This window comes from Mesorhizobium sp. RCC_202, assembly GCF_041355295.1.
Classification (GTDB): Bacteria; Pseudomonadota; Alphaproteobacteria; order Rhizobiales; family Rhizobiaceae; genus Mesorhizobium.
Window position 1 is genome coordinate 448,550 of record NZ_JBFUPO010000004.1, and the last position, 55,523, is coordinate 504,072.

Consider the following 55,523-nt stretch of genomic DNA (forward strand, 5'->3'; position numbering starts at 1 on the left):
AATTTGATCGAGCCGTCGATGATCAGGTCGGAGGCGCCGACATCGATGTAATAGCCCGAACCGCGGCGGAGGTATTTCATGAACAGGCCGGAGCCGTCATCGCCCCAGTCGAGCATGAAGCCGGCCCTCTCCAGGCCTTTGTAGAAACCGGCGTCGCGTTTCTTCATCTCGGCATAGGCCGGGATCTGGAACTCGTGCAGGATCTTGTAGGGCAGCGAGGCAAAGACGAGATCGGCCTTGGCAGTGGTCATGCCGCTCTCAACCGCCTTTTCCGAATAGAGCGCGCCCAGACCGATCTCCATCAGCGTGTCCGACTTGACGATATGCGTGGTCGAGCGCTGCACCATGGTGACGTCGGCGCCGGCTTCCCAAAGGGCGGCCGCAATGTCGTGGGCGGAGTTGTTCGAACCGATGACGACTGCCTTCTTGCCGACATAGGCGTCGGGGCCGGGATGTTTCGAGGAATGATGCTGGTCGCCCTTGAATGTGTCCATGCCCTTGAAGCTTGGCATGTTGGCCTTGCCGGACTGGCCGGTAGCCAGCACCAGCTGCTTCGGCTGCAGCGTGATGTCCTTGCCATTGCGGCGCACCACCACGGTCCATTGCTTTTTCTTGTCGTCATAGACAGCGCTTTTGGCCTCGGTCGAGGACCAGTAATTCAGCTCCATGACCTTGGCGTACATTTCCAGCCAGTCGCCGATCTTGTCCTTGGGCGCGAAGACCGGCCAGTTCCTGGGGAAATCGATATACGGCAGATGGTCGTACCAGACCGGGTCATGCAGGCAGAGCGACTTATAACGCTTGCGCCAGCTGTCGCCGGCACGCTCGTTCTTCTCGACGATGATGGTCGGCACGCCGAGTTGCCGCAGACGCGCGCCGAGCGCGATGCCGCCCTGGCCGCCGCCTATGATGAGCGTGTAGGGCTGCGTCTTGAAGCCGAGCTCGGCGGCTTCCTTCTCGCGCTCTTCCTTCCAAGTCGGGCGATTCCGGCCATGGCCATGCTTGGCGCCGAGCGGGCGGTCGAAGCCGGCCGGTTCCTCATGGCCCTTGAGCTCGACCATCGTGGTGAGCAGCGTCCAGATCTTGCCGTCCTTCAGCCTGATGTGACCGAAGCCGCGCGCGACCTCCGTCTCGAAGCCGATCCAGCCGTCGAGCAGCCCGTCGTTTTCCGTGGCGTCTTCGCCCTTGGCTATCGCCCAGTTCGACGGTTTGGTCCTGGCCAATTGGCTCACCAGCATGTCGCGTACCTGGTCGCGGCCTTCCATCGTCTTGATGTTCCAGGTGAAGCTGACGAGATCGCGCCAGTAGCAATCCTCCTGAAAGCAGGCGACCGCTTTGTCGATATCGCCCGCGACAAGGGCCGCGCCAAATTTGTCGAGCAGGTCGGAAAGCTTCTTGTTGGGGGCCTTGTCGAGCATCGAATTTCCTCCATGATTTTTCCGGCCGCCTGGGATGAGCGAGCCTTCGCCGAAGCTTGAACGTCCGGCTTTGCGCAGTATCGCGGCAAACCGTGTGCCGCGTCACGTCGGCAAATAGTTTGGCGCGAATTCAGTGACTTATCGCGAAATCGCCGATATGGCCGGCGACTGGAGTTCGGCCATGCGTTGGCCAAACACGGTTGCAAACCAGTGACGGACATCGTCCTCGGCGCTGCTGAGATGGGCGCCGGAGGGAGCGGTCAGATAGTGCCCGGCGCCGCCCGACAGGGCAAATTCGGAAAAAGTCACCAGCGATCCGTCACGCAGCGCCGCATCGGCCAGCGGGCGTGAGCCGAGCACCATACCAGCACCGTGCCTGGCCGCCTCGAGCGCGGCGACGAAACTATCGAATTTATGCGTCGGTCCGAGGGTCGGGGCCATGCGGGCGGCAGCGAACCATTCGCCCCACATTTCGCGCGCGCCGACGACGGTGAGTTTCGGCAATTTCGTCCAATCCGGCACCCTGGCCAGGGCGGGCGTCGCCATCGGCGTCAGGGTCTCCCGGGTCAGGCGGTCGGCCTGCCGCCCAGCGAAGGAGCCGGTGCCGAAACGGATATCGAGCATGCCGGAGCGTTCGCCGTAGTCGGCCGGCGTGTGGATGGTCTCGATCTGCAGTTGGACATGCGGCAGGCTGTTTGCCATTTCGGGCAGGACCGGCGCGATCATCAACACGGCAAAGGAAATCGGCGAGCGGATCGTCACGTTCTGGATCGTCCTCGGCTCGAACAGTTCGCGCGTGCTGTTGCCGATCACGGCGAAGGCCGATTGCAAATGCGGCAGATAGGCCGCGGCTTCGGGCGTCAGTTCGACGCCGCGCGCCAGGCGGATGAACAAGGGATGTTTCAGCCGCTCTTCAAGCGAACGGATATGCTGGCTGACGGCCGCCTGGGTCAGGCCGAGTTCAGCAGCGGCCGCGGTGAAATTCGACAGCCGCGCGGCGGCCTCGAAACTGCGCAGCCAGTCAAGCGGGGGCAAGGGCAGTGCTATTTGAGCCATTAGATATTTATGACCATTGGCCAAAAAACGATAATTTGAATTATGTCTACCGTCCCGTCAACGTGCAACCGAAGCTCCGTTACCGGGGCGCAGCGGACAGGAACGGATCTTATGCTTACGCACGCGCTTATCGGCGATAAAGGCAAAACAATCGAACTTGGCTGGAAGGACGGCGCGCGTACCCGCTTTCATGCCATCTGGCTGCGCGACAACGCGCTCGACGACAAGACCCGCAGCGCCAGCAACGGCCAGCGGCTGATCACCATCCTCGACATTCCGGCCGATACGACGATCGATGCCGCCACGATCAAGGGCGATATGCTGGAACTCACCTTCGTTCCGGAAGGAAAGACGGTCAGCTTTCCCTCGGCGTGGCTGAGCGCCAACGCCTATGATCGCGACACCGCCGGTCAGGCTGGGTGGACCGGCAAGGATACCGTTCGATGGACCAAGGCCACGATGCAGCATTCGGTGCCGCGCGCCGGCTATGTCGCGGCCAGCCGCGACTGCGCCGTCTTGGGGCAATGGCTGGCGGCGGTGAAAACCTATGGCTTTGCCGTGATGGACGATCTGCCGGCGGAATCCGGAGCGCTTTGCAAAGTGTCCGACCTGTTCGGCTACATCAGGGAGACCAATTACGGTCGCTGGTTCGAAGTCCGCGCCGAGGTCAATCCGACCAATCTCGCCTACACCAATCTCGGCCTGCAGGCGCATACGGACAATCCCTACCGCGATCCGGTGCCGACGCTGCAGATCCTGTCCTGCATCGAAAATACGGTCGAGGGCGGCGAGTCGAGCGTCGTCGACGGCTTTGCTGTGGCGGCGGCGTTGCAGGCCGAAAACCCCGAAGGCTTCCGTTTGCTTTCCTCTTATGCGGCGCGGTTCGAATATGCCGGATCGTCCGGCGTGCGGCTGCAGTCGAAGCGCCCGATGATCGAGCTGGGGCCGGATGGCGAACTTCTCTGCATCCGCTTCAACAACCGTTCGCTGGCGCCGACGGTCGATGTGCCGTTCGACGCGATGGGCAAATATTACGCCGCCTACCGCCGGTTCGCAGAGCTGATCGAGGATCCTGCCTTCGAGGTGACCTTCAAGCTCGAGGCGGGGCAGGCCTTCATTGTCGACAACACTCGCGTGATGCATGCGCGCAAGGCGTTTTCAGGCACCGGCAAGCGCTGGCTGCAGGGCTGCTATGCCGACAAAGACGGGCTTTTGTCGACGCTTGCCGCGATCGAGCACCAGTTCAAGGAGGCCGCGGAATGAGCGGCCAGGATTTGAACGCCGACAATATCGTTGAATTCATCGCCGACATTTTCGAACGCCGTGGCGCCGAATCCTATCTTGGCGAACCGGTCACTATGTCGGAACACATGCTGCAGGGCGCATGGTTTGCCGAGCAGGACGGCGCGCCCGATGTGCTGGTGGCGGCAGCGCTCCTGCACGACATCGGCCACTATACCAGCGAGTTCGGCACCTATTCGCCCGACGATGTCGAGGACAAGCATCACGACGAAGCGGGCGGCGAGGTACTGGCGCCCTTCTTTCCGCCGGTCATCGTCGAATGCGTCAGGCTGCATGTCGCGGCCAAACGCTATCTCTGCGCCGTCGATCCGACCTATTTCGCCAGGTTGTCGCAGGCCTCGGTGCACACGCTGTCGCTGCAGGGCGGGCCGATGAGCGCCGAGGAAGTGGCCGAGTTCCGCAAGAACCCGTTCCATGAGGAAGCGGTGCGGGTCCGCATCTGGGACGAGGCCGGCAAGATCGCCAACATGAAGACGCGAAGCTTTCGCGACTACGTGCCGCTGCTGCAGCGGGTTGTCAGCGATTTCGCCAATCGAGGCTGAGCGCAATCAGCATCGTGGAGGGGCAAGCGATGTGTTTCCGCTTCGACGGGGAACGTGCCGTAAAGGCCCATGGGCCTGGCGAATGCCGGGAGCGCGTGCTGCCGGCGCGCTCATCCAAAGCCGCATCAAATGCTTCTCCAGGCAAGGTGAGCAAGCGGCGTCGCTCGCCCGGATCTGGACGAGCAGCGTTCGCCACTTTGCCCGTTGACAGCGGCGCGGAACCAATTCTATTGTCCGCCACCATGAAAACGGCACTCATTCTCGTAGGAAAGCGCGTGGGCAAGGCGGTGTAACCGCCGGGCGAAAACCCCCCATGCGCATCACACAGGCTCCCTCGGGGGCCTTTTTTATTGCCTGAAATCCAACTAAACGACCAGCAATCGCCAGACGGCGGACAGTACGGGACCAGACCGATGAGCAATGGACAAAACGAGCGGCGCGAGATGACGGGCGCAGAGATGGTGGTGCAGGCGCTGAAGGACAACGGCGTCAAGCATGTCTTCGGCTATCCGGGCGGCGCGGTGCTTCCGATTTACGACGAGATTTTCCAGCAGGACGACGTCGAGCACATTCTGGTCCGGCACGAGCAGGGCGCCGGCCATGCGGCCGAAGGCTATGCGCGCTCGACCGGCAAGGCCGGCGTCATGCTGGTGACTTCCGGCCCCGGCGCCACCAATGCGGTGACGCCGCTGCAGGATGCGCTGATGGATTCCATTCCGCTGGTCTGCCTCACCGGCCAGGTGCCGACCTCGCTGATCGGCTCCGATGCCTTCCAGGAATGCGATACGGTCGGCATCACGCGCCCCTGCACCAAGCACAATTGGCTGGTGAAGGACGTCAACGACCTGGCCGCCACCATCCACGAGGCCTTCCATGTCGCGACCACCGGGCGTCCCGGCCCGGTCGTGGTCGACATCCCGAAGGACGTGCAGTTCGCCAAAGGCATCTACGTGCCGCCGCAGACGGCGCCGCGCACCAGCTATCAGCCGAAAATCCAGGGCGACCTGGAGAAGGTGAAAGCCGCCGTCGAGCTGATGGCCACCGCCAAGAAGCCGATCATCTACAGTGGCGGCGGCGTCATCAATTCCGGTCCGGAGGCGAGCCATTTGCTGCGCGAGCTGGTCGATCTCACCGGTTTCCCGATCACCTCGACGCTGATGGGGCTCGGCGCCTATCCGGCCTCCGGCAAGAACTGGATGGGCATGCTGGGCATGCACGGCACCTACGAGGCCAACATGGCCATGCATGATTGCGACGTCATGATCTGCATCGGCGCGCGCTTCGACGACCGCATCACCGGCCGGCTCAACGCCTTCTCGCCGAACTCCAAGAAGATCCACATCGATATCGATCCGTCCTCGATCAACAAGAACGTCCACACCGAGGTGCCGATCATCGGCGATGTCGGCCGCGTGCTGGAAGATCTGGTGCGGCTGTGGCGGGCGACCGTCAAGGCCGACAAGAAGGCGCTTTACCCGTGGTGGGAGCAGATCGCGAAATGGCGCGCGCGGGATTCGCTCGCCTACAAGATGAACAGCGATGTGATCATGCCGCAATACGCCATCCAGCGGCTCTACGAATTGACCAAGGACAGGGACACCTACATCACCACCGAGGTCGGCCAGCACCAGATGTGGGCGGCGCAGCACTATCATTTCGACAAGCCGAACCGCTGGATGACGTCGGGCGGCCTCGGCACGATGGGCTACGGCCTGCCGGCGGCGCTCGGTGTGCAGATCGCCCATCCCGATGCGCTGGTCATCGACATCGCCGGCGACGCTTCGGTGCAGATGACGATGCAGGAGATGAGCTCGGCGGTGCAGTACAGGGCGCCGATCAAGATCTTCATCCTCAACAACCAGTATATGGGCATGGTGCGGCAGTGGCAGCAGCTCTTGCACGGCAACCGGCTGTCGCATTCCTACACCGAAGCGATGCCGGACTTCGTCAAGCTCGCCGAGGCCTATGGCGGCCACGGCATCCGTTGCGACAAGCCCGACGAGCTCGATGACGCGATCAACGAAATGATCTCGGTCAAGAAGCCGGTGCTGTTCGACTGCCGCGTGGCGACTTTGGCCAACTGCTTCCCGATGATCCCGTCGGGCAAGGCGCATAACGAGATGCTCCTGCCGGACGAGGCGACCGACGAAGCGGTGGCCAACGCCATCGACGCCAAGGGCAGGGAACTGGTGTAGGCAGCCGCCAAGGCAGGGCTGTCGCGAGAAGCCGTGCGTAAACAGAGAATTAGCTCAAAAGTCTGAAATCGAGATTCACCTCAATGAACGCACAGCACCTTCAACCGACCGGCTCCGCCTATTTCATCGCCAAGGAAACCGAGAAGCCGGAAACGCACACGCTTTCCGTGCTGGTCGACAACGAGCCGGGCGTGCTTGCCCGCGTCATCGGCCTGTTTTCCGGGCGCGGCTACAACATCGAGAGCCTGACCGTCTCCGAGACCGAACACGAGAAGCATCTGTCGCGCATCACCATCGTGACGCGCGGCACGCCGCATGTGATGGAGCAGATCAAGCACCAGCTCGAACGCATCGTGCCGGTGCACCGCGTCGTCGATCTGACCGTGCGTTCGCACGAGATGGGGCAGGAGCGGCCGCTGGAACGGGAACTGGCGCTGGTCAAGGTCGCCGGCACCGGCGACGCCCGCGTCGAAGCGCTCCGCCTGGCGGACGCCTTCCGCGCTTCGGTCATCGACGCCAACACCGAGCATTTCATCTTCGAGATCACCGGCAAGGGCTCCAAGCTCGACCAGTTCATCGCCATCATGAAGCCGCTCGGCCTGGTCGAGATCTGCCGCACCGGCGTGGCGGCGATGAACCGCGGCCCGCAGGCGATGTAAGCGTGCCGGCCGGCGGGCATGTCTTTGGCCCGTCCATTCTTTGCCGCTGGCTTTTGCGGGTTAGCCAAAAGGTCAATAAGGCTGACATATCTTTGAGGATGTCATGTCGCTCGACGCTTTTCTCGCTCTGTTGCTCTATGCCCTGGTGACTTCGATCACGCCAGGGCCGAACAATTTCATGCTTTTGGCGTCGGGCGTCAATTTCGGCATTGCCAGGACGATCCCGCACATGCTGGGCATCAGCATCGGCTTTTTCGTGCTGCTGTTGGCAGTCGGCTTCGGCCTCGGCGCGGTGCTGACGGCGTTTCCGGCGCTGCACACGGCTCTCAAGATCGCGGGTGCCGCCTATCTGCTCTATCTCGCCTGGAAGATCGCCATGTCGCGTTCGCTGAGCGGCAAGGGCGAGACCGAGGCCAAGCCGATGCGTTTCATCGATGCGGCGGCTTTCCAATGGGTCAATCCCAAGGCCTGGGTGATGGCGATCACCGCCATGGCCGTCTACACCAATCCCGATCACCCGTTCATCTCGGTGGCGCTGATCTCCGCAGCCTTCGCGATCGTCAACCTGCCCAGCGTGTCCATCTGGGCCGGATTTGGCACGGCGTTGCGCGGCTTCCTGTCGGATCCGACGCGGCTGAAATGGTTCAACATCGCCATGGGCGTATTGCTCGCAGCGACGCTGTGGCCGATGCTGAAATAGGGGCGGGGCTCATTGATTGGAGCAGATGCCGATCGGTGACTTGAATCTGATTTGCAGCCCTTGGAAATCGTTCCGCTTCAAGACACAATCATAGCGCCTAGCCTCTTTGGGGAGAGTCCGATGGAAAGCCACGAGCCGTTTTTACGCGAGGCGATTGCACTCTCGAAATCCGCGGTGGAACGCGGCGACGAACCGTTTGGCGCGGTGCTGGTGAAGGACGGCGACGTCATCCTGCGCGCCGAAAACAGCGTCTTCACCGGCCACGATATGACGAACCACGCCGAGATGAACCTGGTCAAACTGGCCGCGCAACAATACGACACTGCTTTTCTCGCGGACTGCACGCTCTACACCAGCACGGAGCCGTGCGCGATGTGCTCCGGGGCGATCTACTGGTCGGGCGTCGGGCGTATGGTGTTTGCGTGCTCTGAAGCGCGGCTTGGCGAGATCGCTGGGATCGGGTTGAACGTGCCGAGCCGGGCGGTGCTGCAAACCGGCGCGCGCATCGTCACTGTGGTTGGCCCGAACCTCGAAGACGAAGCCGCCGAGGTGCATCAGGAATTCTGGCCGAAGCATCTGGGCAAGGCTTAGACCTCAGCTTTTGGGGACTATGAAGGGCCTCGGCCGGCGGCCATTGCAGGCTGCTCACCCATTGTGCAGTGCACATTAAATCTTCGTAATGCCGCGTTTTGGCCCTTTTCCGCCAAAGCCTTGTCCTATCTATTCGGCGAAAATCGCGGCAAGGCGCCGTGAACCGAGCTAGAATAAGACCACCGGGTTCGGCGTGTCTGGTAAAGGGCATGGTGTCGATGCGCGGAAAAATCGCTTTTGCAGTCGTTGCTGTCGCCTGTCTGGCGGGCGCCGGGCTCTACTTTTCGCCCACGACGCTAGCCAAGGTCCAGCAACTGATTTCCGGCACGCAGGCTGACGCGGACAGAACGACCAGCGGCGACAAGACGGCCAAGGCCCCGGACAATTCAAAAGGCGAGACTGCAAAAGGGGGTGGCGCGCGTTCGGCATCGATCGTCTCCGCGACCGCCACGACCGCCGATTTCCCGATCCGCCGCTATGCCATCGGCTTCGTCTCCTCGCCGGCGGTGGTCTCGATCAATGCCCGCGTCTCCAGCCAGATCGTGTCAATCGACGTCAAGGATGGCCAGATGGTCAAGGCGGGCGATGTGCTGCTCCGGCTCGATGACCGCGCGCTGAAGGCGCAACTGGCCAAGGACCAGGCGACTTTGGCCAAGGACCAGGCCTTGCTCGCAAGCTCGAATTCCGATCTCCAGCGCGCCAAGGACCTTGTCGCCAAGCAGGCCGGCACCCAGCAGACCTACGACCAGGCGGTGGCGGCGCAGAAGGCGGCGGCCGCGACGGTCGATGCCGACAAGGCGACGATCGACGCCGACAATGTGCAGCTCGGCTTTGCCACCATCGCGGCGCCGATTGCCGGCAGGCTGGGCGCCGTCAACGTCTCGGTCGGCGACCTCGTCACGCTCAGCAACGGCAACTCGAGCACAGCGACGCCGCTGGTGACGATCACCCAGATGGACCCGCTGCAGGTCAACTTCAACCTGCCGGAAAGCAACCTGGCGCTGCTGCACGAGGCGCTGGCCAATCCGCAGCAAGGCGCGGTGACGCTGACCAAGGACGGCGCCCCGACGCCGATCGGCAAGGGCACGCTCGACTTCGTCGATTCCAGTGTCGACACCGCGTCGGGCACGATCGCCACGCGGGCGAGCATTCCCAATGCCGATCTGTCGTTGTGGCCTGGACAATATGTGAACGTCATTCTTGACGCCGGCATCATGCCGCAGATGACGTCCGTTCCGACGGTCGCCGTGCAGCCCAGTCAGAAGGGCCCGTTCGTCTATGTGGTTAAGTCCGACAACACGGTCGAGATGCGGCCGGTGCAGGTGGCGCTGACCGAGGGCGAAAACAGCGCCATCAGCCAGGGTCTGAAGAGCGGTGAGAAGGTCGTCACCGAAGGCCAGACGCGGCTGAAGGACGGTGCCGCCGTTCATGAAGGGAAGGCCACGGCGAGTGCAGCGGCGCCAAAGGTGGCTGAGGCGAGCAGCGCCGGCGGCGGGGCGGCCCAATGATCTCCGAATTCTGCATCCGCAGGCCCGTCGCCACCCTTTTGATGTCGTTCGCCCTCGTTCTGGGTGGGCTGTTCGCCTACAAATTCCTGCCGGTGGCAGCACTGCCGAGCGCCGAGTTTCCGGTCGTCAACGTCTCGGCCTCTCTGCCGGGCGCCTCGCCGGAGACGATGGCGACCTCGGTGGCGACGCCGCTGATCAAGCAGTTCGCGACGATCGCCGGCATCGATTCCATCTCGACCAGCAACTCGCTCGGCCAGACGTCGATCGCCATTCAGTTCGTGCTCAACCGCGACATCGACGCCGCCGCCGCCGACGTGCAGGCAGCGATCGCGCGCACCCAGAAGTCATTGCCGCCGCAGATGACGGCGCCGCCGAGCTACCGAAAAGTCAATCCGGCCGACGCGCCGATCCTTTTGATGTCACTGGTCAGCGACACGGTTCCGTTGACGGACCTCGACGCCTTCGCCGAAAACGTCATCTCGCCGTCGCTGTCGACCATTGACGGCGTGGCGCAGGTCTCGATCTTCGGCCAGCAGAAATACGCCGTGCGCATCCAGATCGATCCGACAGCGCTTGCCGCGCGCGGCATCTCGATCGACCAGTTGCAGGCGGCCGTCGCGTCCGCCAACAGCAACACGCCGCTCGGCGTCTTACAGAACAACAAGCAGCAGCTGACCATCACCGCCAACACCCAGCTGACCGACGCGGCCGGCTTCTCCAACCTCATCATTGCCACCAAGAACGGCCACCCGGTGCGGCTGGGCGAGGTCACGCGCGTCGTCGATTCCGTGCAGACGACGACGACGGCGAGCTGGTATGACGGCACCCGCGCCATCATCATGGCCGTGCAGCGCCAGCCCGACGCCAACACGGTCGACGTCGTCGACAAGGTCAAGGCGATGCTGCCGTCCTTCCAGGACCAGATGCCGGCCGCTGCCCAGATCAAGCTGCTCAACGACCGCTCGACCTCGATCCGCCAGGCCGTCGACGACGTGCAGTTCACGCTGCTGTTGACCATTGCTCTCGTGGTGATGGTGATCTTCGTGTTCCTGCGCCGGGTTACGGCGACGATCATCCCGGCCGTGGCGGTGCCGATCTCGCTGATCGCGACACTCGGGGCGATGTTTCTGTTCGGCTTCTCGATCGACAACATCTCGCTGATGGGCCTGACGCTGGCCGTCGGCCTAGTCGTCGACGACGCCATCGTCATGCTGGAAAACATCTTTCGCCACATGGAAGAAGACGGACTGTCGGCTTTCGACGCGTCGCTCAAAGGCGCGCGCGAAATCGGCTTTACCATCATCTCGATCTCGATCTCGCTGGTGGCGGTGTTCATCCCGGTGCTGCTGATGGGCGGCGTGATCGGGCGTATCTTCAACGAGTTCGCCGTGGTGGTGACGGTCGCCATCCTGGCATCGATGTTCGTGTCGCTGACCTTGACGCCGATGCTGTGCTCGCGGCTCCTGTCGGTCACCAAGGCCGATCGCGACAAGCATGCTCCCGGCCACAAGCAGGACCTCGTCACACGCGGCTACGACCGGGTCTTGAGCTTCTGCCTGCGCCACACCTTCCTGGTGTTCCTGGTGTTCATAGGCACCGCGGCGGCATCGGTGTGGCTGATCGAGATCTCGCCGAAGGGCTTCTTCCCGCAGGAGGATATCGGCCAGATATCGGTGACGACCATCGCGCGGCAGGATATCTCGTTCGACGCCATGTCCAAGCTGCAAGGGCAGGTGGCCAACGTGTTCTCGCACTCACCCTATGTCGACCATGTGGCGTGGTCGGCGGGCAGCGGCAACAATGCGCTCAACCAGGGACAGCTCTTCGTCCAGCTCAAGGGCAAGGACCAGCGGCCGGATATCGAAAAGGTGCTTTCGGATCTGCGCAAGCAATTGTCGGGCGTTGCAGGCATCGAGACCTACATGCAGCCGGTGCAGAATCTGAGGCTCGGCTCACGCTCGTCGGCCAGCGCCTACCAGCTTGTGGTTCAGGGCCTCGATACCGGCCTGACCGATCAGTGGGCGCAGAAGCTGAACGACGCGATGGCGGCCGACCATACGACCTTCACCGATGTCACCAGCGACCTGCAGAACAATGCGCTGCAGGCGTCGCTGGTGGTGGACCGCGACAAGGCCGCCCAGCTCGGCATCGACACCGACACACTGCGCTCCGCGCTCTACGGTGGGTTCGGCACCGACCAGGTTTCGACAATCTTCGGTTCGGCCGACAGCTACGAAGTCATCACCGAACTCGACCCCAAGATCGAATGGTCGCCCGAGCGCATGCTTGCCATCCAGATGCGGACGGCGAGTGGCTCCCTGGTGCCGCTTGGCGCCTTCGCCCGGGTCGACCGCACGGCCGGCGCCTTGACCGTCAACCAGCTCGGCCAGCTTCCGGCCGTGACCATCTCCTACAATCTGCCGCAGGGCGTGGCGCTGGGTGACAGCGTGACCCGTATCAATGCGCTCAAAGAGCAGATCGGCATGCCGACGGCGATCTCGACCACCTTTGCCGGCACCGCCAAGACCTTCCAGGACTCTCTCGCCAACCAGGGTCTGCTGGTCGGCGGCGCGATCCTGACCATCTACATCGTGCTCGGCATTCTGTATGAGAGCTTCATCCATCCGCTGACCATCCTCACCGGCCTGCCGTCGGCGGTGCTGGGCGCCGTCGTCGCCTTGCGCTTCGCCGGCATGGACCTGTCGGTCATCGCGGTGATCGGCATCCTGATGCTGATCGGCATCGTCAAGAAGAACGGCATCATGATGGTCGACGTCGCGCTTGAGCTCCGACGAGAAGGCATGTCCGCCAAGGACTCCATTCACAAGGCCTGCCTGATGCGCTTCAGGCCGATCATGATGACGACGCTGGCAGCACTGATGGGTACGTTCCCGATCGCGCTCGGCACTGGCGCCAGCGCCGAGTTGCGCCAGCCGCTGGGCGTCGCCGTCGTCGGCGGCCTGCTCGCCTCGCAGGCGTTGACCCTGTTCGTGACACCGGTGATCTACGTCTACATGGAGAATTTCTCGGGCTGGCTGGTCGGCTTGTTCTCGAAGAAGAGCCAGCCGAATTTGCAGGCTGTGGAGGGGGAGATTCAGCGCTCCCTGTTCGATAATGACGAAGGCCGGATCGAACCGCAAAAGACAGCGGCCGAATAATCGGCAGCTGGCCCAAATCCCGGTGCTTGCCGCGCGAAGCGGGTGATCCTAATTTCGCGTCATGTCCCATGATCATGACCACGACAACGAGCTCGATCCGTTTGCGGCGCGTGTGCGCGCGCTGGAAACGATACTCACGCAAAAGGGCCTGATCGATCCGGCGGCCATCGACGTCATCGTCGACACCTACGAGACCAAGATCGGCCCGCGCAACGGCGCGCGCGTGGTGGCCAAGGCCTGGGGCGATCCGGCCTATGCCGACTGGCTGAAACGCGATGCGACGGCGGCGATCGAAGCGCTCTCCTATTCCGGCCGCCAGGGCGAGCACATGCAGGCGGTGTTCAACACCGAGGAGACGCACAACCTCGTCGTCTGCACGCTGTGTTCCTGCTATCCGTGGTCGGTGCTCGGACTGCCGCCGGTCTGGTACAAGGCGCCGCCATACCGGTCGCGGGCGGTGATCGATCCGCGCGGCGTGCTGGAAGAATTCGGGCTGACGCTGCCGGCGGAGAAGAAAATCCGGGTCTGGGATTCGACCGCCGAGCTTCGCTACCTTGTGGTGCCGATGCGTCCGGAGGGCACCGAGGGCTGGAGCGAGGAGCAGCTCGCCGAGCTGGTGAGCCGGGATGCGATGATCGGCACGGCATTAGCGAGGGCGCCGGCATGAACGGGCCGCAGGATCTTGGCGGGCAGATGGGTTTCGGACCGGTCGCGCCGGAAAAAGACGAGCCCTATTTCCACACCGACTGGGAGAGGCGGGCGCTCGGCGTCACGCTGACCGCCGGGTCCATGGGGGCCTGGAACATCGACGAAAGCCGGCACGCGCGGGAATCGCTGCATCCTGCCGTCTATTATTTCTCGAGCTACTATCAGATCTGGATCAAGGCGCTGGAAGTGCTGTTGAAGCGGCACGGCTTCGTGACGGAGCAAGACCTTGCCGCCGGCAAGGCTGTCGACCCGGCAGCGACGCCGAAAAGAATGCTGAAGGCAGCGGACGTGCCGGCGGTGCTCGCCAAGGGCGGGCCGTGTGATCGCCCAGTCGCTACGCCGGCACGCTTTCGGGCCGGCGATCACGTGCGGACGAAGAATTTCAATCCCACCGGCCACACGCGCCTGCCGCGCTATGCGCGCGGCAAGAACGGCAGCATAGAAGCCGTTCGCGACGGCTTCGTCTTTCCCGACAGCAATGCGCATGGCAAGGGCGAAAATCCGCAATGGGTCTACACAGTGGTCTTCGACGGTGCCGAGATCTGGGGCGAGGATGCGGACCCGACATTGACCGTCTCGATCGATGCCTGGGAGAGCTATCTTGAGCCGGCATGAGGGCGCTCTGCCATTCGCCGAACCGGTGTTTTCGGAACCATGGCAGGCGGAAGCCTTTGCCATGACGGTGGCGTTGCACGACAAGGGCTTGTTCTCGTGGAGCGAATGGGCGGAGGCTCTGTCCGCCGAGGTCAAGAGGCCGGGCGCAGCAATTGACGGCCATGATTATTACGAGCATTGGCTGGCGGCGCTGGAAAAGCTGCTGGCGGCCAAGGGGATCGCCGGCAAAAGCGAGGTGGACGAGCTGGCGGCAGCATGGGAACGCGCCGCGCACGCCACGCCGCATGGCAAGCCGATCCTGCTGGGGAACGATCCGGGGGTCTGACCGCAGGTTGCCAGTAGTGGGACAAGTTTAGGCTTCCGTTATCTCAATCTGGATTTGGGCCCGATATTCGGTTGCAAATATCGGAACCGCCTGCAACCGTGCGGTCATTATGGAAAAACCTGCCGCACCATGGCCGTTGCTGCAAATCGTGATCGAGCCGAAGTCCAGGGCCGACGAGCAGAAGCTTGGCGCCGCCTTGTCGACGCTGGCGGAGGAGCGGCCTGACTTTGAGGTGAAATGGGACGAGGAAGCTGGCCAGACGATCATCGCCGCGATGACCGAGCTTGACCTCGACGTCATCGTCTATCGACTGCGCAATGAATTCGAAGTCGCGTTGAAGGTCTGGGCTCCGCAAGTGGCGTACCGCGAAACGATTACTCACGCCCGCGAACAGGACTATACGCATAAGCGGATTTTCGCCGGCCAGGGACAGTTCGCTCACGTCAAAATCCTGTTCGAGCCGAACGGGCGCAATGCGGAGTTTGTGTTTCTCTCGAAGATCGCCGGCGGTTCGGTCCCCGAGGACTATGTCGTGGGGATCCAGGCCGGTTTGCGCAGCATCCTGTCCTCCGGTCCCTTCGCGGGCTTTCCGATGATCGGCATCAAGGCAACCCTGGTGGACGCGGCCCATCGCGACACCGACTCCTCGGCGTCCGCTTTCGAAATCGCCGGCCGCGCCTGTTTCCGTGAAGCCGCACCCAAACTTGGCGTACAATTGCTCGAACCGATCATGAAGGTCGAGGTGGTGACGCCGGAAGAGTATGTCATCGGCATCGTCGGCGACCTGCACGGCCGCCGCGGTCTAGTCCAGAGTCCGAGAACCCGCAGCGAGGCCATCGTCATCCAGGCGAAGGTGCCGCTGGCCACCATGTTCAAGTACGTCGATAACCTGCGCTTGATGAGCCGGGACCGCGCGGCCTACACGATGCAGTTCGACCACTACGAGCCCGTTCCGAGGGCTGACCGCGACCCGCCGCCGGCAGCGGCTGCCTACGCCTGACTTTTTCTTCGTCAGAACCAACCAAGGCTCTGTGGCTTTGTTCTCTTTACGTTCCAGTTCGCGGCTGATAGCCTGACTTTGTCGGAGGCGCCAGCGATCGCCACCGACAACCGTCGACGTGGCGGCCAATCTTGTCTTTCGCTTGCGAATCCGGTCTGTCGCACTGATGGAATTTTCTCCCCAACAGGATGAAGCTCTGAAAGCGGTCGCGCGCTGGCTCAAGGAAGGCCGGCCGCAGATCTTCCGGCTGTTCGGCTATGCCGGCACCGGCAAGACGACGCTGGCGCGCTACTTCGCCGAGCATGTCGACGGTCAAGTGCAGTTCGCCGCCTTCACCGGCAAGGCGGCGCAGGTGCTGCGCTCCAAGGGGGCGACCAACGCCCGCACCATCCATTCGCTGATCTATAGGCCCAAGGGCGAGGAGTCGGTGGAGGATGAAGTGACCGGCAAGACCTCGATGACGCCGACTTTCTCGCTCAACCGGCAAAGCCCGATCGCGCGCGCCAAGCTCGTCGTCATCGACGAATGCTCGATGGTCGACGAGCAGCTTGGCCGCGATCTGTTGAGTTTCGGCACGCCGATCCTGGTGCTTGGCGATCCGGCGCAGCTGCCACCGATCTCCGGGGGCGGCTTCTTCACCGAGCACGAGCCGGACGTGCTGTTGACCGAAATCCACCGCCAGGCGCGCGACAATCCGATCATCCGGCTGGCGCTCGACGTGCGCGAGGGCCGTGAATTCATGCATGGCGATTATGGCTCGGCGCAGGTGATCGGCAGGGAAGGCGTCACGCAGGAACTGGTGATGAAGGCCGACCAGGTGCTGGTCGGCACCAACCGCACCCGGCGGCGCTACAACCAGCGTCTGCGCGAGCTCAAAGGGTTCAATGCCGATTATCCACAGGCTGGCGACAAGCTTGTCTGCCTGCGCAACGATCCGGCCAAAGGCCTGCTCAACGGCTCACTGTGGAAGGTGATGACCTCGTCGCGCGAGACGGTAAAGCCCGGCATCAACCTTCTAGTCTCGCCGGAAGAAGACGATCCAGACCGCGGCGTCGCCAAGATCAAGCTGCTCAAGGCCGCGTTCGAGGATCCGGATGCCGAGATCCCTTGGCAGCAGAAGAAGCGTTTCGACGATTTCGACTATGGCTATGCGCTGACCGTGCACAAGGCGCAGGGCTCGCAGTGGAACGATGTCGTGCTGTTCGATGAGAGCTGGGCCTTCAAGGAGACGCGGCAGCGCTGGCTCTACACTGCCATCACCCGCGCCGCCGAGCGGCTGACGGTCGTTCGCTAGGCATCGGCCTTGCGCCAAGCCATTGCCAGGCGGCTTCTTCATCATCGCTGCCGAAGTGCTTGAATTCGAAAGGCAATGGCCTGGGGAAGAGGGCTGCGGCAGACGGGTCCGCTCTTCCAATGACCACGCAGCGAACGATATGTTCCAATGCGTCTGCCACACCTTGCGTGAGCGTGTCCTGCGCAATGTTGGCCCAATCGACGCTCTCCTCGTCCGTCAGCCGCACCAGCACGTCGAGCCTCGGGTGGAGAGCGTAGGCGGCCTCCAGCAGGCCGAACAGGTTTTCCGCATCGGCCGGCGAAACATCGCCGACAACATCAATGGCGAAAAGCGCGTCGCGGTCAGTGTCGATACGGCGTATCGCCGGTACGGCTTCGAGGAAGTTCACTGGCAATTCCTTGCGTTGGCCACCATATCTTCTGGAACACCCGAAACCCTCTATCTGTTCCCTTCAAAGGCGGTATAGATGCCCGCCGACCCACTGGACTTCGTTCATGCCCGCAAAGCTTTCGGTCAATCTCAACGCCGTCGCCATGCTGCGCAACCGCCGCGACCTGCCATGGCCGAGCGTCATCGGACTTGGAAGGATCGCGCTTGCCGCCGGCGCGCATGGGCTGACGGTGCACCCGCGCCCCGATGAGCGGCATACGAGGAATTCCGACCTGCCGGAAATAAGGGCGCTGATCGACGACGAGTTTCCGAAGGCGGAATTCAACATCGAAGGCTACCCGACCGAGGATTTCCTGGCGCTTGTCGAGAAGAATCAGCCTGAGCAGGTGACGTTGGTACCCGACGATCCGGCGCAAGCGACGTCCGACCATGGCTGGAACTTCGTCGCCGAGGCCGCGTTCCTCACACCGATCGTCAAGCGATTGAAGAAAGGCGGCTTTCGCGTGTCACTGTTTTCGGACGCCGATCCGGCCGGTGTGAATGCCGCGCGCGACACCGGCACCGACCGTATCGAGCTCTATACCGGCCCCTATGGCGGGTTTCATTTCGATTCAGCCAAGGCGGCCAAGGAGTTGGAACAATTGGGAAAAACCGCCGACGCCGCGGCAGCTGCCGGGCTTCAGGTCAATGCCGGGCATGACTTGACCGTTGGCAATCTGCCGCCGCTCGCCAAACGTATCCCGGCATTGGCCGAAGTATCGATCGGTCATGGGTTGACAGCCGATGCGCTGGAGTATGGCATGGCGGGCACGGTTGGGCGGTTCTTGAAGGCCTGTGGATGGTAGGGCGAGAAAGCCTTGCGTAACTTTGGCGGTTATCTTGGTTCTCGCAGGTTGCGGCGACCTCTGGCCATCGTGAATCGGGTAGAATGGGGTCCATGGTGCTAGCCAACGCCAGCAGCGATACGGAAGCCCTGCAGCAATCGAGCCATGCCGGAACCGGGCAGCATCAAAGCACCAAGCTTCTGATGCTTGGTGCGCTCGGCGTCGTCTATGGCGACATCGGCACCAGCCCGATCTATGCGTTTCGCGAGGCACTGCATGCTTCCGGCAGCGTGGTTGCGCGCAACGACGTGCTTGGCGTTTTGTCGCTGATCGTTTGGGCGCTGACGATCATCGTCACCGTCAAATATGTCGCCTTCGTGCTGAGAGCCGACAATAAGGGCGAGGGCGGCACGCTATCGCTCATGGCGCTTGCCCGCAGCGCCTATCCGCCAGGATCGAAGCTCATCCTGGTGATCGGCCTTTGCGGTGCCGCGTTGTTCTTCGGCGATTCGATCATCACGCCCGCTATCTCCGTGCTTTCGGCGGTGGAAGGCCTGGAGGTCGTCACGCCGGCGCTCGACGCCTATGTCGTTCCGATTACGCTTGTTATCCTGGCAGTGCTTTTCGCGGTGCAGCGCTTTGGCACCGCCAAGGTGGCAACCGTGTTCGGGCCGGTCACCGCGACATGGTTTTTGGCAATCGGCGCTGCCGGCCTCTACCATATCGTGGACGATTGGTCGGTGCTGCTGGCGATCAACCCTTACTATGCGGTCCACTATCTGGCGACCACCCCGACAGGCGCCTTCGTCACCGTCGGCGCTGTCTTCCTGGCGGTGACCGGCGCCGAGGCGCTTTATGTCGACCTCGGCCATTTCGGCCGCAAGCCGATCGTGATGGCCTGGTTCGCAATCGTCTTCCCTTGCCTGCTGCTCAATTATTTCGGCCAGGGCGCGTTCGTGCTTTCGCATGGCGGCAAGCCGACCAACCCGTTCTTCCAGATGCTGCCGGAATGGGCGCTGATGCCGATGGTGGTCTTGGCGACGGCGGCGACGGTCATCGCCAGCCAGGCGGTGATTTCCGGCGCCTTCTCGCTGACCAGGCAGGCCGTGCAGCTCAACCTCCTGCCGCGTATCGAGGTGCAGCATACGTCAGAGATGCAGAGCGGGCAGATCTACATGCCACGGGTCAATCTGCTGGTCGCGCTCGGCGTGATGCTTTTGGTCGTCGGCTTCGGCAGCTCGAGTGCGCTGGCCTCCGCCTATGGCATTTCGGTCACCGGCGAGATGCTGATGACGACGATCCTCCTGTTCGTCGTCATGCGCTGGCGCTGGAAGTGGCAGGTGGGGCTCGCACTGGCGCTGGTGATACCGTTCGGCGTCATCGATCTTGGCTTCTTCTCGGCCAACGTTGTCAAGATCGTCGAAGGCGGCTGGGTGTCGATCACTGTCGCATCGCTCATGGGGTTGATCATGTGGACCTGGATCCGCGGCACCCGCTACCTGTTCGACAAGACCCGCCGCAACGAGATCCCGCTCGATTTCCTGGCGGCGAACCTGTTGAAGAAGAAGCCGCAATTGGTCTCCGGCACCGCCGTGTTCCTGACCAGCGATCCACTGAGCGCGCCGACGGCGCTGATGCACAGCCTGAAGCACTACAAGGTGCTGCACGAAAAGAACGTCATCCTGTCGGTGGTGACGGCGCAGCAGCCGGTGGTGCCCGACAGCGAGCGGGTCAAGATGGAAACCGTCAACGAGCTGTTCATGCGTGTCACACTGACCTTCGGCTACATGGAACAGCCCAACATCCCGCGCGCGCTGGCCATCTGCCGCAAGCAGGGCTGGAAGTTCGACATCATGACGACCTCCTTCTTCCTGTCACGGCGCTCGCTCAAGGCCTCGCCGAATTCCGGCATGCCGGTCTGGCAGGACCGGCTGTTCATCGGGCTGGCGCGCACGGCGGCGGATGCGACCGAGTATTTCCAGATCCCGACAGGGCGCGTGGTCGAGATCGGTACGCAGGTCGCGATCTGACGGCTTCGATCCGCCCTGGGATGAAGCCCTTCGTCCGTTCCGTATATGAACAAGCCCTGCGTCGGCGACATGGGAGCCCTAACGCCGGGGCACTTGATATTGCACTGCAGCAAGCGTAGAGCACCGCGCGTTTATCGGAGTGTCCTACATGGCTCTTGCCAGTGGTGGTGCGGAGGCGGAACCCGTCGACCAATCCAGCCATCCAGAGATCGAACAGCATAGCACCAAGGTGCTGATGCTGGGCGCGCTTGGCGTGGTCTATGGCGATATCGGCACCAGCCCGATCTATGCGTTCCGCGAGGCGCTGCATGCGTCCTCCGGGGGCGATGTCGCCAACCGCGCCGACATTCTCGGCGTGCTGTCGCTGATCATTTGGTCGCTGACTATCACCGTCACGATCAAATACATCATGTTCGTGCTGCGCGCCGACAACCGCGGCGAAGGCGGCGTGCTGTCGCTGATGGCGCTGGCGCGCGGCACTTTCGCGGCGCGCTCGGCAATCGTACTTGGCATCGGCATTGTCGGGGCATCGCTATTCTTCGGCGACGCCGTGATCACGCCGGCTATTTCAGTGCTGTCGGCGGTCGAAGGCATGAATGTCGTCACGCCTGCCTTCCAGCCCTATGTCGTGCCGCTGACGCTGCTCATTCTGGCCGTCGTGTTCGCCGTGCAGCGCTTTGGCACCGGCGGCGTCGGCCTGGTGTTCGGTCCGGTCACCGCCATCTGGTTTCTCGCCATCGGCCTTTCCGGACTGAAGCACATCGTCTCGGATCCGGAAATCCTGTGGGCGATCAGCCCGCATTACATCGTGGCCTTCTTCATCAATTCGCCCGACGTGTCTTTCGTTACCGTCGGCGCCGTCTTCCTGGCCGTTACCGGCGCCGAGGCTTTGTACGCCGACCTTGGCCATTTCGGCCGCAAGCCGATCGTGCTGGCGTGGCTGGCGATCGTGTTTCCCTGCCTGCTTTTGAACTATGCCGGGCAGGGCGCCTATGTGCTGGCCAAGGGGGGCACAGTCGGTCATCCGTTCTTCGAGATGAATGAGGGCTGGGCGCTGATCCCGATGGTGGTGCTGGCGGCGGCGGCGACGGTCATTGCCAGCCAGGCGGTGATCTCCGGCGCCTTTTCGCTGACCCGGCAGGCCGTGCAGCTCAACATGCTGCCGCGGCTGGAAATCCTGCATACGTCGGAGAGACAGTCCGGCCAGATCTACATGCCGCGCGTCAACATGCTGCTGGCGGTGGTGGTGATGCTGCTGGTGGTCGGCTTCGGCGAGTCCAGCAAGCTAGCTTCCGCCTATGGCATCTCGGTGACCGGCAACATGCTGGTGACGACGACGCTTTTGTTCATCGTCATGACGCGCATCTGGAAATGGAACATCTGGCCGGCCGCCGCCCTGACGGCGGTGTTTGCGTTCATCGACATCGGCTTCTTTGCCTCCAACATCGTCAAGGTGTTCGAAGGCGGCTGGGCCTCGCTGGCGGTGGCTTTCGCCATCATCCTCGGCATGTGGACCTGGGTGCGCGGCAGCCGCTACCTGTTCGACAAGACCCGCCGCAACGAGATCCCGCTCGACTTCCTGGCAGGGAACCTGCTCAAGAAAAAGCCGCAGCTGGTTTCGGGCACCGCCGTGTTCCTGACCAGCGATCCGCTGAGCGCGCCCACCGCGCTCATGCACAGCCTCAAGCACTACAAGGTGCTGCACGAAAAGAACGTCATCCTGTCGGTGGTGACGGCGCCGCAGCCGGTAGTGCCCGACAGCGAGCGGGTGAAGCTCGAGGCTGTCAACGAGCTGTTCATGCGCGTGACGCTGACCTTCGGCTATATGGAGCAGCCCAACATCCCGCGCGCTTTGGCCATCTGCCGCAAGCAGGGCTGGAAGTTCGACATCATGACGACGTCCTTCTTCCTGTCACGGCGCTCGCTGAAAGCCTCGCCGAATTCCGGCATGCCGATCTGGCAGGATCGGCTGTTCATCGGCCTGGCGAAGACGGCGTCGGATGCGACGGAATATTTCCAGATCCCGACCGGACGTGTGGTAGAGATCGGTACGCAGGTCGCGATCTGACGGAAGCTCGCCCCTTGCGCTGAACCGTGGCGGAGACGGGCATGAGCGGCGAATTGGTGCTTGTCACCGGGGGTTCCGGCTTCGTTGGCGCCCACTGCATCATCGAACTTTTGAAAGCGGGTTACCGCGTGCGCACGACCGTAAGGTCGAAAGGCCGCCAGGCCGATGTCCTGGCCATGCTCAAGGCCGGTGGCGCCGAGCCCGGAGATGCACTGTCCTTTGCCGTCACCGATCTGACGTCGGAAGCCGGCTGGCCGGCGGCAGTTGCGGGCTGCGACTACATCCTGCACGTGGCTTCACCATTTCCGCCTGGCGTTCCGAAACACGAGGACGACCTGATCGTTCCGGCCCGGGAGGGTGCCTTGCGCGTCTTGCGGTTTGCACGCGGCGCCGGCGTGAAACGCGTCGTGCTCACCTCGTCCTTTGCCGCGGTCGGCTATGGGCAGGTTCCGATCGCCGGCCGACCCTTCACCGAGGAGAACTGGACCAACCTGACGCAGAAGGTCAGCGCTTATGTGAAATCGAAGACGCTGGCCGAGCGGGCAGCCTGGGATTTCATGGCCAAAGAGGGTGGCGCGCTGGAACTCGCGGTTGTCAATCCGGTCGGGATTTTCGGGCCCGTCCTGGGGCCGGATCACTCGACGTCGACGGATTTCATAAGGCGGCTGCTAGACGGTGAAATGCCGGGCTTGCCACGCATGGTGTTTGGTGTCGTCGATGTGCGCGATGTCGCGGACCTGCATCTGCGCGCCATGACCAATCCCGCCGCCAAGGGCGAGCGGTTCCTGGCCATCAGCGGCGATTTCATGTCGATGCTCGAGATCGCCGAGACGCTGAAAGCGAGGCTGGGCAATGCAGCGTCGCGCGTCACGACCAGAGTGCTGCCGGACTGGCTGGTCCGGATCGTTGGACTGTTCGACGGGCAGGCGGCTCAGATCGTGACTGAACTGGGCAAGGCCAGGAACGCGACGAGCGCCAAGGCCACGCGCCTGCTCGGCTGGACGCCGAGGTCGCGGGAGGAGGCGCTCGTGGCGACGGGCGAAAGCCTAATCCGGCTTGGATTGCTCAAAAAATCGAAGTGACGCGCCCCGGATCGCAGATCGCCGGGGCGCAATGATTTAACCGAGCAACGCAGCCTTGTTCGCTTCTACGAACTGCTTCAGCGACACCGATTTGCGGCCGGAGAGCTTTTCGACCGAATCCGTCACCATGCCGAGACCGCCGGCTCGTGTGACGGCGTCGAAGGACACCAGAGCCTTGGCCAGGAATTCCGGCAAACCGGCTGCCTTCAATCCTTGGGCCAAGGCGTCATCGGAAAGCTGGACAAGCTGGATCGGCTTGCCGGTGACTTCGGTGACAAGCGCCGCCACCTCGGCCGTCGTGTAGGCCTTCGGACCAGTCAGTGTGTAGGTCGTGCTTTCGCGCGTATCCGAGGCGAGCCCGGCGGCGATAGCAGCCGCATAGTCGTCGCGCGCGCCGTAGGAAATGACGCCGTCGCCGGCCGAGGTGTACCAGTGCCCCGACGCCAGCGCCTGCGGCAATCCATTGAACAGGTTCTCGTCGTACCAGCCGTTGCGGAAGATCGTGTAAGGGATACCGCTCGCCTTGATCGCCTGCTCGGTGTCGTAATGGTCTGGCGCGAAAACCACCGGCGAACCCGGTTCCGGATCGGGCATCGAGGTGTAGAGCAGATGGCCGACGCCTGCCTTGCTGGCTGCGGCGACCGCGGCGAGCTGCTGCTCGCGCCGCTTGCCCTGAATCGCCAGCTCGTTGGTGGAAATGATCAGTACCCGGTCGGCGCCCGTGAAGGCCTTGGCTAGCGATGCCTGGTCGTCGAAATCGGCCGCTCTGACGGTGACGCCGAGCGCCGCCAGATCGCCGAGATTTTCCGGGTTGCGCGTGGTGACGATGATATTGGCCGGCGCGACTTTCTGCTCACCCAGCAGATGCTTGATGACGGCGCGGCCGAGATGGCCGGAAGCGCCGGTGACGAGGAATGTTTCGGTCATGGAGGGTCCTGAATATTTGCGCCGATGGGCGGGTGCGGTTATTGGTCTCAAAAAGAGACCAGCACTAAAATAGGAATTGACCCCAGGCCGTAAAGAAGGCAGTTTTTCGGGAGGTAGGCACAGTCAGGGAACCACCCTGGCCGCCTGTATCCGACCAGCGGACATCGCGATGGACAGCAAGATCCTCAATCTGAAATCGAAGCTCGAGATCTATAAGGCGGCTATGGCCGACGGCGCCAATTTTTCCGATTGCCCGGTCCGGGACGTGATCCGGGGCATCAACGGCAAATGGAGCCCGTTGCTGGTCATGGCGCTTGCGGAAAAGCCCTACCGTTTCGGGGAATTGCGGCGTCTGGTTCCCGATATCTCGCAGCGCATGCTCACCCAGACGCTGCTTGAGCTGCAGCGCGACGGCTATGTGCATCGCGAAGTGTTCCCGACCAAGCCGCCAAGCGTCGAATACAGTCTGACCGATCTCGGGCGATCGATGTTCGATCCGCTCTACCAGCTCGTGCAATGGGCCGAGCTCAACCATGACGCCGTTAGCGCCGCGCGCGCCGCGTTCGACGCCACGCAGGCCTGATCTGTCGACAACGAGCGTCAAAGCGCCAACTTGATTTGACGATACCGTTGGGAGATTGTCGCGCCGGCTTGGCTTGGGCGGGCAATGAGCAGATCTTTCGACATCGCGATTGCCGGCGCCGGTCCGGCCGGATTGGCCGCGGCGCTCTATCTAAAGCGGGCAGGCCACAAGGTCACTGTCTTCGAGCGTTTCGACGAGCCGAAGCCGGTCGGCTCCGGGCTCATCCTGCAGCCGACGGGCTTGACCGTGCTCGCCGATCTCGGCTTGCTCGATGACATTCTGGCGCTGGGGAGCCGCATCGAGCGGCTGCATGGCACGGACGCGAGGAGCGGGCGCACCGTGCTCGAGGTTCGCTACGATGCCGGGCGCGGTCGCCGCTTCGGTCTCGCCGTACACCGGGCAGCGCTGTTCGGCGTGCTCTACCGCGCCGCCTTGCGCGAAGCGATCGCCATCGAAACCAATGTCGAGATCGAGGCGCTGGAGACGGGCGAGCGGGCGTCGCTGGTCTGCGGCAATGGCAAGCGACTGGGGCCGTTCGACCTGGTCGTAGACGCCAGCGGCGCGCGTTCGAAGCTGCGCCAGTGCCTGGGCGACCCAGCCATGCCGCGTCCACTTGCCTATGGCGCTTTCTGGGCATCGCTGGCCTGGCGCGACGGCTTCGACCAAAGCGCGCTGCTGCAGCGTTACGATAAGGCGAGCGTCATGGTCGGCGTGCTGCCGATCGGCCGGCCGCAGCCCGACGCCGAGCCCATGGCGGCCTTCTTCTGGAGCCTGAAGCCGGACGATGCCGATCAGGTACGGGCGACGGGCCTCGACGCATGGAAGGCGAGGGTGGTTTCGGTGTGGCCCGATTGCGAGGTTTTCACCAGCCAGATCGAGAGTTTCGAGCAGTTGTCGCTTGCCAGCTACGGCCACCACACGATGACGCTGCCGGCCGGCCGAAGGCTGGCTGTGATCGGCGACGCCGCGCATTCCACCAGTCCACAGCTCGGTCAGGGCGCAAACATGGCACTGCTCGACGCCGCGGCGCTCAGCCATGCGCTGGCGCATGCAAATGGCGTCGACGGTGCGCTCGATGCTTACGCCAAGGCGCGCCGGTGGCATGTGCGGTTATTCCAGACGCTGTCTCTGTCGCTGACGCCGTTTTACCAGTCGGACTCGACCATGCTTCCCTTCATCCGCGACCGGCTGGTGACGGCTTTGGCGAAGGTCCCGCCGGGACCGCAATTCCTCGCCGCCATGGTCGCCGGGACAGTGGTCGACCCATTCAGGCGGATCGGGCTTGCGGAGCTGCAGTGGCCTGCTGCCGGATGATGTTCGACAGATAAGATCCCTTCGCCCGCAGAAAGGCATGCAGCCGCCGTGGATAGTCGGCGCCCACAGCGTCTTTCACCGATTGGCGTTCGCTCAAGGCCGCACGCCAGGCCTGGACGAGCGGTTTGCCATCCAGAATGCCGAAATCGCCGATGCGATCGAAAATGTCGAAGTAGCGGAAGACCGGTCCGTAGACGGCGTCGACCAGCGAGAAGCGATCGCCGGCGAACCAGGGTCGGCTCGATCTGGTCGCCAAAATCGCCTCCACGCGTTCAAACATCTCGGACAAGCCGTTGCTTTCCTTGGCGAACGCGGCTTCGTCGGTAGCGGAATAGAGACGGCCGATGGCGTTCAGGATGGCCGAGCCGAATTCGATCCAGGCGCGGTGCCTGGCCCGCATCAACGGATCTGTCGGATGCAAAGGATTGGCCTCGGTCTCCTCGAGGAATTCCAGGATGACGGCGGATTCGAAGATGGTTTCTTCGTCATCACCGTTTCGAATCAGGAGCAGCGGCACCTTGCCGAGCGGCGAGATGGCCTTGAACCAAGCCGGCTTGTCGGCAAGGTCGACATAAATCCGTTCGAACGGCACGCCTTTCTCGGCAAGCGCAATCGCGGCGCGCTGCACATAGGGGCACAAATGATGGCTTATGAGGGTAAGCCTTGCGCTCATCTCACTCTCCCCAGACATAGTTGAGAGCGCCGTCCTCGACGCGGGTCGAGAGGAACATCAGGCGCGAAGCTTTCGGCGCCGGACCTTCGAGGCGCTCGCCGCTTTCCATGTCGAATTTCGCGCCATGCCATGCACAGACGAAGGCGCCATCCCGGCAGTCGAGCGGGCCGCCGAAATGCAGGCAGACATTGGCCGCGGCACGGATGCGCTCACCACTGCGCCAGACATGCACCTCACGGCCGAAGAACGGCGCAATCAAGCTGCCGCTCGGCGGGATGTCGGCGACCTTGCAGATTTCATGTTTCATCGGAAGCTCCCTGTCGATGCAATTGCATCTATATGGATGCATTTGCATCGATCGTCAAGCTTGTTGCAATTGCATCTATCCTTTAACCTCTCGCGATGACCAAGACATCGCCTTCCAGCCAGGCCGTCACCGCCTGGGCCCGTCTGATGCGCGTCTCGCGCCAGCTTGTCGAAAAGGCCGAAGACGCCCTCAAGCAAGCCGGCCTGCCGCCGCTTGCCTGGTACGATGTGCTGCATGAGCTCGCCGAAGCCGGCGAGGCGGGCTTGCGTCCCTTCGAGTTGACCGGTCGCGTTCTGCTTGCGCAATACGGGGTCTCCCGGCTGCTTGCGCGGCTCGAGGCGGACGGGCTGGTTGAGAAGCTGCCGGTCTCCGATGACGGCCGCGGCCAGATCGTGCGCATCACACCGGCCGGGCGTGATATGCGGCGGCGCATCTGGGGCGTCTACGGCGCTTCCATCGCCGGGCTGATGGGCGAGAAGCTTTCGGCCGAAGAGCTGGAGACGCTGGCAGGACTGCTGGGGCGGCTGCGGCATCCGCCGGCCCGGGAATGAAATCGCCGCCGACGTGTCTTAGGAAAGTCGCACAGCCCAGAGAAAGGCGATCGTAGCGAGCGCGCCAAGCGTGGCGCGGACGAGGTGCATTCCACCCCATTTGACGATCAACGATCGTGCTTGCGGATTGGAAGCTTCAATGTCCATGGCCTCCAAAAGCCGGTTCGTCGGCATCATCACCAGCAGCGTCCATGGCCAGGGCAGGATGATGGTCACCGCGCCGATCAGATAAGCCGGCTGACCAATCTGCCACCACGCAACCAGACCAAGAACGCAGGCAACAACGGCGATCGATGCCTGCATGATCGCGCCGCGCTTGTAAGAAGGTTGCCATTCGCGCAACAGCGCTTTGTCGTCGAGGCCGAGGCGGGCCGGTTGTTCAGCGACGCTGACATAAATGGCAGCGCCCGTGAAGGTGGCGGTAACAATCAGCGCAAGCAAGCCTGCCAGCATCCTGTCTCTCCAGCAGCGAAGCCACGACACTGCAAAATAGCGCTTGCCTGGCCTTCGACAATACGGCATAGAGGCCGAACCGTAACGTACGGTACTCTTCTAAAACAATCACTGCGTGGAACAGAGCTTGTTGCAGCCGACCGACATAGACACAAGCGAAGCGCTGACGGAGCGGCAGCAGGCCGTTCTCGATGCGGCGCTCCGTTTGCTGGTCGAGGAAGGCGACAACCTGACCATGACCGCGGTGGCGCGGCGCGCCAGCTGCTCGAAGGAAACGCTCTACAAATGGTTCGGCGACCGCGACGGGCTGCTGACCGCAACGGTGCAGTGGCAGGCGTCCAAGGTGCGTGTCGCGGCGGTCGATCGCGACAGGCTGGATCTCCTTTCGCTGACCGCGAGCCTGGAGCGTTTCGCTTCGGATTGGCTGAAGGTTATCTCCAGCGACACTTCAATCGCGTTGAATCGTGTGGCCGTTGGCCATGCCGGCTCCGGTAAGGACGATCTCGGCGCGGTCGTGCTTCAGAATGGGCGCTTCGCGCTTGCCAGGCGCCTCAAGCCGGTGCTTGAAGCGGGCCGGCAGGCCGGGTTGCTCGACTTCGAGGACGCCGAGACGGCGTTCCGGACCTTTTTCGGGCTGGTCGGCCGGGACGTGCAGATCCGTCTCTTGCTCGGCGACCGGCTGGAATTGACTGAGGCGACGATCGGCGGCGATGCCGTCCGCGCGACGCGGCAGTTTCTCGCTCTTTTCGGAGCAAAAACCGGGCCGCAAGGCCTCTGATCTTAGAAAACGGGAAGGAAGTAAAATGCGCGTCTATTACGATCGTGATGCCGATCTCAACCTGATCAAGGGCAAGAAGGTCGCCATCATCGGCTACGGCAGCCAGGGCAGGGCGCATGCGCTCAACCTGAAGGATTCCGGCGCCAAGGAAATCGCCATCGGCCTCAAGGCCGGCTCGGCGACCGCCAAGAAGGTCGAGGCCGACGGTCTCAAGGTGATGAGCGTGGCCGACGCCGCCAAATGGGCCGACCTGATGATGATGGCGACGCCTGACGAGCTGCAGGCCGACATCTATAAGAACGAGATCGCGCCGAACATCCGTGACGGTGCGGCGATCGCCTTCGCGCACGGCCTCAACGTGCATTTCGGCTTGATCGAGCCGAAGTCGACCGTCGACGTCGTCATGATCGCGCCGAAGGGCCCCGGCCACACGGTGCGCGGCGAATACCAGAAGGGCGGCGGCGTGCCGTGCCTGGTCGCCGTCAACCAGGACGCCTCGGGCAATGCGCTCGATCTCGCGCTGTCCTACGCCTGCGGCGTCGGCGGCGGCCGTTCGGGCATCATCGAGACCAATTTCCGCGAGGAATGCGAAACCGACCTGTTCGGCGAGCAGGTGGTGCTGTGCGGCGGCCTGGTCGAGCTGATCCGCGCCGGTTTCGAGACGCTGGTTGAAGCCGGCTACGCGCCGGAAATGGCGTATTTCGAGTGCCTGCACGAAGTGAAGCTGATCGTCGACCTGATCTATGAAGGCGGCATCGCCAACATGAACTACTCGATCTCGAACACCGCCGAATGGGGCGAGTATGTCTCGGGTCCGCGCATCATCACCGCCGAGACCAAGGCCGAAATGAAGCGCGTGCTGAAGGACATCCAGACCGGCAAATTCACCTCGGAATGGATGCAGGAATACCGCGCCGGTCTGTCGCGCTTCAAGGGCATCCGCCGCAACAATGACAGCCACCAGATCGAAGAGGTTGGTGCTAAACTCCGCGCGATGATGCCTTGGATTTCCAAGAACAAGCTGGTCGACAAGGCCAAGAACTAGGAAGCCAGCGCCAATTCTACCCTGCCGGCCATCTGCCGCAGGTTTCTGCGCTTCCGGTGCTCACGGACTTCAAGTCCGCTCCGCTCCGGTTCTCGAAACCCGCATCAGCTGACTCGGCAGGGCGAATTGTCATCTGTTTCCGGTCGCAACAACATCGGAGCCGGTGGAGCAATCCGCCGGTTTTTCTTTGTCAGCCATGCTGGGGGTTTCAGCCGTAATGCCAATGCGGCTTGGGCTCGGTGCCGATGAACTCGACGCCGATGCGATCCTCGCGGCGCCAGCGCACCACCGCTTTGTAGGCGATCCCGTCGACCGGCACATAGAGCAGGAATTCATCCGGCACGCGCGCCTCGATCGAAACCTTCAACTCGGCGCCCTTGGAATGCATGTTGCGCACCGTGCATGTCACCTCTGAATTGGTGATGCCGGTCAGGATGGTAGCGCCCTTGAGCACACGCTGCCTGTGTTGGGATCTGTTTTGTTCTTCGGCCATGGCGGGCACGTCCTCGCGAACTGCGTCGCGGCGAATCGTCGGGTGGGGCACCAGCCTTGTGCATAGACCCGGCTGATAAATTTACGGTTATCACCAGTTGTGGCCTTGGCAAAATAAAACGGCGCCCCGTGGGGGCGCCGTCTCTAAACGTTTGCTCGTGGCCATCTCAGCTATAGGGCGACCAGCATTGCTTGCGGGGCCCGTAATTGGGCTGGAAGCTGTTGTCCCGGGCGCGGTACGACCGGTAACGGTCGTAGCACCACTGCACATGGGCGCTGGAAAGCCGTTCCGTGCGATAGACGCGCCGCGGCTGAACATAGCGCGGATAGTAATCATATTGATAGGGATCATAGTAGTTGTCATAGGCAAGGCTGCCCAGGCCGAGGCCGAGGCCCAGCCCAAGGATCGCGGCGTCGCCGTCGCGGAAGTGCCTGCGGTGATGGTGCCGCCAGCGCCAGTCGCCGCCGCCGTCCCAGTTGCCGCCGTCCCAGTTGCGGGAGAAGTGGCGGTCGCCGCGCCATCTGAAATCGCCGCCGCGCCTGAAGTCGCCGCCATGCCGCCAGCGCCAGTTCTGCATGCCTCCGTTGCCGCCAGCCCAGCTGTCACGCACCGGTATGATGTTCGGCGCGGCGGTCTTCGTCGCGACGCCAAGATCGGGTTGCAGGATGGGCCCGGCGACCGATGGCGCCGTCACGCCCGCGACAAGGCCCAGGGCCAAAAGCCCGGACCTGAACGAAGAAAAGAGCGGTTTCATTTCACTCTCCAAGGAGTAAGGCCCCACGCCCAGCACACCCCGGGAATGGGCCTATTGTTGGAACTTCTCGTCTGAACGGAGGATGAACGGAAAGGTTCCATCAACCATGACGCGCATCGGGCCTGGCTCTTGTTTTCATGCCGGCTTGCGGGCAAAGGTCAGGGCCATGTCGCTGCGCCTCGCCACGTTCAACGTCGAGAACCTGATGAACAGGTTCGATTTCTCGGGCTATCGCAACCAACTCAACGAGGACCGCACGCTGGCTCTCTTCGACATCCAGAGCGAGGCCGAATACCGCATCCTCGAACAGGCGCGCACAATTGCCCAATCCGATGATACGCGCCAGCTGACGGCGTTGGCGATCGCGGCCACCCGCGCCGACATCATCTGCATGCAGGAAGTCGACAATATCGAGGCGCTGAAAGCCTTCGAATATGGCTATCTGTTCAAGATGGTCGGGCAGGGCTATCGGCAGAAATACACCACCGCCGGCAATGACTCACGCGGCATCGATGTCGCCTTGATGATGCGCAACGAGACCGCGCAGGGCCAACCGATCGAGTTCGTACGCATGACCAGCTATGCCTATGTCACGTTCGAGCAGTTCGGCCTGTTCACGCCGGAGCTTGCCGCCCTCGGGCACCAAGCGAACGAGCGCATTTTCCGGCGCGACTGTCTGGAGGTCGATCTCAGCATCGGCGGCGCGCCGCTGACGCTCTATCTCGTCCACTTCAAGTCGATGGGCCCGCCGCGCAACGGGCTCGACGGCCGCGAGGCGACGATGCCGCTGCGCATTGCCGAGGCACAAGCCGTGCGGCGCATCATCGAAGAGCGTTTCGGCAAGGACCATGCGGCCGACAAGCGCTGGGCAATCTGCGGCGACATGAACGACTATCGGCAGCGCGTGAAGGTAGCCGGCGACTCCGTCGACGGCTACCGCTTCGAAGTCGTCGACGAGGCGCTGTCGTCGATCGATGTTTTGACCGCTGGCGGCTTCTGCGAGAACGTCGTCGAACGGCGGCCGGAAATGGACCGCTGGAGTTTTTATCACACGCGCGGTCCGCAGGAGCGGCATCTCTGCCAGCTCGACTATATCCTGTTGTCGAAGGCGCTGGCGGCGAAGAACGCAACGGCGGTTCCCGACATAATCCGCAACGGCCAGCCCTGGCGCACTATCTTTCCGCCCGGACAGGAGGTCGAGCGCTTTCCGCGCGCCGGCTGGGACAGGCCGAAGGCCTCCGACCATTGCCCGGTGGCAATCGCCTTGAACATGGCGTGACCCCTGTGAGTTTCGATCTGCCGCGCAATGTCATCCTGCCGGTCGACGAGATCGACGTGCGGCTCGTCGCCGAGCAGCACCCGTTCGAGCGCGACAACCAGGCGGCGATCGCCGAGAACTGGCGGCAGGAGATCGAAGAGAAACCGGCGCTGTTCGATGGCACGGTGGTGCTGTTGTCGGCGCTCGCATGGCGCGACAATCGTCTCGTCGGGCGCTGTCATGCGGTGAAATACTCGACCTTCATGCTGTGGCGGAAGAACCGTGAAGCGAGCGGCGCCGAACATGCCTACGGCCACGCCATGCTGGTCGCCGGCGACAATGCGCTGGTGGCGATCCGCATGGGGCCGCACACGGTCCTGGCCGGCAGCGTCTACTTCGCCGCCGGTTCGTTCGAGCCGATCGATTTTCGCGATGGCCTCGTCGACGTCGATTTCAACATGATCCGCGAGGTTCGCGAGGAGACCGGCCTCGACCTGACGACAGCCACGCGCGGCAGGCGCCACCACGCGCTGTCGACCGCGACCGGCACGGTTCTCTTCCGCCGCTACCATGTCGATGAACCGGCCGACGAGATTGCGCGACGCATCAGGGCTTTTGTCGCGGCCGAGGCCGATCCGGAGATCGAAGGACCGGTGATCATCCGTCATGCGGCCGACCTGCCGGTTGGGTTGGCAGCGCATATGAAGCCGCTGATCGAGTGGCACTTCGCGGATAGCGAAGCTTCCTAAGCCCTCACGGGAAGAGCGGTGGCAACGCGGTGTCCGAAGTGCTTTTGCCGAGAGCGCCGTCGTCCTTGTAGTAATAGCTGTAGCCGTTGATGGCCGGGGCGCCGCCGAGATGCGCGTAGAGCACCTTTGAGCCTTCGGGGAAGAAGCCTTTCCTGATCAGATCGATCAGGCCCTGCATCGATTTTCCCTCATAAACCGGGTCGGTGATCATCGCCTCGGTACGGGCCGCCAGACGGATCGCGTCGTTCGTTTCTGCGGAGGGAACGCCATAGGCCGGGTAGGCGTAGTCGGGATTGATGACGATCTCGTCATCGCCCACGGTTCGGCCTAGTTCGACCAGGGCGGCGGTGTCGTCGACGATCCGGCGGACCTGCGCGCGGGTCTGGTCCGGTGTGCCGGAGGCGTCGATGCCGATCACGCGGTCGGCGCGATCCTGCGCGGCGAAGCCGACGATCATGCCCGCCAGCGTCGACCCGGTCACGACGCACACGATGATGTAGTCGAAGGCAAAGCCGAGTTCGGCTTCCTGTTTTGCCACCTCCTCGGCGAAGCCGACATAGCCGAGGCCGCCGAGCTTGTGCACCGAGGCGCCGGCGGGAATCGGATAGGGCTTGCCGCCGGCGTCCTTCACCGACTGGATCGCATCCTGCCAGCTTTTGCGGATGCCGATGTCGAAGCCGTCGTCGACCAGCCGGCTGTCCGCGCCCATCAGCCGTGTCAGCAGGATGTTTCCGACCCGGTCGTACACCGCATCATAGTGCGGCACCCATTTCTCCTGGATCACCACGCATTTCATGCCGATCTTGGCGGCGGTGGCGGCAACCATGCGCGTGTGGTTCGATTGCACGCCGCCGATCGACACCAGCGTGTCGGCGCCGGCGCGAAGCGCGTCCGGCACGATGTATTCGAGCTTGCGCAGCTTGTTGCCGCCCATGGCGAGGCCGGAGTTGCAATCGTCACGCTTGGCGTAGACCTGCACTTTCCCGCCCAGCGCCGCGCTCAGCCTCGGCAGATGTTCGATCGGCGTCGGGCCGAAGGTCAGCTTGTAACGTTCAAATTTCTCAAGGAGCGACATCGATCTGTCTCCGCAACGGTTGTTTTCGATGGGCGGAGGATAGACGGCCTTGGGCGAGAGGTGCTCTCGATCTCGCCTTCCAGAGTTCTACCATTTGTGGAAAGATGCTCTTAGATAGGCTGGGATCAATCAGATTTGTGAGAAAAATGGAAGAATCTTCCGCGCAAGCGCTCGACCGTATAGACGTCAGGATTCTGCGCGCCCTTCAGGCCGAGGGGCGGCTGACGAACGCCGAGCTGGCGGCGCGCGTGAATGTCAGCGCAGCCACCTGCCATCGGCGCACGCAACGCCTGTTCGAGGACGGCTACATCACTGGGGTGAGGGCGGAGATCGCGCCGGTTGCGGTCGGACTTGGCGCACTGGTGATGGTCGGCGTCGTGCTCGACCGCTCGACGCCCGAAAGCTTCGGCGCCTTCGAGGCGGCCGTGCTCGAGCTCAAGGAGGTCCTGGATTGCAATCTTGTGGCCGGCGATTTCGACTATCTGTTGAAGATACGCGTTCGCGACATGGCCGATTTCAACAAGCTGCACGGGCAAAAGCTGATCGCGCTGCCGGGCGTCCGGCAAACCAGGACGTTCTTCGTCATGAAAGAGGTCAAGGAGAACGCGCGGCTTCCGTTCTGAGGCCGCGCAGCATCAGCCTTGCCGCTTTTTCCTGTCGTTGCGGGCCGCAACGAAGAACAGGATTACGCTGAGGCCGAGAAAGCCACCCATCGCCATTCCCATCGTCTGGCCGACGACAGCCTGGAATTCGGTGGTCACGCGGCCGGGATTGGCCATGCCGTAACGGGCGAGATACCACCAGATGTCGGCAAGCCCGGCCTCGATGAGCACGACTATCATCAATACGCGTGCTTTGTAGCTCATCGGTTCGCCCTCGCTTTGATCCCGCGGACACCATGCAAGGATCGCCATCGCACCATGCGCTAGCACCGTCGGCCGGCCGCTCACAATGCCGCCTTGTGGAGCGCGCTCAAATTTTCATCTGCCGCTGGTCGAGCAGCATTCCGTAAGTGGCTCTTCCTGATTGAGCAGTCCCGAACTTGATGTGAGCGAGAGAAGTGGCCCCGGATCAAGCTTCGCGAAAGTGGAATGCAATGACAGTGGAATCTAAATCGGGGCTCGGCCGAGCGGCGATCATGCTTTCTGCCGGCATGGCGATATCTGGTACAGCGGGTCTATTTTCCATCGAGTCCGGCCAGCCGACGCTCAACGTCATCCTTTTTCGCTGTGTCTTCGGCGCGATAGCTCTTGTCGGGTGGAGCGCTTTGCGAGAGGGCTGGAAGAGCCTCTTCATCGCGGACAAGGCGCTATGGCCGCTGGTGATCGTCAGCGGCATCTGCCTCGTCTTGAACTGGGTGGCCTTGTTCCAGGCCTTCAAATTGACATCGATCGGCTTCGCGACGATCATCTATCACCTGCAACCGTTCTGGATCACGCTGGCTGGGGCTTTGTTGCTCAAGGAAGGGCTGTCGCGGGATAAATTGGGCTGGATCTGCGTCGCGTTCCTCGGCCTCGTCCTCACCATCCTGCCAAAACTCGGCGTCATGAGGGCCGATCACGACTGGCTCGTCGGCGTCGGCCTGGCGCTTGTCGCGTCGCTGTTTTATGCCGCCACCACCTTGACCACCCGAGCCGTCAAATCGGTGAAGCCCAGCGTTCTCAGCGCCATCCATTGCCTGATCGGCGTCGTCGTTTTTGCGCCGTTCGTCGATCTGGCCGCGCTTCAAACCGGCGGCAATGGCATGTGGGGGTGGCTTGTCGGCCTTGGCGTCATCCACACCGGAATCGTCTACATCCTGCTCTATTCATCTTACCCCAAGCTCCCGATCACGGTCATCGCGGCCGGATCTTTCCTGAACCCGGTTGCCGCATTGCTGTCCGACTTCTTCGTCTTCGGCCGTTCGATAACCACCATGCAAGGCGCAGGCCTGGTCCTTATCCTGCTGGCGGGGCTTGCCGTGAACCTCGGCTGGCCGTTTCTTTTGGGGTCGACGCGAAGGATCGCGCCGGCGCGGGAATCCTGACGGCGATCTTCCTCCGGCGGCCTATTCGTGCCGCAACGCGTCGATCGGGTCGAGCCTGGCGCCGCGCAGGGCCGGGAAAAAGCCGAACACCATGCCGATCAACGCCGAGAAGCCGACGGCGAGCAGAATGACCGCCGGGCTTGGCGCGAACGGTATCGTCAGCGTCGCCGAGGCTAGTCCAGCCAACGCCAAACCGATCAGGATGCCGATGATGCCGCCGAGCAGCGACAGCACCGTCGCTTCGACCAGGAACTGGATGAGGATGTGCTTTTCATGCGCGCCGATCGCCAGCCTGATGCCGATCTCGCGCGTGCGCTCGGTGACCGAGACCAGCATGATGTTCATGATGCCGATGCCGCCGACCAGCAGGCTGACGCCGGCGACGGCGCCCAGCATGCCGGTCATGGTGGTGGTGGCGCTGGCCATGGCGTCGGCGATCTGGGTCATGTCGCGGATGGCGAAATCGGGATCGCGGTCCGGGGTGACGCGGCGCGTGTCGCGCAAAATGTCCTCGACGCGCGGCTGCAATTCGCTGGTCGGCGTGCGGTCGTCGGCGGCGATATAGATGTTGTCGACGTCGCGGTTGCCGGCAATGCGCCGCTGATAGGCGTGCAAAGGCATCAACACGACATTGTCCTGGTCCTGGCCGAAGCCGGTATAGCCCTTAGGCTCCAACAGGCCGATGATCTTGCAGGAGGTGCGGTTGACGCGGATGATCTCGCCTTCGGGGTCGCCGGCGCCGAAGAATTGCTGGCGCACCGTCTCGCCGATCAGGCAGACGCCGGTGCCCGAGCGGGTTTCGGAATCGCTGAACGGGCGGCCCGACACCAGCTTCCAGTCGCGCGCGTCGAGATAGGCACTGTCGGTGCCGGTGACGCCGGAGGTCAGGCTCTCGGTGCCGAAGATGACGCGCACCTGTTTTTGCGAGGCAGGTGAAATGGCGCGCGCGCCGCTCAGATGCGCGACCAACGCCGTCACATCCTTCTCGGCCAGCGGCCGCACGGCCTGGTCCAGCCCTCCTGGGCCGCCCGGACCCGCGGGACGGCCGGCGCGGACGACGAGCAAATTGCTGCCCAGCTTGGAGATGTCGGCCTTGACCTTTTGCGTGGTGCCGGAGCCGATGGTGAGCATGGCAATGACGGCGGCGACCCCGATGACGATGCCGAGCAGCGTCAGGAACGAGCGCAGCACGTTGCGGCGGATCGAGCGCAGCGAGAGCCGAACGGTTTCCCAGATCATGCGGCCTCCGCATTCAAGGTGTCGGAGGCGACATGGCCGTCGAGGAAGCGGATGGTGCGGCCGGCATAGGCGGCGACATCGGCCTCGTGCGTGACCATGGCGATGGTCAGGCCAAGGTCGGCGTTGAGCCTGGTCAGCAACTCCATGATCTCGTGCGTGCGCGCGGTGTCGAGATTGCCGGTCGGCTCGTCGGCGACAAGCAGCGTCGGCCGGGTGACGATCGCGCGTGCGATCGCCACGCGCTGCTGCTGGCCACCCGAGAGCTCCGCCGGCGTATGATGCTCGCGCCCAACAAGGCCGACCTCAGCCAGCGCCTGCATGGCGAGCTCCCGGCGCTCGCGGGCAGGGGCGCCGCGATAGATCAGCGGCAGCTCGACATTTTCCGCCGCCGTCGTGCGCGGCAACAGATTGTAACCCTGGAAGACGAAGCCGACATAGAGGTTGCGCAACTGAGCGCGACGGTTGCGGTCGAGCCGGCCAGCATCGACGCCCATGAAAGAATAGGTTCCGGCCGTCGGGGTGTCGAGGCAGCCGATGATGTTCATGGCCGTCGATTTGCCAGAGCCGGAAGGACCCATGATGGCGACGAACTCGCCACGGCGGATGGCGAGATCGACGCCGGCCAGCGCATGCACGCGCGCCTCGCCCTGGCCATAGCTCTTCCAGACCTTGTCGAAGGTGATCAGCAAGGGAGCCGGCATCGGTCAGCTCCGCTGCTGCGCGCCGGTGATGATTTGCGCGCCTTCGTCGAGACCGGATGTGATCTCGGTCAGCTCGCCATCGGTCGAGCCGATCTTGACGTTGACGGCGCGCGGGCGTCCGTTTTCCAGCACATAGAGCGTGCGCGAGCCGTCGGTCGGCACTTTGGTCGCCTGGCGCTGCCGGTTGGGGCGGCCCATGCGGCCGGTGAACAGGTCGCTCAGACTCCAGCCGCGCTCGGCCTGTTGCGCCGGGCGGTAGCGGAAGGCGGTCGAAGGCACCGTGAGCACACCCTTGGCCTGCTTGGTGACGACCGAGACCGTCGCCGTCATGCCGGGCCTGAGCAGAAGCTCGTTGTTATCGACCTCGAGGCGCGCATTGTAGGTGACGACGCCATCGGTGGTGACCGAGGCATAGGAGATGTCGCGGATCTCGGCGTCGAAAGGACGGTCGGGGAAGGCGTCGACGGTGAAGCGGGCATGCTGTCCACGTTTCACCGCTCCGATATCGGCCTCGTCGACGGCGGCCTGCAGTTCCATGTTGCGCAAGTCGGCGGCGATGATGAACAGCACCGGCGCCTGGAGCGAGGAGGCGACCGTCTGTCCAGGATCGACCGAGCGCGTCAGCACGATGCCGTCGATCGGCGCGTAGATGGTGCTCTTGGCAAGATCGGTCTGCTGCGCCTTGAGATCGGCCTGAGCGATGGCGAGATTGGCTTCGGCGCTGTCGATCGCCGCCTTGGCTCGATCGCGCGTCGCGGTTGCGGCTTCCAAGGATTGATCCGTCGCCATGCCGCGCTTGGTGAGCGCGCTCGCGCGCACGACGGCGTTCTCGTTTTCCTGCAGCGTCACCTTGGCGGTCTCGACGGCAGCAGCGGCCGCCTTGGCCGAGGCTTGCGCACGCTCGATCTGGACTTCCAGCTTGGCGGTATCGAGCGTCGCCAAAACGTCGCCCTTCTTGACCTGCTGGTTTTCGTTGACCGCGACAGAGCGGATGATGCCTGACAACTCGCTGGAAATATCGACCTGGGTCAGCGGCTGCAGCGTTCCCGTGGCCGACACTTCGACGGTAAGGTCGGCGACGGCTGCCGGCGCGGTTGTGTATTCGACCCTGGGCGGGGCCGCGGCATACCATTGGTAAGCGCCAACGCCGGCGGCAACGATCGCGGTCGCCAGCAACGCATAAAGCCAGCCGCGACGGCGTTTACGGCTCACACCCTTGCGGTCGAGGCCGAGGGCCGTTTCTATGGACGTCTCCGATTCCGCCTTTGGCGGATTGACAATCTGGTCCACGCCGGACCCCTATGCTGAAAATTAGTGTCCCTGTCCGTGCACAAATCAGGCCTTCAGGTTCGAATTTCAAATTAAATTTCCCTCATGTTGGGATTGAGGCAGAAATTCGAGGCGAGGCGAAAGGTTTTCTCCATGGCGCGCAATTACTTGCTTTATGATGTGTTTACGACGGAGCGGCTGGCTGGCAATCCGCTCGCCGTGGTGCTCGACAACGAGGGGCTCGATGCGGTTGCCATGCAGGCGATCGCGCGCGAGTTCAACCTGTCCGAGACGGTGTTCGTGCTGCCTGCCGACAACTCCAAGCACCGCAACCGTATCCGCATCTTCACGCCCGACTATGAAATGCCTTTCGCAGGGCATCCGACGGTCGGCGCGGCGATCGCGCTGGCCGAACTGGCTGGCGAAAGTGGCGCGGGTATCTTCGTGCTGGAGGAGAATATCGGGCCGGTGCGCTGCGCGGTGAGCAAGCATGATGGTGCGACCTTCGCTGAATTCGATCTGGCAAAGCTGCCGGAGCCGCTGGAACTCACAGCCGACGCGCAATCAATCGGCGCGGCACTCGGCCTGGCACCCCACGAAATCGGCTTCGAGAATCACCGCGTCTCGTTCTGGTCGGCCGGGGTGCCTTATGTGACCATCCCGGTCGCCGGCCTCGAAGCGGCGGCCAAGGTCAGGCTCGACAACCAGGCGTGGTCGGAACTCGCGCCGCGCAAGAGCGAGTGGGCCTTCGCCAGCCCTTATGTCTACTGCCGCGAGACGGTGCATCACGACAGCGCCTTCCATGTGCGCATGATCGTCCCCGGCACGCCTTCCTACGAGGATCCGGCGACCGGTTCGGCCGCGGCCGCCTTTGCCGGCGCCATCATGCATTTCGACGCGCCCACGGACGGGACCTCGCGGCTGTGGATCGAGCAGGGGCTGGAAATGGGCCGGCCCTCGCGCATCCGGCTGGAGCTTAATGTCGACGGTGGCAAGCTGGCAGCGGCGCGTATCGGCGGCCACGCCATCAAGGTGGCGGAAGGCAGGCTTTTGCTATGACGCCTGCGGCAACTGGGTCTGTTTTTGGGGAAGTATGGTCTGTCCTGAAAACCGGAATCCATTTTTCGGGATCATGCTCGGGCGATTTGTCGGGAAATGATTCCGGCAGGGCTGGACAGGACCGGTATCGGCGGCTATATGCCCGCCGACGCCGGTTTTACCGGCCGAGTGGGTGCGTAGCTCAGTTGGTAGAGCAGCTGACTCTTAATCAGCGGGTCCACAGTTCAATCCTGTGCGCACCCACCAAATTTTTCAAAAACTTGGTGGAAGACCTACGAAAGGTGAGGCGCGTTTTGAGGCGCCTTACGCTCCGTTTCGGGCGTCTTTCAGCCTGTCGAGGCAATTGACGCCGGCGCGGCTCTTCCAGCCGGTCGACGGAAACGAATCGCGGCGGGATTTTTTTCGCAGGAATGGCTCGAGGCCAAACTTTCCCCGGAAGTTCAGCCGCAAGCAACTGCATGGCTTTCAGCAGATGGGCCGTCCGGGATTCGTGCCAAGTCTGCGGGAACTCGAGCGCGCTGCGGCCAGCAAACAGTAGCGATCGAGCACATTCGGCATCTTGCGCGCCGCCTTGACCTTGCAACGGGCGCCCATTTGCGGCGATCATCCATCGCTGCCGGTTGATCAAGGCCATTGCAGCAGGAGCGGACAATGTTGCGCGAGAAGTCTTCTTATCTCATTCCGGTCCACTTCCCGCCCGCCACGCCCAGCCGTCCTCGCTGCCGACCGGTCTGAACCCGATGCCAACCTTCGCTGTTCCGCCAAAACCGCATTTCGCTCTCCGGGTCGGCGTCACCGGGCATCGGCCGGGCGACCGGCTTCCCGACGAGGACATCGACCGCATCACGGCCGACATCGCGTCGATCTTCAATCGCCTGACGGTTGCGGCGCGCCGGGCCGCGGAAAAGCACCCGGATGTTCTCGACGGCGCCGACCCTAGCCTCACGCTGGTTTCGGCGTTGGCCGAAGGCGCCGATCGTATCGCGGCCGAGGATGCGCTTGGCGCTGGCTGGAGGCTGGAGGCTGTGCTGCCTTTCACGCCGGAAGCCTACGAGGCCGACTTTGCAACCGAGGATTCCAAATCTGCTTTCCGGGAATTGTACGACAAGGCCGCCTCGGTGTTCTGCCTTGCGATGCCGACAGAACCCAATCTGCGGCCGCGCGCCTATCAGGCGACGGGACATCTCACGCTCGACAATTGCGATCTGCTGCTCGCCGTCTGGGACGGCGGCCCGGCCAAAGGGGCAGGGGGCTCGGCCGAAATCGTCCACGATGCCCTGACGAGAGGCATTCCGGTGCTGCACGTGCATGCGACCGAAGCGCTCGCTCCATCCTATTTGAGGTTCGGTCGCGATCCCACACCGTTGCGCGAGGATTTGACCTTGCTTGTCGAGTGGCTGACCGCGCCCCCCCAGAACCGCTCGAGCCTGGACCGCTTCTTTCGCGAGGCGGTGGACAACGGATCCGCGCAGGACGGATCGTTTTTACAATGGTGGCGTCTTTCCCGGCGGCTCACGAAATTTTTCGCCTGGTTCGGCAGCGACCATCATCCTGGCTATCCCGACCTAACTCGCGCTGGAGCAAAGACCGGCGCGGTCTTGCCGCCCGAGACGTTGCTAAGCGAGCGTCATGAGGCCGCCGATGCGGTGTCCACCCGTCTTGGCCATGTCTACCGGTCGGCGTTCATGCTGGTTTTCCTGTTGTCGACGGCGGCTGTGCTAGCGAGCCTCGGCAACGTCTTCTGGTGGCATAGCGTGCCGGCCAAGCTCGAGGCCGTCGTGGTCGAGCTTTGCTTCATCCTGATGATCCTGGGGATCACGCGCGCGGGGACGAACAAGGAATGGCACCGCCGCTGGCTGGAGACGCGTCGCCTGGCCGAACTGCTGCGCGTGGCCGAGGCCATGGCCCCCACAGGCGGCGGCGCCCCAATCGCGCCCGACGACGATGGCGACCTCAGCTCGGCCTGGACGGAATGGTACGCACGCGCCAGCTTGCGTGAGGTTTCCGTCCCCGACGCGACAGCTGACCAAGCCTATCTCGATGACCTTGCCAATGGCTTCGTGTCCGACCTGCTCGATGGCCAGATCCGTTATAACCAGGATACCAGCCGGCGCCTGCACAGGCTGCACCATGGCCTCGACCGGATCGGCATCGTTTTGTTCCGCATCACTCTGGGCATTTGCGTGGTGTTCCTGTGTGCGGAGGCTCTCTTCTTCTTCGGCTTTGTTCATCACGATGGTGTGGAACACTTTCTCACAAGATGGATCAAGCCCGCCGTTACCTTGTGCTCCGCAGGCCTGCCCGCTCTCGGCGCGGCACTTTATGGCATTCGGGCGCAGGGTGACTACCTCGCATCGGCCAACCGCTCCGAGGCGACCGCGCGCGCGTTGCGGGGTGTGCGCGATCGTCTCTTGGCGGCGCGGGGCGCATGCGACATCGTGGTGCTGCGCGGCCTGTTCGGCCAGGCCGCGGAGATCATGCAGTCCGACCTTTCCGACTGGCGCCAGATTTACCGCCTGCGACCCATTTCGCTGCCGTGAAGGCGGCGGGTTGCCCCAGTACAAGTCGTCGCCTGGCCTCACATGCGCGGCAGGTTGACGGAAACGGCGAACCGGTCGTTCTTTTTGGCGAACGGACTTGCGCCAAGCCGGCTATTGCGGAGTCGTCTTGCTGAGGCTGGCCTTGAATTTGACCTTCATCGTGATCTGGCCGGTCACCGTGATTTGCGACCCGCCATAGCCGCCGAGATTGCGGTCGCGGCCGTTGATGTTCGTCGTCATGCCGGTGATCTCGCAGGTGTCGGCAACCGTCTCGATCACCATGGCGCAACTGCCGGCCGCGGCCTTGTAGAAGGAGCGAAGCGCTACCTGTTGCTGCGCACCGGCATCCTCGTCATCCTTGACCGGAAGGGTCATCGAGATCGACGACTGGATCCTTGACGATCCATCCTCACCAGGACGAAGCGGGCGTACAAACCGGTCTTGGGCAAGGGCGGGCAAAGCCGTGCCGGCAAGAAATGCAATAGATATTAGAGACTTAAAATACATCGCTTGATCTCCCAATGAAATGTCTACATCTCATGAAATGATCAAGATGACGTTATTTCGATGTTTCAACAGTGTTGAAATTTCGACATAGTTTACTTTTCAGACACACGGCCGCAGCAAAATTGCCATCCTGCCTGGCATTCCAGTGCCGAGCGGACGATGTTGACGTCCGGACATGCCACCGAACCTTCGCCGAGCCGCATGCCGAGATCGAGCGGCGGCGGCAGGCCGAGCGCCTCGAGCAGGCGGCGATGGCCTGCCTCGGCCGAGCACCGATAGTGTGGGCGAGGCCGGGTCGGGATGTCGTCTCCGGCGACTTTTCAGTATTGTCGCCTGACGGCGGCGGTAATCGCCCCGCTTCGACGGCAGGATAAATAATTTCAGTTTGTGGCTGAAAGGTTACATGGATCGCTAGCGAACCAAGCTATCCTGAAGTTACCGATTTTCGTCTTGGAGACGGCCCGATGCGCGCAGTTGAGTTTGCCTTTCTGGCTTCGCTTGCTACTGCAACCCCCGCATTGGCAGCGGATTTTTCCCCCCAACCGACCGAGCCTGTGGCTTATAATTGGTCCGGCATCTACGTGGGTGCGCAGGCCGGGTATGTTTGGGGAAATTCAACCTACGACGGCGCCGGGTCTACGGCCGGCCCCCCGTTCTTCAGCGCCTCCGTCGATCCCAAAGGCGGCTTTGGCGGTGCCTATGTCGGCTATAACTACCAGTTCGCTGGCAACTATGTCGTCGGCATTGAAGCGGATGCAAATTTCACCAACGCCAAGGGGGACGGCGCGTTTGCCGGATCTCCTCCCAGTGTCTTCGCAAGCGGTGATTTAAAATGGTTCGGGTCGGCGCGTCTGCGCGCAGGCTACGCATTCGATCGTTTCTTGCCGTTTGTAACTGCCGGTCTTGCTGTCGGTGATTACTCCGGCGTATTCAATTTTCCAGGTGGGTCGATCGAGAACAGCGATACCATGGTTGGTTGGACGGCAGGCGTCGGCCTTGATTATGCCATCACCGACAATCTGATTGCGCGGGTCGAATACCGCTATTCCGACTATGGCCGTAAATCGCAATCTGCGCCATTCAACTTCCCTGGACAGCAAGCCAGGCTTGATCTGAACACCAACGATGTTCGCGTCGGGCTTAGCTACAAATTCTGATTTCCGACGAGACCTCTTAGAACCCCGCTTCGGCGGGGTTTTTGTTGCTCGAATGGCCCCTTGGAGCAGGTGGCCGCTCTGATGGCAGCCATGCAAGCCGGCGGTCCACTACAGACTTTGCGAGTATTACTTCTCCGACACGCCAGCCTCGGCAAAGCTTGCCATCCCAGCATGGCATTCCAGCGCCGAGCGCACGATGTTGACGGCGAGGCAGGCTCCGGAGCCTTCGCCGAGCCGCATGCCGAGATCGAGCAACGGCGGCAGGCCGAGCGCTTCGAGCAGGCGGCGATGGCCTGCCTCGGCCGAGACATGGGCGGCGACGGTATGGGCAAGCCCGGTCGGATGAAGCCTGGCCAGCGGCGCGACAGCGGCGGTGCAGACGAAGCCGTCGAGCAGCACCGGGACGTTGTTTTTGCGCGCGGCGAGCGTGGCGCCGAGGATGGCGGCAAGCTCGCGCCCGCCAAGGGCGGCGGCGATCTTCAACGGGTCGGAAAGCGCATCGGCATGGCGCTTCAGGCCCGCCTCGATGGCGACGACCTTGCGCTGCAGGCCGGCATCGTCGACGCCGGTGCCGCGCCCGGTCCATTTTTCCGCGCCGCCGCCGAAGAGAGCGGTGGAGATCGCTGCGGCCGGCGTGGTGTTGCCGATGCCCATCTCGCCGAAGCAGACAAGATCAAGGTCGTTGGTCACGGCATCGTAGCCGGCCGAGACGGCGGCCAGGAAAGCCTTCTCGTCCATTGCCGGTACCTGCGTGAAATCGCCGGTCGGATGCTCCAGATCGAGCGGAATGACGTCGAGCTTAGCGCCGGCGATGCGGGCAAGCTGGTTGATGGCGGCGCCGCCGCCGGCGAAGTTTGCCACCATCTGTACCGTGACTTCCGAGGGATAGGCCGAGACGCCCTGGGCGGTGACGCCGTGATTGCCGGCAAAGACAAAGACCTTCACATTGTCGAGCTTCGGCATATCGCGGCCCTGCCAGCGGCCGAGCCACGCGGCGATCGTCTCCAGCCGGCCGAGGCTACCCGGCGGCTTGGTCAGCGTGTCCTGACGGCGCGCGACGGCAGCGGCGGCGGTATCGCTGCCGCTGGAAAGATCAAGGCAAGCGGTGCGCAGGTTTTCGAGCGAATTGAAGGGCATGAGGGCAAGGTCTCCGAGAAAGAATCAGGACAGGCAGACGGAAGCGACGAGCAGGACCGCGATCTCGCCGAGCTGCTGCAGCGCGCCGATCGTGTCGCCGGTCTGGCCTCCGATCTGGCTGAGGCACAAAACGCGGAAAGCGGCGAACAGCAGGCCGAGCAGGATGAGCGCGACGATGGCGCCGCCAAATCCGAGCGCCAGCAGCGCCACGGCGCCGAGCGCGGCGCCTATCGCGGCGGTCTCGACGCCGACAGAGCCGGCGCCGGCCGACACACCGTCGGCGCGGGCCGGCGGCAGTAGATGCATGAAGGCGCCGAACAGGCCGCGCGAGGCGGCATGCGCGGCGAGCAGCGCCAGGAAAACATGGCCGGGTCCAGCCAGTTGCGACAACGCGCTCCAGCGTATCAGCAGAGAGACGCCAAGTGCTGCCGCGCCATAAGCGCCGATGCGGCTGTCGCGCATGATCTCCAGTTTCCTGTCGCGCGTGCGACCGCCGCCAAAGCCGTCGGCGATGTCGGAAAGTCCATCCTCATGCAGACAACCGGTGGCGAGCATGGTCGCGGCAAGCGTCAACGCCGCCGCCGGACCGGCGGCAAGACCGAGCTTCGAGGTAATCGCGTAGACGAGCGCGCCGATGACCGCCACGGCTAGGCCGGCGAAGGGCGCGGCCCAAATCGCGTCGGCAAGGCTGCGGCCACCGAAATCGCTCGAAGGCAATCTCAGCCGCGTGAAGAAAACGAGGCTGAGGCCGATATCGTCGAGGAACTGGCGGGGCTCGGACAAGCGGCTCATGCACCCCTCGCTATGGCATGGAAGAAGGTGCCGCTGACATGGCCGCGCCGGTAGCCGGAGGGGCCGAGTGGATTTCGCTGGCCGTCGGCGAGGTCGGCCAGCGGCTCGTCGTTGCCGGTGGCGGTCATCTGCGCGTAGTGGAATTCGTGGCCGCGGATAAGCGTGCCCTCAGGCCCCAACGGGCAGTCGGCGCGAAGGCGCGCCTCGCGATAGCCGAGGTTCATCTTGCGCCTGGCAAAGCTGGTCGAATGTCCGAGAAGGGCGAGCATCCTGTGACCTATCCCGTCCGCGTCCTCAAGCGCCTCGCCCAGCACCATGAAGCCGCCGCACTCGCCATGGACCGGCTTGCTGGCCGAAAAGCGCGCCATGCCCGCTCGGAAATTGTCGGCGACGGCCAGCTTGCCGGCATGCAGCTCGGGATAGCCGCCGGGCAGCCAGCAGACATCGCAATCCTGCGAAGGCGCTTCATTGGCCAAAGGCGAGAAAGGCACGATCTCGGCGCCGGCCTTGCGCCAGTGCATGGCGACATGCGGATAGAGGAAGGTGAAAGCGGCGTCTTCCGCCAACGCGATGCGCTGCGCGGGCGGCGGCAGGGCATCGGCAAAGTCGCCGGGCGAGGGCTCAAGAGGCTTGGTCAGCGCAAGAATGGCGTCGATCTCGAGCGATGTCTCGACCATGTCGGCCAGCCGGTCGAGATGCGCCATGAGGTTTTCGTATTCGCCGGCCTGCACAAGACCGAGATGCCGTTCCGGCAGATTGAGCGTCGGATCACGCAGGATGGCGCCGACCACCGGCAGGCCGATCGCCTCGATGGCGTCTCCCGAAAGTTTCCGATGGCGTTCGCTGCCCAAACGGTTGAGCACGACGCCGGCCATGCGCACGTCAGGATCGTAAGTGGCAAAGCCCTTGGCGACCGCGGCGGCCGTCGTCGATTGTCCCGAAACGTCGAGCACCAGAAGCACCGGCAGGCCGTAGAGTCGGGCAAGGTCCGCGGCCGAGCCCGAGCGGCCTTCCGGGGCCGGGATGCCGTCGAACAGACCCATGGCACTTTCGAGGATCACGTATTCGGTGTCGTCGGCTTGCTGCGCGGCCAGTGCGTTGAGCAGGGAAGGCGGCATTGCCCAGCTGTCCAGGTTGACGCCGGAGAGGCCGGTCGCGGCGGTGTGGAAGCCGGGATCGATATAGTCCGGTCCGGATTTCGCGCCGCGTACTTTCAGGCCGCGCCGGGCAAGCGCGCGCAGCAGGCCGATGGTGACGCTGGTCTTGCCCGAGCCGGAGCGCGGCGCGCCGATGATGATCGCGCGTGCCGTCATGTCCCGCCCGCCAGTGCCGCGCGCATGGCAACGATGCCACCGACGACGATCAATGCCGGCGATGCCAGGCCGGCCGCAGCCGCTTCCTCGGCGATGGTCGCAAGCGTGGCGACAAGGATGCGCTCCTGCGGTGTTGTCGCCGCGACGATCACCGCCGCCGGCGTCGACGGCGCCAGCCCGCCTTCGAGCAGGGCGGCGGCTATCAGCGGCAGATTGGCCATGCCCATATAGACGACGACCGGCTGCCCGGTGCGGGCGATCGCGGCCCAATCGATGTCGTCATCGGTACCGGCGGCGTGCCCCGTGGCCAGGATGACGGCCTTGTTGATGCCGCGCATGGTGGCGGGGATGCCGGTGGCGGCCAACGCGCTGAGGCCTGAGGTCAGGCCGGAGAGCACCCGAAACGGTATCCCTTCACGCGCCAAGGCCAGCGCCTCTTCGCCGCCACGACCGAAGATGTAGGGGTCGCCGCCTTTCAGGCGAACGACACGCCGGCCTTCGCGCGCCAGCTTGACGAGTAATGCGGTAATGTCATCCTGTTTCATCGAGGGCCGGCCACCGCGCTTTCCGGCGTAGAACAGCTCGGCGCCCTGCGCGACCGCCACCACATCGGATGACACCAGCGCGTCATAGACCAGTGCATCGCATTGTCCGAGCGCGGCCAGCACCTCCAGCGTCAGGCTGCCGGGATCGCCGGGGCCGGCGCCGGCCAGCCAGACATGGCCGGGTTGCAACTCACGCGGCTTGAAGTTCAGCCGCGCCAGCGCCTGCTCAACCGTAGCCCGTCCGTTTGTATTGGCGCTGCCGTTCACAATCCGTCCCGTCCGCGAAAACGCCGCTGGTAGTGGGCGTCATACAATGAGCTTTCGCCGAAATCCTGGGCTGCGAGCGCGCTGCCGACAAAGATGATCGCCGTGCGCTCCATTGGGCTTTCCGCCAGTTGCGCTTCGATGGTGCCGAGCGTGCCGGTCAGGATACGCTCATCCGGCCAGGAGGCGCGGAAGACAACCGCTACCGGGCACTCGGCGCCGTAGAGCGGCGTCAGCTCGGCAACGACGCGGTCGATGGCATGGATGGCAAGATGAATGGCAAGCGTGGCGCCGGTGCGGCCAAAGCCGGCCAGCGTTTCGCCGGGCGGCATTTTCGAGGCGCGGCCCGAAACGCGGGTCAGCACCAGGCTCTGCGCCAGTTCGGGGATGGTGAGCTCGCGCCGCAGCGCCGCAGCGGCCGCCGCGAAAGAGGGAACGCCGGGAGTCAGCGTGTAGGGGATGCCATGCTTTTCCAGCCGCCTGATCTGCTCGGCAACGGCGCTCCAGACGGAAAGATCGCCGGAATGCAGGCGCGAGACATCGTGGCCCGCCTTGTGCGCGGCGACATATTCGGCCTCGATCTCGTCGAGCGACATCGGCGCGGTGTCGATCAGCTTTGTCCCCGGCGCGCAATGTTCGAGCAGCTCCGGCGCGACGATCGAGCCGGCATAGAGGCAGACTGGGCAGGCGGCGAGCAGCCGGCTGCCACGCAAGGTGATGAGGTCGGCCGCACCCGGACCGGCGCCAATGAAGTGGACGGTCATTCGCCACCTCCGCCAAGCGCGATGGCGCAGGTTACCGGGCCAACCACGATACGCGGCCCCAGCAGCTTTGCATCCTTGCCTGCAGCGGCGAGCGCCGAGGCCTCCGAAACCGAAGGCGTGCCGGCCTGCGCCTGCGACACTTCCGATTGGCTGATCGTGGCCACAGACGCCACACGCAATGCGTCTTCGGTGACGACGATCACCGGAAGCGCGAGGTCGCGGCCAGCAATGAAGATCGCTTGCTCGTCGCGTTTGATCTCGCCGGTCGCCAGTGCCGAAAGCGCGGTCAATGCCAGTCCATGCGCTTCAAGCGCGGTCTCAATCGCCGCGTGCACGTCGCCAGCCGTCACGCCTTTGCGGCTGCCGATACCCGCGACCATCATGGCTTCACCCAGCTCCATTGCAGCACAGGCATGGCCGGACGCCAGGCCTGCATGGAGCCGACCGGCGCCGCGCGCGACAGGGCGATGCGGATCAGGTCGCCGCCGCGCCTGTTGTTCTGGTCGAGCAGCAGCGTCTCCATTTCCAGCGTCACCGCGTTGGCGACGAGCCGACCACCGGGGCGCAGCGCGTTGATCGCCTTGTCCAGCATACCGGTATCGCTGCCGCCGCCGCCGATGAAGATGGCGTCGGGTGTCTGCAGCTTGGCGAAGGCCTTGGGCGCCGCGCCTTCGACCACGACGAGGCCGGGCACGCCGCAATGCGCTGCGTTGCGGGCGATGCGAGCGGCACGCTCGCTGTTGGGTTCGATGGCGATGGCGCGCATCGAGGTGTCGGCCAGCATCCATTCGATGCCGATCGAGCCGGAGCCGGCGCCGATGTCCCACAACAGCTCGCCGCGTCGTGGCGCCAGCGCCGACAGGGTGATGGCGCGGATTTCACGCTTGGTGATCTGGCCGTCATGCTCGAACAGATGGTCGGCGAGGCCGACGGTCAACGGCAGGATGCGCGCATCCGGCGTCGATTCAATGTCGAGTGCCAGCACGTTGAGCGGATTGATGTTTTTCAGATCGAAAGCGTCGGCGCGCGCGCTGCGACGTGTTTCATCGGGACCGCCAAGAGCTTCGAGGACCGTCAATCGAGACGGGCCGAAGCCGAGTTCGGCCAGCAGCTCGGCGATGGAAGCCGGGGCATCACCGTCGGAGGTCAGCGCGAGGATGCGGGCGCCTGGATGCAGCAAGGGACGGATCAGATCGATCGAATGGCCATGCAGCGAGATGGTTTCGATATCTTGCAAGGCCCAGCCGAGGCGCGATGCAGCGAGCGAGAGCGATGATGGCGCCGGAAGGACCCGCATATGCTCGGGCTTCACCTTACGCGCCAGCGTCGCGCCGACGCCGTGGAGGAACGGATCGCCGGAGGCGAGCACGCAGACATCCTTGCCGGCAAGCGCCAGCACGTCACGCATCTCGGCGTCGAAGGGCGTCGGCCACGGGCGGGTTTCGCCCCTGGCAAGGGACGCGACCAGCGCGAGGTGCCGCTTGCCGCCGAAGACGACTTGCGCCTCGGCGATCCGCTGCTTGGCCTCATCGCCGAGACCCGCTACACCGTCCTCGCCGATCCCGACGATGGTGAGCCATTTTGAGGCGGGCTTGGCGGCGCGCGGATTTTTAGCAGGCATGATGACCCACCGTATCCTGATCCTCGGCGGAACGACGGAAGCCCGGCAATTGGCGGGGAGACTGGCCCGTCGCGCGGATTTCTCGGTGACGCTGTCGCTTGCCGGCCGCACCGAAAGTCCAGCCGCGCAGGGCGTGCCGGTGCGCGTCGGCGGCTTTGGCGGCGCGGACGGTCTTGCCGCCTATCTCCATGCCGACAAGATCGATCTGCTGATCGACGCTACGCATCCCTACGCGGCTCGTATCTCGGCCAACGCCGCGGAGGCCGCCAAGCAGGCCGGCGTGCCGATCCTCGCCCTGCGGCGTCCCGGCTGGGAGCCGGTGGATGGCGATCGCTGGACGCTGGTGGACAGTGTCGCCGAAGCGGCGAGGGCGCTCGGCACGGCGCCGCGCCGCGTGTTCCTGGCGATCGGCCGGCAGGAGGCCAGCGCCTTCGAGGCCGCGCCGCAACACCGCTACCTCATCCGCAGCGTCGATCCGGTCGAGCCGAAGCTGGCAGTGCCCGATGCGCACTATCTTCTGGCGCGCGGACCATTTCCAGAGGCGGACGAGCGTGCATTGCTCGAAAGTCACGGCATCGATGCCGTCGTTTCGAAGAACAGCGGCGGCGAGGCAACCTATGGCAAGATCGCAGCGGCGAGGGCGCACGGCGTCGAGGTGGTCATGGTGCGCAGGCCCGTCCTGCCGGACGTGCCGTCGGCCGAAACCGTCGATGCTTTGGCCGCAAAGGTCGATCATCTTTTCGCGCCTGTCGCCGAACGCGGCGTGTAGACCAGCGCCGGCTTGTCGCGGCGCCTGATGATGCGGGTCTCGGGTGAGCCGATGATGATGCAGGTCGCCATGTCGGCTTTTTCGGCATCGGCGTCCGCCAGCAGGAAAACCTCGATACGCTCGTCCGGCCGGCCGGCGGCGCGGCCGAAGATCACCGGTGTGGTGCCCGGCAGGATGGCTTTCAGGCACTCGAAGGCGCGGCCAAGCTGCCAGGGGCGGGCCTTGCTGATCGGGTTATAGAGCGCGATGACGAAACCGGCGCCGGCAGCCGCCAGCAAACGCAGCTCGATCAAGTCCCACGGCTTCAGATTGTCTGAGAGCGATATGGCGCAGAAATCATGACCGAGCGGCGCACCGATGCGGGCGGCGACCGCAAGCATGGCGGTGACGCCTGGAACGACGGCGAGATCGATGGCGCGCCATTCGGCCGGACCGGCCTCGATCGCCTCGCAGACAGCGGCGGCCATAGCAAAGACGCCGGGGTCGCCACCGGACACGACGGCGACGTTATGACCTTCGGCGGCCTTGGCCAGCGCCTCGTTGGAACGGGTCAATTCCTCGCGATTGTCGGAGGCGATCCGGGTCTGGTCCGGCCTCAGATCGAGCCGGTCGAGATAGGGCTTGTAGCCGTAGAAGAAGCTGGCCTCCGCCACGGCGTTGCTGGCCTGCGGCGTGACCTGGTCGGCATTGCCGGGGCCGAGACCGATAACGGTAAGGCGGCCGCTCATGATTTGGCTCCGGCGCGTGCCGACCAGCCGGCGACGAGCACGATGGCGAAGTAGGGCGCCTTGTCGTCCGGCTTTTCGGCGAGCCGCATCGACACGCTGCCCGCCATGGTGCCGCGCTCGACATAGACGGCCTTGGCCAGCTTGCCGGAGGCCTCCAGCGCGCGCCTGATCTTGGGCAGGTTGCGGCCGACCTTCATGATGACGGCCGCATCGGTGTCGGCAAGCCGCCGGGTCAAGTCGAACTCGCTCATCGTGCCGGGCAGAACGGTCAGCACATCGTCGCCCTGGACGATCGGCACGCCGGTCTGCGACCAGCAACCGGACATGGCGGTGATGCCGGGGATGACCTCGGTCGGGAAACGATGCGCAAGGCGCACATGCAGATGCATGTAGGAGCCGTAGAAGAGCGGGTCGCCTTCGGATAGCACGGCGACCACCTTGCCGGCGTCGAGGTGCTCCGCGACCTGTTCGGCGGACTGTTCGTAGAAATCGGTGATCTGCGCGCGGTAGTCGTCGTGATCCTTGTCGATCTCCGTCGTCACGGGATAGAGCAGCGGCAGCTCTAACATGTCCGAACGGAAACGTGCCTCGACGATGGCGCGCGCATTGCTGTTGTTGCCGCGCTTGGCGAAATATGCCACGACGTCGGCCTCGGCCAGCACCCGCGCGGCCTTGAGCGTCAGAAGCTCCGGATCGCCGGGGCCGGTGCCGACGCCGACAAGACGTCCCTTTGGAAGCGCGTTCACAGGCCCGGCCTCGCCAGTGAATTGAGCGCGGCGGCGGTCATGGCGCTGCCGCCAAGCCTGCCGCGCACGATGGCATAGGGCACGCCGTAGGAATTCTGCGCCAGCGCATCCTTGGATTCGGCGGCACCGACGAAGCCGACCGGCATGCCGATGATCGCGGCCGGTTTCGGTGCGCCGTCGCGCAGTTTTTCGAGCAGATAGAAAAGCGCCGTCGGCGCATTGCCGATGGCGACGACCGATCCGGCCATGCGCTCGCCCCACAGGTCGATTGCCGCGGCCGAACGGGTATTGCCGATCGCCTTTGCGATGTCATGCGTGCGCGGGTCGCGCAGCGTGCAGATCACCTCATTGCCGGCCGGCAGGCGGGCGCGGGTGACGCCATGCGAGACCATCTCCGCATCGCAGAAGATCGGCGCGCCGGCGGCAAGCGCTGTGCGAGCGGCGGCAACAAAATCGCTGGAAAAGACGAAATGACTGGCGGCTTCGACCTGGCCGCAGGCATGGATCATGCGGATGGCGACGTCAGCCTCGGCTTCGGAGAAGCGCGACAGGTCGGCCTCGGCCCGGATGATGGCGAAAGAGCGCTCGTAGATGGCGTTGCCGTCATGGATATAGTCGTAGGCGGCCATTGTTCAGTTCCGTCGATAGAGTTCGGCGACAGCTGCGGCGCCCAACCTTGCCAGGCAGGCTGCGACAGTCTCATCGGCTCGTGCGCGCACCGCCGCCGCGACAGCGGCGACCCCACGCGCGGCGTCATAGCCCGGCCTGTATCCGGCAGGAAGGGCCTTTGCCGTCCCGTCCACGACAAGTCCGGCTCCGTTTTCGTCGCCGACCAGCGTTATGGCCGCAGCGCCGGGGTGCGCGCAGCCCTTGGCGCAGCCGGAAATGTGCAAATTGAAGGAGGCATCGAAGAGATCGGCGCTTTGTTTTGCGATCGTCTCGGCAATAGTGCGGGTGGCGATGCGGCCGGAACCGCAGGCCGGTGTGCCGGGGCAGGCGGCGATGCGGGTGCGCGGGTCGGCGGCATCGGTGACGAAGCCAAGAGTGGCGGCGGAGGTTTGCAGGGGTTGGTTCGCGGTGGCCGGCTGGCCGAGGAAGAGGAGGGCGCGGCCAGGCGCCAGGCGGATTTCGGCAGTGCCGAGGTTCGAGGCTTGGCGAGCGAGATCGATGAGGTTTTGCGCTGGCATGCTGCCGAAGGGCAGGCCGATGCCGAGGGTGAAAGTATCGCCGGCTAAGGGGAAAAGGCCGATAGGTTTGCGCGAGGCCCCCCTCTCTGTCCTGCCGGACATCTCCCCCTCAAGGGGGGAGATTGCCCTGTCACCGCGGCTTTCGCCAATCTCCAGCGCTGAAGCCGGAGAACCCGCGTCGAAGCTGCCAATCTCCCCCCTTGAGGGGGAGATGTCCGGCAGGACAGAGAGGGGGGCGACGGAATGCCAACCTGCGAGGGAGGCCAATTGCCGCTCCGACAGGTCCCGCGTATGCGCCTCGCGCCCTTTTTCCGCGACCATCCTGAGCGCAGCCACAGCGACGTCGCGCGAGGCGTCTTCCTCGACCATTGCAAGTGGCTTGGCGCTGCGATCATCACCGGCAACAGATACAGCCCACAAGACGCCTGCGCCGGTACGCACCGCCTTCAACCGCACATCGGCGGTCACCACATCCATGGTCAGTTGCCCGCCGCCGTCGACAACCACCGACACCTTCGGCCCCAGCCTTGCCGCCAGCCCTACCGCTTCAATCGCCACCCTGATCTTCTCAGCCAGCGGTCTCGGGTCGGCAATCTCGTCCGGATCGGTCCCCGCCAGCGGCCCTGTCTCGACCGGCACGCCGCTGCGCACCGCTATGCCCAGCGCATCCACTTCCGCCGCCAGCAACGCCGCGCTTTCCGCCGTCAGGCCGCGGATCTGCAGGCTGCCGCGCG

55 protein-coding genes, 1 tRNA gene and 2 pseudogenes (2 of these 58 running past the window's edge) are annotated in these 55,523 nt (G+C 63.7%); 31 read left to right on the top strand and 27 right to left on the bottom strand.

Features of this window, described 5'->3' with window-relative positions; all coding sequences use genetic code 11:
* On the bottom strand, positions 1–1,418 hold the 5' portion of the coding sequence (locus tag AB6802_RS12285) for an NAD(P)-binding domain-containing protein (protein WP_371010359.1). 385 nt of this gene lie to the left of the window's left edge; the window shows 1,418 of its 1,803 coding nt (coding positions 1–1,418); it begins with the start codon at positions 1,416–1,418; its stop codon lies beyond the left edge, outside the window.
* Between the two features lie 138 nt (positions 1,419–1,556).
* Positions 1,557–2,474, bottom strand: a complete 918-nt coding sequence (locus tag AB6802_RS12290) for a LysR family transcriptional regulator (protein WP_371010360.1) — start codon at positions 2,472–2,474, stop codon at positions 1,557–1,559.
* A 111-nt stretch (positions 2,475–2,585) separates the two neighbouring features.
* On the opposite strand from AB6802_RS12290, the gene AB6802_RS12295 reads away from it, so the two are divergent.
* The 13 genes and pseudogenes from AB6802_RS12295 to AB6802_RS12355 all read left to right on the top strand — a co-directional run bounded on the left by AB6802_RS12295 (position 2,586) and on the right by AB6802_RS12355 (position 17,071).
* Positions 2,586–3,737, top strand: a complete 1,152-nt coding sequence (locus AB6802_RS12295) for a gamma-butyrobetaine dioxygenase (RefSeq protein WP_371010361.1) — start codon at positions 2,586–2,588, stop codon at positions 3,735–3,737.
* On the top strand, positions 3,734–4,318 hold the full coding sequence (locus AB6802_RS12300) for an HD domain-containing protein (RefSeq protein ID WP_371010362.1): 585 nt from the start codon (positions 3,734–3,736) through the stop codon (positions 4,316–4,318). The genes AB6802_RS12295 and AB6802_RS12300 overlap by 4 nt, the downstream gene beginning before the upstream one ends.
* A 413-nt stretch (positions 4,319–4,731) precedes the next feature.
* Positions 4,732–6,513 carry an acetolactate synthase 3 large subunit gene (locus tag AB6802_RS12305; protein WP_371010363.1) on the top strand — a complete coding sequence of 594 codons (1,782 nt, stop codon included), beginning with the start codon at positions 4,732–4,734 and terminating at the stop codon, positions 6,511–6,513.
* 83 nt (positions 6,514–6,596) lie between these two features.
* Positions 6,597–7,172 (top strand): acetolactate synthase small subunit, encoded by a 576-nt coding sequence (ilvN, locus tag AB6802_RS12310; RefSeq protein WP_371010364.1) that lies wholly within the window; start codon positions 6,597–6,599, stop codon positions 7,170–7,172.
* Between the two features lie 103 nt (positions 7,173–7,275).
* Positions 7,276–7,872, top strand: a complete 597-nt coding sequence (locus AB6802_RS12315) for a LysE family translocator (protein ID WP_371010365.1) — start codon at positions 7,276–7,278, stop codon at positions 7,870–7,872.
* 120 nt (positions 7,873–7,992) lie between these two features.
* The gene (locus AB6802_RS12320) at positions 7,993–8,463 is read left to right on the top strand and encodes a nucleoside deaminase (RefSeq protein ID WP_371010366.1); all 471 of its coding nucleotides are present in this window, start codon (positions 7,993–7,995) and stop codon (positions 8,461–8,463) included.
* A gap of 218 nt (positions 8,464–8,681) precedes the next feature.
* Entirely contained in the window at positions 8,682–9,971 is a 1,290-nt protein-coding gene (locus AB6802_RS12325) for an efflux RND transporter periplasmic adaptor subunit (RefSeq protein ID WP_371010367.1), read from the top strand.
* On the top strand, positions 9,968–13,129 hold the full coding sequence (locus AB6802_RS12330; protein ID WP_371010368.1) for an efflux RND transporter permease subunit: 3,162 nt from the start codon (positions 9,968–9,970) through the stop codon (positions 13,127–13,129). The genes AB6802_RS12325 and AB6802_RS12330 overlap by 4 nt, the downstream gene beginning before the upstream one ends.
* Positions 13,130–13,190: 61 nt before the next feature.
* Positions 13,191–13,796, top strand: a complete 606-nt coding sequence (gene nthA, locus AB6802_RS12335; RefSeq protein ID WP_371010369.1) for a nitrile hydratase subunit alpha — start codon at positions 13,191–13,193, stop codon at positions 13,794–13,796.
* Positions 13,793–14,452: a nitrile hydratase subunit beta gene (gene nthB / locus AB6802_RS12340; protein ID WP_371010370.1), complete on the top strand. Its 660-nt coding sequence runs from the start codon at positions 13,793–13,795 to the stop codon at positions 14,450–14,452. Before nthA ends, nthB begins: the two co-directional genes overlap by 4 nt.
* Positions 14,439–14,777 (top strand): nitrile hydratase accessory protein, encoded by a 339-nt coding sequence (locus AB6802_RS12345; protein ID WP_371010371.1) that lies wholly within the window; start codon positions 14,439–14,441, stop codon positions 14,775–14,777. The genes nthB and AB6802_RS12345 overlap by 14 nt, the downstream gene beginning before the upstream one ends.
* An 85-nt stretch (positions 14,778–14,862) precedes the next feature.
* Positions 14,863–15,777 (top strand): annotated as a pseudogene (gene fusA / locus AB6802_RS12350) (elongation factor G); the annotation flags it as partial.
* Between the two features lie 166 nt (positions 15,778–15,943).
* On the top strand, positions 15,944–17,071 hold the full coding sequence (locus AB6802_RS12355) for an ATP-dependent RecD-like DNA helicase (RefSeq protein ID WP_371010372.1): 1,128 nt from the start codon (positions 15,944–15,946) through the stop codon (positions 17,069–17,071).
* Here AB6802_RS12355 and AB6802_RS12360 read toward each other — a convergent pair.
* Positions 17,034–17,459, bottom strand: coding sequence for an STAS/SEC14 domain-containing protein (locus tag AB6802_RS12360; RefSeq protein WP_371010373.1), 426 nt, complete (start codon positions 17,457–17,459; stop codon positions 17,034–17,036). The genes AB6802_RS12355 and AB6802_RS12360 overlap by 38 nt on opposite strands.
* Positions 17,460–17,565: 106 nt before the next feature.
* Between AB6802_RS12360 and AB6802_RS12365 the strand changes: the two genes are divergently transcribed.
* From AB6802_RS12365 to AB6802_RS12380, 4 genes are all read left to right on the top strand, one after another.
* Positions 17,566–18,306, top strand: a complete 741-nt coding sequence (locus AB6802_RS12365; protein WP_371010374.1) for a pyridoxine 5'-phosphate synthase — start codon at positions 17,566–17,568, stop codon at positions 18,304–18,306.
* A gap of 92 nt (positions 18,307–18,398) precedes the next feature.
* Entirely contained in the window at positions 18,399–20,315 is a 1,917-nt protein-coding gene (locus AB6802_RS12370; protein ID WP_371010375.1) for a potassium transporter Kup, read from the top strand.
* A gap of 148 nt (positions 20,316–20,463) precedes the next feature.
* On the top strand, positions 20,464–22,383 hold the full coding sequence (locus AB6802_RS12375) for a potassium transporter Kup (RefSeq protein ID WP_371010376.1): 1,920 nt from the start codon (positions 20,464–20,466) through the stop codon (positions 22,381–22,383).
* 41 nt (positions 22,384–22,424) lie between these two features.
* A complete protein-coding gene (locus tag AB6802_RS12380; protein ID WP_371010377.1) occupies positions 22,425–23,465 on the top strand; it encodes an SDR family oxidoreductase in 1,041 nt (346 codons plus the stop codon).
* A gap of 36 nt (positions 23,466–23,501) precedes the next feature.
* On the opposite strand, the gene AB6802_RS12385 is transcribed toward AB6802_RS12380, so the two are convergent.
* On the bottom strand, positions 23,502–24,392 hold the full coding sequence (locus AB6802_RS12385) for an SDR family oxidoreductase (protein ID WP_371010378.1): 891 nt from the start codon (positions 24,390–24,392) through the stop codon (positions 23,502–23,504).
* 169 nt (positions 24,393–24,561) lie between these two features.
* Between AB6802_RS12385 and AB6802_RS12390 the strand changes: the two genes are divergently transcribed.
* A complete protein-coding gene (locus AB6802_RS12390; protein ID WP_371010379.1) occupies positions 24,562–24,975 on the top strand; it encodes a winged helix-turn-helix transcriptional regulator in 414 nt (137 codons plus the stop codon).
* Between the two features lie 84 nt (positions 24,976–25,059).
* Positions 25,060–26,289: an FAD-dependent oxidoreductase gene (locus tag AB6802_RS12395; RefSeq protein WP_371010380.1), complete on the top strand. Its 1,230-nt coding sequence runs from the start codon at positions 25,060–25,062 to the stop codon at positions 26,287–26,289.
* Here AB6802_RS12395 and AB6802_RS12400 read toward each other — a convergent pair.
* Together AB6802_RS12400 and AB6802_RS12405 are read right to left on the bottom strand one after the other, a co-directional pair.
* On the bottom strand, positions 26,243–26,962 hold the full coding sequence (locus AB6802_RS12400) for a glutathione S-transferase family protein (protein ID WP_371010381.1): 720 nt from the start codon (positions 26,960–26,962) through the stop codon (positions 26,243–26,245). The genes AB6802_RS12395 and AB6802_RS12400 overlap by 47 nt on opposite strands.
* Before the next feature lies 1 nt (position 26,963).
* Positions 26,964–27,269 (bottom strand): Rieske (2Fe-2S) protein, encoded by a 306-nt coding sequence (locus AB6802_RS12405; RefSeq protein ID WP_371010382.1) that lies wholly within the window; start codon positions 27,267–27,269, stop codon positions 26,964–26,966.
* 95 nt (positions 27,270–27,364) lie between these two features.
* On the opposite strand from AB6802_RS12405, the gene AB6802_RS12410 reads away from it, so the two are divergent.
* On the top strand, positions 27,365–27,820 hold the full coding sequence (locus tag AB6802_RS12410; protein WP_371010383.1) for a MarR family winged helix-turn-helix transcriptional regulator: 456 nt from the start codon (positions 27,365–27,367) through the stop codon (positions 27,818–27,820).
* A gap of 18 nt (positions 27,821–27,838) precedes the next feature.
* On the opposite strand, the gene AB6802_RS12415 is transcribed toward AB6802_RS12410, so the two are convergent.
* Entirely contained in the window at positions 27,839–28,270 is a 432-nt protein-coding gene (locus tag AB6802_RS12415; RefSeq protein WP_371010476.1) for a DUF1772 domain-containing protein, read from the bottom strand.
* 130 nt (positions 28,271–28,400) lie between these two features.
* On the opposite strand from AB6802_RS12415, the gene AB6802_RS12420 reads away from it, so the two are divergent.
* On the top strand, positions 28,401–29,051 hold the full coding sequence (locus tag AB6802_RS12420; RefSeq protein ID WP_371010384.1) for a TetR/AcrR family transcriptional regulator: 651 nt from the start codon (positions 28,401–28,403) through the stop codon (positions 29,049–29,051).
* A 25-nt stretch (positions 29,052–29,076) separates the two neighbouring features.
* A complete protein-coding gene (gene ilvC / locus AB6802_RS12425; protein ID WP_140495398.1) occupies positions 29,077–30,096 on the top strand; it encodes a ketol-acid reductoisomerase in 1,020 nt (339 codons plus the stop codon).
* Positions 30,097–30,304: 208 nt separating this feature from the next.
* On the opposite strand, the gene AB6802_RS12430 is transcribed toward ilvC, so the two are convergent.
* Positions 30,305–30,589: a PilZ domain-containing protein gene (locus tag AB6802_RS12430; RefSeq protein ID WP_371010385.1), complete on the bottom strand. Its 285-nt coding sequence runs from the start codon at positions 30,587–30,589 to the stop codon at positions 30,305–30,307.
* A 166-nt stretch (positions 30,590–30,755) separates the two neighbouring features.
* The gene (locus AB6802_RS12435; protein WP_371010386.1) at positions 30,756–31,343 is read right to left on the bottom strand and encodes a BA14K family protein; all 588 of its coding nucleotides are present in this window, start codon (positions 31,341–31,343) and stop codon (positions 30,756–30,758) included.
* Between the two features lie 166 nt (positions 31,344–31,509).
* On the opposite strand from AB6802_RS12435, the gene AB6802_RS12440 reads away from it, so the two are divergent.
* Positions 31,510–32,622 carry an endonuclease/exonuclease/phosphatase family protein gene (locus tag AB6802_RS12440; protein ID WP_371010387.1) on the top strand — a complete coding sequence of 371 codons (1,113 nt, stop codon included), beginning with the start codon at positions 31,510–31,512 and terminating at the stop codon, positions 32,620–32,622.
* Between the two features lie 5 nt (positions 32,623–32,627).
* Positions 32,628–33,350 (top strand): hypothetical protein, encoded by a 723-nt coding sequence (locus tag AB6802_RS12445; RefSeq protein WP_371010477.1) that lies wholly within the window; start codon positions 32,628–32,630, stop codon positions 33,348–33,350.
* Between the two features lie 4 nt (positions 33,351–33,354).
* Here AB6802_RS12445 and AB6802_RS12450 read toward each other — a convergent pair whose 3' ends face one another.
* Entirely contained in the window at positions 33,355–34,425 is a 1,071-nt protein-coding gene (locus AB6802_RS12450) for a 1-aminocyclopropane-1-carboxylate deaminase (RefSeq protein ID WP_371010388.1), read from the bottom strand.
* A gap of 146 nt (positions 34,426–34,571) precedes the next feature.
* On the opposite strand from AB6802_RS12450, the gene AB6802_RS12455 reads away from it, so the two are divergent.
* A complete protein-coding gene (locus AB6802_RS12455; protein ID WP_371010389.1) occupies positions 34,572–35,048 on the top strand; it encodes an Lrp/AsnC family transcriptional regulator in 477 nt (158 codons plus the stop codon).
* 12 nt (positions 35,049–35,060) lie between these two features.
* On the opposite strand, the gene AB6802_RS12460 is transcribed toward AB6802_RS12455, so the two are convergent.
* Positions 35,061–35,291, bottom strand: coding sequence for a hypothetical protein (locus tag AB6802_RS12460; RefSeq protein ID WP_371010390.1), 231 nt, complete (start codon positions 35,289–35,291; stop codon positions 35,061–35,063).
* Positions 35,292–35,521: 230 nt separating this feature from the next.
* Between AB6802_RS12460 and AB6802_RS12465 the strand changes: the two genes are divergently transcribed.
* Entirely contained in the window at positions 35,522–36,451 is a 930-nt protein-coding gene (locus tag AB6802_RS12465) for a DMT family transporter (protein ID WP_371010391.1), read from the top strand.
* A 21-nt stretch (positions 36,452–36,472) separates the two neighbouring features.
* Here the strand turns inward: AB6802_RS12465 and AB6802_RS12470 are convergent, their stop codons facing one another.
* Genes AB6802_RS12470 through AB6802_RS12480 form a run of 3 tightly spaced genes read right to left on the bottom strand, consistent with a single transcriptional unit; the run spans position 36,473 to position 39,681 of the window.
* Complete coding sequence (locus tag AB6802_RS12470; protein ID WP_371010392.1) at positions 36,473–37,690, bottom strand: ABC transporter permease; 1,218 nt, start codon at positions 37,688–37,690, stop codon at positions 36,473–36,475.
* Positions 37,687–38,391, bottom strand: a complete 705-nt coding sequence (locus AB6802_RS12475; protein ID WP_371010393.1) for an ABC transporter ATP-binding protein — start codon at positions 38,389–38,391, stop codon at positions 37,687–37,689. Before AB6802_RS12475 ends, AB6802_RS12470 begins: the two co-directional genes overlap by 4 nt.
* 3 nt (positions 38,392–38,394) lie before the next feature.
* Complete coding sequence (locus tag AB6802_RS12480; RefSeq protein WP_371010394.1) at positions 38,395–39,681, bottom strand: efflux RND transporter periplasmic adaptor subunit; 1,287 nt, start codon at positions 39,679–39,681, stop codon at positions 38,395–38,397.
* 132 nt (positions 39,682–39,813) lie between these two features.
* Between AB6802_RS12480 and AB6802_RS12485 the strand changes: the two genes are divergently transcribed.
* From AB6802_RS12485 to AB6802_RS12495, 3 genes are all read left to right on the top strand, one after another.
* On the top strand, positions 39,814–40,719 hold the full coding sequence (locus AB6802_RS12485; RefSeq protein WP_371010395.1) for a PhzF family phenazine biosynthesis protein: 906 nt from the start codon (positions 39,814–39,816) through the stop codon (positions 40,717–40,719).
* A gap of 170 nt (positions 40,720–40,889) precedes the next feature.
* Positions 40,890–40,965 (top strand) — tRNA-Lys (locus AB6802_RS12490).
* 374 nt (positions 40,966–41,339) lie between these two features.
* Positions 41,340–43,259 (top strand): hypothetical protein, encoded by a 1,920-nt coding sequence (locus tag AB6802_RS12495; RefSeq protein ID WP_371010396.1) that lies wholly within the window; start codon positions 41,340–41,342, stop codon positions 43,257–43,259.
* Positions 43,260–43,370: 111 nt separating this feature from the next.
* On the opposite strand, the gene AB6802_RS12500 is transcribed toward AB6802_RS12495, so the two are convergent.
* The gene (locus tag AB6802_RS12500; RefSeq protein WP_371010397.1) at positions 43,371–43,634 is read right to left on the bottom strand and encodes a hypothetical protein; all 264 of its coding nucleotides are present in this window, start codon (positions 43,632–43,634) and stop codon (positions 43,371–43,373) included.
* 224 nt (positions 43,635–43,858) lie between these two features.
* Positions 43,859–44,035 (bottom strand): annotated as a pseudogene (locus tag AB6802_RS12505) (nicotinate-nucleotide--dimethylbenzimidazole phosphoribosyltransferase); the annotation flags it as partial.
* A 195-nt stretch (positions 44,036–44,230) separates the two neighbouring features.
* On the opposite strand from AB6802_RS12505, the gene AB6802_RS12510 reads away from it, so the two are divergent.
* Positions 44,231–44,923: an outer membrane protein gene (locus AB6802_RS12510; RefSeq protein ID WP_371010398.1), complete on the top strand. Its 693-nt coding sequence runs from the start codon at positions 44,231–44,233 to the stop codon at positions 44,921–44,923.
* A 126-nt stretch (positions 44,924–45,049) separates the two neighbouring features.
* Here the strand turns inward: AB6802_RS12510 and cobT are convergent, their stop codons facing one another.
* Genes cobT through cbiE form a run of 7 tightly spaced genes read right to left on the bottom strand, consistent with a single transcriptional unit; the run spans position 45,050 to position 51,359 of the window.
* Complete coding sequence (gene cobT / locus AB6802_RS12515) at positions 45,050–46,060, bottom strand: nicotinate-nucleotide--dimethylbenzimidazole phosphoribosyltransferase (protein WP_371010399.1); 1,011 nt, start codon at positions 46,058–46,060, stop codon at positions 45,050–45,052.
* A 24-nt stretch (positions 46,061–46,084) separates the two neighbouring features.
* On the bottom strand, positions 46,085–46,852 hold the full coding sequence (locus tag AB6802_RS12520; protein WP_371010400.1) for an adenosylcobinamide-GDP ribazoletransferase: 768 nt from the start codon (positions 46,850–46,852) through the stop codon (positions 46,085–46,087).
* Positions 46,849–48,165 carry a cobyrinate a,c-diamide synthase gene (locus AB6802_RS12525; RefSeq protein WP_371010401.1) on the bottom strand — a complete coding sequence of 439 codons (1,317 nt, stop codon included), beginning with the start codon at positions 48,163–48,165 and terminating at the stop codon, positions 46,849–46,851. Before AB6802_RS12525 ends, AB6802_RS12520 begins: the two co-directional genes overlap by 4 nt.
* Positions 48,162–48,977, bottom strand: a complete 816-nt coding sequence (cobA, locus tag AB6802_RS12530) for a uroporphyrinogen-III C-methyltransferase (protein WP_371010402.1) — start codon at positions 48,975–48,977, stop codon at positions 48,162–48,164. Before cobA ends, AB6802_RS12525 begins: the two co-directional genes overlap by 4 nt.
* A complete protein-coding gene (cobM, locus tag AB6802_RS12535; protein ID WP_371010403.1) occupies positions 48,974–49,738 on the bottom strand; it encodes a precorrin-4 C(11)-methyltransferase in 765 nt (254 codons plus the stop codon). The genes cobA and cobM overlap by 4 nt, the downstream gene beginning before the upstream one ends.
* Positions 49,735–50,121, bottom strand: coding sequence for a cobalamin biosynthesis protein (locus tag AB6802_RS12540; RefSeq protein WP_371010404.1), 387 nt, complete (start codon positions 50,119–50,121; stop codon positions 49,735–49,737). Before AB6802_RS12540 ends, cobM begins: the two co-directional genes overlap by 4 nt.
* Positions 50,118–51,359 carry a precorrin-6y C5,15-methyltransferase (decarboxylating) subunit CbiE gene (gene cbiE / locus AB6802_RS12545; protein ID WP_371010405.1) on the bottom strand — a complete coding sequence of 414 codons (1,242 nt, stop codon included), beginning with the start codon at positions 51,357–51,359 and terminating at the stop codon, positions 50,118–50,120. Before cbiE ends, AB6802_RS12540 begins: the two co-directional genes overlap by 4 nt.
* A gap of 1 nt (position 51,360) precedes the next feature.
* Here cbiE and AB6802_RS12550 point away from each other — a divergent pair, with 1 nt between their 5' ends.
* The gene (locus tag AB6802_RS12550) at positions 51,361–52,128 is read left to right on the top strand and encodes a cobalt-precorrin-6A reductase (RefSeq protein WP_371010478.1); all 768 of its coding nucleotides are present in this window, start codon (positions 51,361–51,363) and stop codon (positions 52,126–52,128) included.
* Here the strand turns inward: AB6802_RS12550 and AB6802_RS12555 are convergent.
* The 4 genes in view from AB6802_RS12555 to cobG are tightly spaced (at most 3 nt apart) and all read right to left on the bottom strand, a layout consistent with a single transcriptional unit that may run on beyond the window.
* Positions 52,092–52,856: a precorrin-3B C(17)-methyltransferase gene (locus tag AB6802_RS12555; protein ID WP_371010406.1), complete on the bottom strand. Its 765-nt coding sequence runs from the start codon at positions 52,854–52,856 to the stop codon at positions 52,092–52,094. The two genes, AB6802_RS12550 and AB6802_RS12555, sit on opposite strands and share 37 nt — an antisense overlap.
* Complete coding sequence (locus AB6802_RS12560) at positions 52,853–53,602, bottom strand: precorrin-2 C(20)-methyltransferase (protein ID WP_371010407.1); 750 nt, start codon at positions 53,600–53,602, stop codon at positions 52,853–52,855. The genes AB6802_RS12555 and AB6802_RS12560 overlap by 4 nt, the downstream gene beginning before the upstream one ends.
* On the bottom strand, positions 53,599–54,231 hold the full coding sequence (locus AB6802_RS12565; protein ID WP_371010408.1) for a precorrin-8X methylmutase: 633 nt from the start codon (positions 54,229–54,231) through the stop codon (positions 53,599–53,601). The genes AB6802_RS12560 and AB6802_RS12565 overlap by 4 nt, the downstream gene beginning before the upstream one ends.
* Before the next feature lie 3 nt (positions 54,232–54,234).
* Positions 54,235–55,523, bottom strand: the 3' portion of a protein-coding gene (gene cobG, locus AB6802_RS12570; protein WP_371010409.1) for a precorrin-3B synthase. It continues 172 nt past the right edge of the window; only the last 1,289 of its 1,461 coding nucleotides appear in the window; its start codon lies beyond the right edge, outside the window; it ends in the stop codon at positions 54,235–54,237.

Bases quoted from the DNA above. Each gene is read 5' to 3' on its own strand.
- AB6802_RS12290 (WP_371010360.1), bottom strand. From the start codon at position 2,474: ATGGCTCAAATAGCACTGCCCTTGCCCCCGCTTGACTGGCTGCGCAGT.
- AB6802_RS12295 (WP_371010361.1), top strand. From the start codon at position 2,586: ATGCTTACGCACGCGCTTATCGGCGATAAAGGCAAAACAATCGAACTT.
- AB6802_RS12300 (WP_371010362.1), top strand. From the start codon at position 3,734: ATGAGCGGCCAGGATTTGAACGCCGACAATATCGTTGAATTCATCGCC.
- AB6802_RS12305 (WP_371010363.1), top strand. From the start codon at position 4,732: ATGAGCAATGGACAAAACGAGCGGCGCGAGATGACGGGCGCAGAGATG.
- ilvN (WP_371010364.1), top strand. From the start codon at position 6,597: ATGAACGCACAGCACCTTCAACCGACCGGCTCCGCCTATTTCATCGCC.
- AB6802_RS12315 (WP_371010365.1), top strand. From the start codon at position 7,276: ATGTCGCTCGACGCTTTTCTCGCTCTGTTGCTCTATGCCCTGGTGACT.
- AB6802_RS12320 (WP_371010366.1), top strand. From the start codon at position 7,993: ATGGAAAGCCACGAGCCGTTTTTACGCGAGGCGATTGCACTCTCGAAA.
- AB6802_RS12325 (WP_371010367.1), top strand. From the start codon at position 8,682: ATGCGCGGAAAAATCGCTTTTGCAGTCGTTGCTGTCGCCTGTCTGGCG.
- AB6802_RS12330 (WP_371010368.1), top strand. From the start codon at position 9,968: ATGATCTCCGAATTCTGCATCCGCAGGCCCGTCGCCACCCTTTTGATG.
- nthA (WP_371010369.1), top strand. From the start codon at position 13,191: ATGTCCCATGATCATGACCACGACAACGAGCTCGATCCGTTTGCGGCG.
- nthB (WP_371010370.1), top strand. From the start codon at position 13,793: ATGAACGGGCCGCAGGATCTTGGCGGGCAGATGGGTTTCGGACCGGTC.
- AB6802_RS12355 (WP_371010372.1), top strand. From the start codon at position 15,944: ATGGAATTTTCTCCCCAACAGGATGAAGCTCTGAAAGCGGTCGCGCGC.
- AB6802_RS12365 (WP_371010374.1), top strand. From the start codon at position 17,566: ATGCCCGCAAAGCTTTCGGTCAATCTCAACGCCGTCGCCATGCTGCGC.
- AB6802_RS12370 (WP_371010375.1), top strand. From the start codon at position 18,399: ATGGTGCTAGCCAACGCCAGCAGCGATACGGAAGCCCTGCAGCAATCG.
- AB6802_RS12375 (WP_371010376.1), top strand. From the start codon at position 20,464: ATGGCTCTTGCCAGTGGTGGTGCGGAGGCGGAACCCGTCGACCAATCC.
- AB6802_RS12380 (WP_371010377.1), top strand. From the start codon at position 22,425: ATGAGCGGCGAATTGGTGCTTGTCACCGGGGGTTCCGGCTTCGTTGGC.
- AB6802_RS12385 (WP_371010378.1), bottom strand. From the start codon at position 24,392: ATGACCGAAACATTCCTCGTCACCGGCGCTTCCGGCCATCTCGGCCGC.
- AB6802_RS12390 (WP_371010379.1), top strand. From the start codon at position 24,562: ATGGACAGCAAGATCCTCAATCTGAAATCGAAGCTCGAGATCTATAAG.
- AB6802_RS12395 (WP_371010380.1), top strand. From the start codon at position 25,060: ATGAGCAGATCTTTCGACATCGCGATTGCCGGCGCCGGTCCGGCCGGA.
- AB6802_RS12400 (WP_371010381.1), bottom strand. From the start codon at position 26,962: ATGAGCGCAAGGCTTACCCTCATAAGCCATCATTTGTGCCCCTATGTG.
- AB6802_RS12405 (WP_371010382.1), bottom strand. From the start codon at position 27,269: ATGAAACATGAAATCTGCAAGGTCGCCGACATCCCGCCGAGCGGCAGC.
- AB6802_RS12410 (WP_371010383.1), top strand. From the start codon at position 27,365: ATGACCAAGACATCGCCTTCCAGCCAGGCCGTCACCGCCTGGGCCCGT.
- ilvC (WP_140495398.1), top strand. From the start codon at position 29,077: ATGCGCGTCTATTACGATCGTGATGCCGATCTCAACCTGATCAAGGGC.
- AB6802_RS12430 (WP_371010385.1), bottom strand. From the start codon at position 30,589: ATGGCCGAAGAACAAAACAGATCCCAACACAGGCAGCGTGTGCTCAAG.
- AB6802_RS12435 (WP_371010386.1), bottom strand. From the start codon at position 31,343: ATGAAACCGCTCTTTTCTTCGTTCAGGTCCGGGCTTTTGGCCCTGGGC.
- AB6802_RS12440 (WP_371010387.1), top strand. From the start codon at position 31,510: ATGTCGCTGCGCCTCGCCACGTTCAACGTCGAGAACCTGATGAACAGG.
- AB6802_RS12450 (WP_371010388.1), bottom strand. From the start codon at position 34,425: ATGTCGCTCCTTGAGAAATTTGAACGTTACAAGCTGACCTTCGGCCCG.
- AB6802_RS12455 (WP_371010389.1), top strand. From the start codon at position 34,572: ATGGAAGAATCTTCCGCGCAAGCGCTCGACCGTATAGACGTCAGGATT.
- AB6802_RS12460 (WP_371010390.1), bottom strand. From the start codon at position 35,291: ATGAGCTACAAAGCACGCGTATTGATGATAGTCGTGCTCATCGAGGCC.
- AB6802_RS12465 (WP_371010391.1), top strand. From the start codon at position 35,522: ATGACAGTGGAATCTAAATCGGGGCTCGGCCGAGCGGCGATCATGCTT.
- AB6802_RS12470 (WP_371010392.1), bottom strand. From the start codon at position 37,690: ATGATCTGGGAAACCGTTCGGCTCTCGCTGCGCTCGATCCGCCGCAAC.
- AB6802_RS12475 (WP_371010393.1), bottom strand. From the start codon at position 38,391: ATGCCGGCTCCCTTGCTGATCACCTTCGACAAGGTCTGGAAGAGCTAT.
- AB6802_RS12485 (WP_371010395.1), top strand. From the start codon at position 39,814: ATGGCGCGCAATTACTTGCTTTATGATGTGTTTACGACGGAGCGGCTG.
- AB6802_RS12500 (WP_371010397.1), bottom strand. From the start codon at position 43,634: ATGACCCTTCCGGTCAAGGATGACGAGGATGCCGGTGCGCAGCAACAG.
- AB6802_RS12510 (WP_371010398.1), top strand. From the start codon at position 44,231: ATGCGCGCAGTTGAGTTTGCCTTTCTGGCTTCGCTTGCTACTGCAACC.
- cobT (WP_371010399.1), bottom strand. From the start codon at position 46,060: ATGCCCTTCAATTCGCTCGAAAACCTGCGCACCGCTTGCCTTGATCTT.
- AB6802_RS12520 (WP_371010400.1), bottom strand. From the start codon at position 46,852: ATGAGCCGCTTGTCCGAGCCCCGCCAGTTCCTCGACGATATCGGCCTC.
- AB6802_RS12525 (WP_371010401.1), bottom strand. From the start codon at position 48,165: ATGACGGCACGCGCGATCATCATCGGCGCGCCGCGCTCCGGCTCGGGC.
- cobM (WP_371010403.1), bottom strand. From the start codon at position 49,738: ATGACCGTCCACTTCATTGGCGCCGGTCCGGGTGCGGCCGACCTCATC.
- AB6802_RS12540 (WP_371010404.1), bottom strand. From the start codon at position 50,121: ATGATGGTCGCGGGTATCGGCAGCCGCAAAGGCGTGACGGCTGGCGAC.
- cbiE (WP_371010405.1), bottom strand. From the start codon at position 51,359: ATGCCTGCTAAAAATCCGCGCGCCGCCAAGCCCGCCTCAAAATGGCTC.
- AB6802_RS12550 (WP_371010478.1), top strand. From the start codon at position 51,361: ATGACCCACCGTATCCTGATCCTCGGCGGAACGACGGAAGCCCGGCAA.
- AB6802_RS12555 (WP_371010406.1), bottom strand. From the start codon at position 52,856: ATGAGCGGCCGCCTTACCGTTATCGGTCTCGGCCCCGGCAATGCCGAC.
- AB6802_RS12565 (WP_371010408.1), bottom strand. From the start codon at position 54,231: ATGGCCGCCTACGACTATATCCATGACGGCAACGCCATCTACGAGCGC.